This window comes from Streptomyces antioxidans, assembly GCF_000968685.2.
Taxonomy (GTDB): domain Bacteria; phylum Actinomycetota; class Actinomycetes; order Streptomycetales; family Streptomycetaceae; genus Streptomyces; species Streptomyces antioxidans.
In genome coordinates, this window is record NZ_LAKD02000019.1 from 1 (window position 1) to 57400 (window position 57400).

50 protein-coding genes (1 of these 50 cut by a window edge) are annotated in these 57400 nt (G+C 71.9%); 26 read left to right on the forward strand and 24 right to left on the reverse strand.

From position 1 onward, the window contains the following. Nucleotides 1-94 precede the first annotated feature (94 nt). The 8 genes from VT50_RS09280 to VT50_RS09315 all read left to right on the forward strand — a co-directional run bounded on the left by VT50_RS09280 (nt 95) and on the right by VT50_RS09315 (nt 11128). Nucleotides 95-1657 (forward strand): rhamnulokinase, encoded by a 1563-nt coding sequence (locus tag VT50_RS09280; RefSeq protein ID WP_046089594.1) that lies wholly within the window; start codon nt 95-97, stop codon nt 1655-1657. Then, entirely contained in the window at nt 1648-2400 is a 753-nt protein-coding gene (locus tag VT50_RS09285; RefSeq protein WP_046089593.1) for a (Fe-S)-binding protein, read from the forward strand. Before VT50_RS09280 ends, VT50_RS09285 begins: the two co-directional genes overlap by 10 nt. Before the next feature lie 29 nt (nt 2401-2429). Continuing rightward, nucleotides 2430-3914 carry a lactate utilization protein B gene (locus tag VT50_RS09290; protein ID WP_046089604.1) on the forward strand — a complete coding sequence of 495 codons (1485 nt, stop codon included), beginning with the start codon at nt 2430-2432 and terminating at the stop codon, nt 3912-3914. Continuing rightward, nucleotides 3911-4651, forward strand: a complete 741-nt coding sequence (locus VT50_RS09295; protein ID WP_420822181.1) for a LutC/YkgG family protein — start codon at nt 3911-3913, stop codon at nt 4649-4651. The genes VT50_RS09290 and VT50_RS09295 overlap by 4 nt, the downstream gene beginning before the upstream one ends. A 178-nt stretch (nt 4652-4829) precedes the next feature. After that, entirely contained in the window at nt 4830-5021 is a 192-nt protein-coding gene (locus VT50_RS09300) for a hypothetical protein (RefSeq protein ID WP_075200515.1), read from the forward strand. An 83-nt stretch (nt 5022-5104) separates the two neighbouring features. Then, a complete protein-coding gene (locus tag VT50_RS09305) occupies nt 5105-6706 on the forward strand; it encodes a penicillin-binding transpeptidase domain-containing protein (protein WP_046089592.1) in 1602 nt (533 codons plus the stop codon). A gap of 229 nt (nt 6707-6935) precedes the next feature. Then, complete coding sequence (locus VT50_RS09310) at nt 6936-8201, forward strand: ROK family transcriptional regulator (RefSeq protein WP_046089591.1); 1266 nt, start codon at nt 6936-6938, stop codon at nt 8199-8201. Continuing rightward, entirely contained in the window at nt 8198-11128 is a 2931-nt protein-coding gene (locus VT50_RS09315; protein WP_046089590.1) for a glycoside hydrolase family 2 TIM barrel-domain containing protein, read from the forward strand. The genes VT50_RS09310 and VT50_RS09315 overlap by 4 nt, the downstream gene beginning before the upstream one ends. A 72-nt stretch (nt 11129-11200) precedes the next feature. Here VT50_RS09315 and VT50_RS09320 read toward each other — a convergent pair whose 3' ends face one another. From VT50_RS09320 to VT50_RS09335, 4 genes are all read right to left on the reverse strand, one after another. Further along, nucleotides 11201-11656, reverse strand: a complete 456-nt coding sequence (locus tag VT50_RS09320) for a peroxiredoxin (RefSeq protein ID WP_046089589.1) — start codon at nt 11654-11656, stop codon at nt 11201-11203. 37 nt (nt 11657-11693) lie between these two features. Next, nucleotides 11694-13202, reverse strand: a complete 1509-nt coding sequence (locus tag VT50_RS09325; protein ID WP_046089588.1) for a GMC family oxidoreductase — start codon at nt 13200-13202, stop codon at nt 11694-11696. Between the two features lie 116 nt (nt 13203-13318). After that, nucleotides 13319-13627, reverse strand: coding sequence for a hypothetical protein (locus VT50_RS09330; RefSeq protein ID WP_046089587.1), 309 nt, complete (start codon nt 13625-13627; stop codon nt 13319-13321). Nucleotides 13628-13663: 36 nt separating this feature from the next. After that, a complete protein-coding gene (locus tag VT50_RS09335; protein WP_046089586.1) occupies nt 13664-14956 on the reverse strand; it encodes an amidase family protein in 1293 nt (430 codons plus the stop codon). Between the two features lie 220 nt (nt 14957-15176). On the opposite strand from VT50_RS09335, the gene VT50_RS09340 reads away from it, so the two are divergent. The 3 genes from VT50_RS09340 to VT50_RS09350 are packed head-to-tail and all read left to right on the forward strand — an operon-like array spanning nt 15177 to nt 19499. Then, nucleotides 15177-17453, forward strand: a complete 2277-nt coding sequence (locus VT50_RS09340) for an MMPL family transporter (RefSeq protein WP_046089585.1) — start codon at nt 15177-15179, stop codon at nt 17451-17453. 7 nt (nt 17454-17460) lie between these two features. Continuing rightward, nucleotides 17461-18810, forward strand: a complete 1350-nt coding sequence (locus VT50_RS09345) for a sensor histidine kinase (RefSeq protein WP_046089584.1) — start codon at nt 17461-17463, stop codon at nt 18808-18810. After that, nucleotides 18807-19499 (forward strand): response regulator transcription factor, encoded by a 693-nt coding sequence (locus VT50_RS09350; RefSeq protein ID WP_046089583.1) that lies wholly within the window; start codon nt 18807-18809, stop codon nt 19497-19499. The genes VT50_RS09345 and VT50_RS09350 overlap by 4 nt, the downstream gene beginning before the upstream one ends. An 18-nt stretch (nt 19500-19517) precedes the next feature. Here VT50_RS09350 and VT50_RS09355 read toward each other — a convergent pair whose 3' ends face one another. The 6 genes from VT50_RS09355 to VT50_RS09380 all read right to left on the reverse strand — a co-directional run bounded on the left by VT50_RS09355 (nt 19518) and on the right by VT50_RS09380 (nt 26817). Then, nucleotides 19518-20741: an FAD-dependent monooxygenase gene (locus tag VT50_RS09355; protein WP_046089582.1), complete on the reverse strand. Its 1224-nt coding sequence runs from the start codon at nt 20739-20741 to the stop codon at nt 19518-19520. After that, nucleotides 20738-22156 (reverse strand): MFS transporter, encoded by a 1419-nt coding sequence (locus VT50_RS09360; RefSeq protein ID WP_046089581.1) that lies wholly within the window; start codon nt 22154-22156, stop codon nt 20738-20740. The genes VT50_RS09355 and VT50_RS09360 overlap by 4 nt, the downstream gene beginning before the upstream one ends. A 369-nt stretch (nt 22157-22525) precedes the next feature. Beyond that, complete coding sequence (locus VT50_RS09365) at nt 22526-23383, reverse strand: glycoside hydrolase family 16 protein (RefSeq protein WP_046089580.1); 858 nt, start codon at nt 23381-23383, stop codon at nt 22526-22528. 102 nt (nt 23384-23485) lie between these two features. Then, nucleotides 23486-24772, reverse strand: a complete 1287-nt coding sequence (locus VT50_RS09370) for an ROK family protein (RefSeq protein WP_046089579.1) — start codon at nt 24770-24772, stop codon at nt 23486-23488. Nucleotides 24773-24901: 129 nt separating this feature from the next. Beyond that, complete coding sequence (locus tag VT50_RS09375; RefSeq protein ID WP_046089578.1) at nt 24902-26206, reverse strand: ROK family transcriptional regulator; 1305 nt, start codon at nt 26204-26206, stop codon at nt 24902-24904. A gap of 182 nt (nt 26207-26388) precedes the next feature. Further along, nucleotides 26389-26817 (reverse strand): ankyrin repeat domain-containing protein, encoded by a 429-nt coding sequence (locus tag VT50_RS09380; RefSeq protein WP_046089577.1) that lies wholly within the window; start codon nt 26815-26817, stop codon nt 26389-26391. Nucleotides 26818-27080: 263 nt separating this feature from the next. On the opposite strand from VT50_RS09380, the gene VT50_RS09385 reads away from it, so the two are divergent. Beyond that, nucleotides 27081-27275 carry a hypothetical protein gene (locus tag VT50_RS09385; protein WP_046089576.1) on the forward strand — a complete coding sequence of 65 codons (195 nt, stop codon included), beginning with the start codon at nt 27081-27083 and terminating at the stop codon, nt 27273-27275. 1 nt (nt 27276) lies between these two features. Beyond that, nucleotides 27277-28947: a P-loop NTPase family protein gene (locus VT50_RS09390; RefSeq protein WP_046089575.1), complete on the forward strand. Its 1671-nt coding sequence runs from the start codon at nt 27277-27279 to the stop codon at nt 28945-28947. 115 nt (nt 28948-29062) lie between these two features. Here VT50_RS09390 and VT50_RS09395 read toward each other — a convergent pair whose 3' ends face one another. Further along, nucleotides 29063-30586 (reverse strand): SCO1417 family PLP biosynthesis transcription factor, encoded by a 1524-nt coding sequence (locus tag VT50_RS09395; protein WP_046089574.1) that lies wholly within the window; start codon nt 30584-30586, stop codon nt 29063-29065. Nucleotides 30587-30781: 195 nt separating this feature from the next. Here VT50_RS09395 and yczE point away from each other — a divergent pair, with 195 nt between their 5' ends. Beyond that, complete coding sequence (gene yczE, locus VT50_RS09400; protein ID WP_046089573.1) at nt 30782-31435, forward strand: membrane protein YczE; 654 nt, start codon at nt 30782-30784, stop codon at nt 31433-31435. Between the two features lie 256 nt (nt 31436-31691). After that, nucleotides 31692-32066: an RNA polymerase-binding protein RbpA gene (locus tag VT50_RS09405; protein WP_014056358.1), complete on the forward strand. Its 375-nt coding sequence runs from the start codon at nt 31692-31694 to the stop codon at nt 32064-32066. A 155-nt stretch (nt 32067-32221) separates the two neighbouring features. Here the strand turns inward: VT50_RS09405 and fxsA are convergent, their stop codons facing one another. Then, a complete protein-coding gene (gene fxsA, locus VT50_RS09410; RefSeq protein WP_046089572.1) occupies nt 32222-32824 on the reverse strand; it encodes an FxsA family membrane protein in 603 nt (200 codons plus the stop codon). Nucleotides 32825-33055: 231 nt separating this feature from the next. Between fxsA and VT50_RS39555 the strand changes: the two genes are divergently transcribed. Together VT50_RS39555 and VT50_RS09415 are read left to right on the forward strand one after the other, a co-directional pair. Beyond that, the gene (locus VT50_RS39555; RefSeq protein WP_167396591.1) at nt 33056-33220 is read left to right on the forward strand and encodes a hypothetical protein; all 165 of its coding nucleotides are present in this window, start codon (nt 33056-33058) and stop codon (nt 33218-33220) included. Then, nucleotides 33217-33750, forward strand: a complete 534-nt coding sequence (locus VT50_RS09415) for an MrpF/PhaF family protein (RefSeq protein ID WP_240529101.1) — start codon at nt 33217-33219, stop codon at nt 33748-33750. The genes VT50_RS39555 and VT50_RS09415 overlap by 4 nt, the downstream gene beginning before the upstream one ends. A gap of 575 nt (nt 33751-34325) precedes the next feature. Here VT50_RS09415 and VT50_RS09425 read toward each other — a convergent pair. The 5 genes from VT50_RS09425 to VT50_RS09445 all read right to left on the reverse strand — a co-directional run bounded on the left by VT50_RS09425 (nt 34326) and on the right by VT50_RS09445 (nt 40303). Next, a complete protein-coding gene (locus VT50_RS09425) occupies nt 34326-34514 on the reverse strand; it encodes a Rho termination factor N-terminal domain-containing protein (RefSeq protein ID WP_046089571.1) in 189 nt (62 codons plus the stop codon). 106 nt (nt 34515-34620) lie between these two features. Beyond that, on the reverse strand, nt 34621-35478 hold the full coding sequence (locus VT50_RS09430) for a polyprenol monophosphomannose synthase (RefSeq protein WP_240529105.1): 858 nt from the start codon (nt 35476-35478) through the stop codon (nt 34621-34623). Between the two features lie 158 nt (nt 35479-35636). Then, nucleotides 35637-37562 (reverse strand): apolipoprotein N-acyltransferase, encoded by a 1926-nt coding sequence (gene lnt, locus VT50_RS09435; RefSeq protein ID WP_046089570.1) that lies wholly within the window; start codon nt 37560-37562, stop codon nt 35637-35639. Between the two features lie 577 nt (nt 37563-38139). Further along, nucleotides 38140-39783, reverse strand: coding sequence for an amidohydrolase (locus VT50_RS09440; RefSeq protein WP_046089569.1), 1644 nt, complete (start codon nt 39781-39783; stop codon nt 38140-38142). A 79-nt stretch (nt 39784-39862) separates the two neighbouring features. Continuing rightward, on the reverse strand, nt 39863-40303 hold the full coding sequence (locus tag VT50_RS09445) for an Lrp/AsnC family transcriptional regulator (RefSeq protein ID WP_046089568.1): 441 nt from the start codon (nt 40301-40303) through the stop codon (nt 39863-39865). Nucleotides 40304-40521: 218 nt separating this feature from the next. Here VT50_RS09445 and VT50_RS09450 point away from each other — a divergent pair, with 218 nt between their 5' ends. Then, complete coding sequence (locus VT50_RS09450) at nt 40522-40887, forward strand: hypothetical protein (RefSeq protein WP_046089567.1); 366 nt, start codon at nt 40522-40524, stop codon at nt 40885-40887. 64 nt (nt 40888-40951) lie between these two features. On the opposite strand, the gene VT50_RS09455 is transcribed toward VT50_RS09450, so the two are convergent. After that, nucleotides 40952-42124, reverse strand: coding sequence for an acyl-CoA dehydrogenase family protein (locus tag VT50_RS09455; protein ID WP_046089566.1), 1173 nt, complete (start codon nt 42122-42124; stop codon nt 40952-40954). 384 nt (nt 42125-42508) lie between these two features. Between VT50_RS09455 and VT50_RS09460 the strand changes: the two genes are divergently transcribed. The 4 genes from VT50_RS09460 (at nt 42509) to adh (ending at nt 47252) form a co-directional block, all read left to right on the forward strand. Then, a complete protein-coding gene (locus tag VT50_RS09460; RefSeq protein ID WP_046089565.1) occupies nt 42509-43804 on the forward strand; it encodes a glycoside hydrolase family 18 protein in 1296 nt (431 codons plus the stop codon). A 217-nt stretch (nt 43805-44021) separates the two neighbouring features. Beyond that, nucleotides 44022-44156, forward strand: a complete 135-nt coding sequence (locus tag VT50_RS40950; RefSeq protein ID WP_262704163.1) for a hypothetical protein — start codon at nt 44022-44024, stop codon at nt 44154-44156. A gap of 88 nt (nt 44157-44244) precedes the next feature. Further along, nucleotides 44245-45621, forward strand: coding sequence for a GAF domain-containing protein (locus tag VT50_RS09465; protein WP_046089564.1), 1377 nt, complete (start codon nt 44245-44247; stop codon nt 45619-45621). A gap of 107 nt (nt 45622-45728) precedes the next feature. Continuing rightward, the gene (gene adh, locus VT50_RS09470) at nt 45729-47252 is read left to right on the forward strand and encodes an aldehyde dehydrogenase (protein WP_046089563.1); all 1524 of its coding nucleotides are present in this window, start codon (nt 45729-45731) and stop codon (nt 47250-47252) included. 106 nt (nt 47253-47358) lie between these two features. On the opposite strand, the gene VT50_RS09475 is transcribed toward adh, so the two are convergent. Further along, on the reverse strand, nt 47359-47937 hold the full coding sequence (locus VT50_RS09475; RefSeq protein WP_046089600.1) for a dienelactone hydrolase family protein: 579 nt from the start codon (nt 47935-47937) through the stop codon (nt 47359-47361). A 172-nt stretch (nt 47938-48109) separates the two neighbouring features. On the opposite strand from VT50_RS09475, the gene VT50_RS09480 reads away from it, so the two are divergent. Both VT50_RS09480 and VT50_RS09485 read left to right on the forward strand, forming a co-directional pair. After that, nucleotides 48110-48982, forward strand: coding sequence for a hypothetical protein (locus tag VT50_RS09480; protein WP_046089562.1), 873 nt, complete (start codon nt 48110-48112; stop codon nt 48980-48982). A gap of 245 nt (nt 48983-49227) precedes the next feature. Beyond that, the gene (locus tag VT50_RS09485) at nt 49228-50247 is read left to right on the forward strand and encodes a DUF4331 family protein (protein WP_046089561.1); all 1020 of its coding nucleotides are present in this window, start codon (nt 49228-49230) and stop codon (nt 50245-50247) included. Nucleotides 50248-50251: 4 nt separating this feature from the next. Here the strand turns inward: VT50_RS09485 and manD are convergent, their stop codons facing one another. The 5 genes from manD to VT50_RS09510 all read right to left on the reverse strand — a co-directional run bounded on the left by manD (nt 50252) and on the right by VT50_RS09510 (nt 55567). Further along, a complete protein-coding gene (manD, locus tag VT50_RS09490; protein ID WP_046089560.1) occupies nt 50252-51466 on the reverse strand; it encodes a D-mannonate dehydratase ManD in 1215 nt (404 codons plus the stop codon). A gap of 64 nt (nt 51467-51530) precedes the next feature. Continuing rightward, nucleotides 51531-52385: a carbohydrate ABC transporter permease gene (locus tag VT50_RS09495; RefSeq protein WP_046089559.1), complete on the reverse strand. Its 855-nt coding sequence runs from the start codon at nt 52383-52385 to the stop codon at nt 51531-51533. Further along, nucleotides 52382-53341 carry a carbohydrate ABC transporter permease gene (locus tag VT50_RS09500; protein WP_046089558.1) on the reverse strand — a complete coding sequence of 320 codons (960 nt, stop codon included), beginning with the start codon at nt 53339-53341 and terminating at the stop codon, nt 52382-52384. Before VT50_RS09500 ends, VT50_RS09495 begins: the two co-directional genes overlap by 4 nt. After that, the gene (locus tag VT50_RS09505; protein ID WP_046089557.1) at nt 53341-54648 is read right to left on the reverse strand and encodes an ABC transporter substrate-binding protein; all 1308 of its coding nucleotides are present in this window, start codon (nt 54646-54648) and stop codon (nt 53341-53343) included. Before VT50_RS09505 ends, VT50_RS09500 begins: the two co-directional genes overlap by 1 nt. 130 nt (nt 54649-54778) lie before the next feature. Beyond that, a complete protein-coding gene (locus VT50_RS09510; protein ID WP_046089556.1) occupies nt 54779-55567 on the reverse strand; it encodes a FadR/GntR family transcriptional regulator in 789 nt (262 codons plus the stop codon). 371 nt (nt 55568-55938) lie between these two features. On the opposite strand from VT50_RS09510, the gene VT50_RS09515 reads away from it, so the two are divergent. Together VT50_RS09515 and VT50_RS09520 are read left to right on the forward strand one after the other, a co-directional pair. Then, complete coding sequence (locus VT50_RS09515) at nt 55939-57189, forward strand: metallophosphoesterase (protein ID WP_046089555.1); 1251 nt, start codon at nt 55939-55941, stop codon at nt 57187-57189. Between the two features lie 166 nt (nt 57190-57355). Beyond that, nucleotides 57356-57400: the beginning of a hypothetical protein gene (locus VT50_RS09520; RefSeq protein WP_240529102.1), read on the forward strand. Its footprint extends 357 nt past the window's final position; the window shows 45 of its 402 coding nt (coding positions 1-45); it begins with the start codon at nt 57356-57358; its stop codon lies beyond the right edge, outside the window.

A 57400-nucleotide genomic window follows, 5' to 3' on the forward strand; every position in this document is an offset into this window, starting at 1 on the left:
TATACGGTCCAGGGCCCCGCCCCGGAGGCCCCGGCCCCGGCCCCCGCCCCGTACGAACCACAGCAACCACCACGCACCCCACCACGAGGTCCACGTGTCCACCAGAGAACACCGCTTCGCCGCCGTAGACCTCGGTGCCTCCAGCGGCCGCGTCATCGTCGGGGAGGTCGCCCCCGACCGGCTGGACCTCCACGAGGCGCACCGCTTCCCCAACCACCCAACCCGCGTCCTGGGCACCCTGCACTGGGACATCCTCTCCCTGCACCAGGGCGTCCTGAACGGCCTCAAGGCAGCCGCCGTCCATACGGGCGCCACCCTGACCAGCGTCGGCATCGACACCTGGGCCGTGGACTACGGCCTGCTCGCGGCCGACGGCACCCTGCTCGCCAACCCCGTCCACTACCGCGACACCCGCACCGACGGCGCCGCCGAAAGGGTCGCGCTCACGCCCCGGGCCCTCTACTCCGCCACCGGCATCCAGCGCCTCCCCTTCAACACCCTCTACCAGCTCATCGCGGCGCAGGGCACGTCCGCCCTCGCCGCCGCCCACCGCCTCCTCCTCATCCCCGACCTCATCTCGTACTGGCTGACCGGCGAGCTCGGCACCGAACTGACCAACGCCTCCACCACCCAGCTGATCGACCCCCGCACCCGCGGCTGGGCCACCCCGGTGGCCGAGGCGGCGGGCATCGACCTGTCGCTCTTCCCGCCGCTGCGCCACCCCGGCGACCCGGCCGGAACCCTGCGCCAGGACGTTCTGGCCGAGACGGGCCTCACCCGCGCCCTCCCCGTGACCGCCGTCGGCTCGCACGACACCGCGTCCGCCGTCGTGGGCGTCCCCGCCACCACGCCCGACTTCGCGTACATCGCCACCGGCACCTGGTCCCTCGCCGGGCTGGAGCTGGACGCGCCGGTGCTCACGGAGGAGAGCCGCGCGGCCAACTTCACCAATGAGCTGGGCGTGGACGGCACGGTCCGCTATCTGCGCAACATCATGGGGCTGTGGATGCTCCAGGAGTGCGTCCGCACCTGGGACACCGAGCACACCCACACAGGCGGCACGGGCAGCACCGGCCTCACCGCCCTCCTCCAGGCCGCGGCCCGCGCCACCCCCCTCCGCTCCGTCGTGGACGCGGGCGACCCCGCCTTCATCGCCCCCCACCACATGCCCGACCGCATCGCTGACGCCTGCCGCCGCACCGGCCAGCCCGCGCCCCGCACCCCCGCCGAGACCACCCGCTGCGTCCTGGACTCCCTCGCCCTGGCCCACCGCCGCGCGATCGAGGACGCCACCCGGCTGTCCGGCCGTACGGTCAGCGCCGTGCACATCGTCGGCGGTGGTGTGCACAACGCGCTGTTGTGCCAGCTCACCGCCGACGCCTGCGGCCTCCCCGTGATCGCGGGCCCGGCCGAGGCTGCGGCCCTGGGAAACGTACTGGTGCAGGCCAGGGCGGCCGGGGCGATCACCGGTGGGCTGCCCGAGTTGCGCGCCCTGCTTCACAGCACCCAGCCACTGAGGCAGTATGAGCCAACAGGTGATCATTCGGCGTGGGACCGGGCAGCGGCCCGGCTCGGAGACCCACCGGTCACCGGGGCCGCCACCGGCCAGCGAAAGGCCGCCACCGGCCAGGGCGACGAGGAGGAACCGTGCGCGTAGCGCTCTTCATCACCTGCGTCAACGACACCCTCTATCCGCGCACCGGCCAGGCCGTGGTCGCCCTCCTGCGGCGGCTCGGCGTGGACGTCGGCTTCCCGGAGGCACAGAGCTGCTGCGGGCAGCCGCAGTTCAACACCGGCTACCGCCATGAGACAGAACCGCTGATGCGCCGCTACGCCATGGCGTTCCGCGACTACGAATACGTGGTGACCCCCTCGGGGTCCTGCGCGGCGATGGTGCGGGACAACTATCCCCGGATGGGCGCGAAGGCCGCCGCCGAGGGGCGGGGCCAGGAGCTCGCGGACGCGGCGGCCGAGGCGGTCCCCAAGACGTACGAGCTCACCGAATTCCTCACGGACGTCCTGAAGGTCACGGATGTCGGCGCGTACTACCCGCACACCGTGACCTACCACCCCACCTGCCACGGGCTGCGGATGCTGAAGCTCGGCGACCGCCCGCGCTCGCTCCTCGCGGCCGTGCGGGGGCTGGACCTGGTGGAGCTGCCGGGCGCCGAGGAGTGCTGTGGCTTCGGCGGTACGTTCGCCGTCAAGAACGCGGCCGTATCGGCGGCGATGGGGGCGGACAAGGCGCGCAACATCACGGCGACCGGCGCCGAGGCGGTGTGCACGCTCGACAACTCCTGTCAGCTGCACATCGGCGGCACGCTCGCCCGCCAGGGCTCCACGGTCCGTCCCGTCCACCTCGCCGAGATCCTGGCCAGCACGGAAGGAGACGTCTGGTGAGCGGAACCCATCAGGCCACCTATCTGGGGATGCCCGCCTTCCCGCGGGCGGCGGACGCCTCGACCCGGAACACCCAGCTGCGCGCCAACCTCCGCCACGCCACCCATATCATCCGCGCCAAGCGCGCCACGGCCGTGGCCGAACTGGACGACTGGTCGCGGCTGCGCGCCGCGGGCGCGGCCATCAAGGACCGTACGCTGCGCCATCTCGACCAGTATCTGGAGCGGTTGGAGAGCGCGGTCACGGCGGCGGGCGGCCAGGTGCACTGGGCGGCGGACGCGGACGAGGCGAACCGGATCGTCACCGAGCTGGTACGGGCCACGGGCGAGCGCGAGGTCGTCAAGGTCAAGTCGATGGCCACGCAGGAGATCGGTCTGAACGGCGCGCTCGCCACGGCCGGGATCACCGCGTACGAGACCGATCTCGCCGAGCTGATCGTGCAGCTCGGCGACGACCTCCCGTCGCACATCCTGGTCCCGGCGATCCACCGCAACCGGGGCGAGATCCGCGACATCTTCACGGAGCGGATGGCCCAGTGGGGCCGTCCGGCCCCGGAGGGGCTGACCGACGCGCCCGCCGACCTCGCCGAGGCCGCGCGGCTGCACCTGCGCGAGAAGTTCCTGAACGCCAAGGTGGGGATCTCCGGCGCCAACTTCATGGTCGCGGAGAGCGGCACGCTGGTGGTCGTGGAGTCCGAGGGCAACGGCCGGATGTGTCTGACCCTCCCCGAGACGCTGATCTCCGTCGTGGGCATCGAGAAGGTGGTCCCCACCTTCCAGGACCTGGAGGTCTTCCTCCAGCTGCTGCCGCGCTCCTCGACCGCCGAGCGGATGAACCCGTACACCTCCACCTGGACCGGCACCACGGACGCCGACGGCCCGCGCACCTTCCACCTCGTCCTCCTCGACAACGGCCGCACCGACACCCTCGCGGACACCGTGGGGCGGCAGGCGCTGCGCTGCATCCGCTGCTCGGCGTGTCTCAATGTGTGCCCGGTGTACGAGCGGGCGGGCGGCCATGCGTACGGATCGGCGTATCCGGGCCCGATCGGCGCGATCCTCACGCCCCAACTGCGCGGCACCCAGAGCGAGCTGGATGCCTCGCTCCCGTATGCCTCGTCCCTGTGCGGGGCGTGCTACGAGGTGTGCCCGGTCGCGATCGACATCCCGGAGATCCTGGTCCATCTGCGCGAGCGGGTGGTCGAGGGCGGCCCCGCCTCCGTCCGTGGCACCCGTACGGTCATCAAGCCCGCCAAGGGCCACGCCGCCGAGCGCGCCGCGATGCGCGCCGCCCGCTGGGCCCTGGACCACCCCCGGCTGCTGCGCACCGGCCAGCAGCTGGCCTCCCGCACCCGCCGCTTCCATCCGCGGCGGCTGCCCGGTCCGGGGCGGGCGTGGAGCGATACGCGGGAACTGCCGAAGGTGCCTGAGGAGTCGTTCCGCGACTGGTGGCGGCGTACCGGGGGCGGGAGCGGCGCCGGGAGCGGCACGGAGGGAAGGAAGACGACCACATGACCCCGCGAGACCCCGGCACCCAAGGCGCCAGCGCCCAAAGCCCCAGCGCCCAGGGCCTGGGCTCGCGGGCCCTGGTCATGGCCCGTATCCGCCGCGCCCTGGCCGATGTGCCGCGCGCCGAGACGCCCGACGAGGTGCCGGTCGAGCGCTCGTACCACCGCGTCCACGGCGACCGCAACGCCGCCCGGACCGTGGACCTCCTCGCGGAGAACCTGGCCGACTACCGCGCGATCGTCCACCGTGCCGACGCCCCGTCGTCCCTCCCGGCCCTGATCGCCCGCCTCCTCGCCGACCGCGGCGCGACCAGCGTGGTGGTGCCCCCGGGCCTCCCCGAAGCGTGGCTCTCCGCCGTCCCCGACGCGGTGCGCCGGGTTCCGGACACGGCGGAGCTGACCCCGCACGACCTGGACGCGGTCTCCAGCGTGGTGACGGGCTGCGCGGTGGCCATCGCCGAGACGGGCACGGTGGTCCTGGACGCCGCCCCCGACCAGGGCCGTCGCCGCATCACCCTGGTGCCCGATCACCACATCTGTGTGATCCGCGTCACCGATCAGGTCGTGGACTCGGTTCCCGAGGCGCTGGAACGGCTCGACCCGGCACGCCCGTTGACCTGGATCTCGGGCCCGTCCGCGACCAGCGACATCGAACTCGACCGCGTGGAGGGCGTCCACGGCCCCCGCACCCTCGAAGTGATCCTCACCGGGCCGGAATCCGCTGGTCAGAGCGACCAGAGCTGATGTAGCGCCAGAGCGGACCGGGAGGCATATCCCCTATCGCGGCGGGGCATATGCCATGGGGACATCGAGCGGAACACCTGCACGGGGGATGCGGTCTTCCTCACATACCGCCGGTAACACCACTGTTGGGCGGTTTACGCCGATGCCGTTGTCGGTAGGGGCCTCTACTCTTGTGGTCATGCGTCCGACTCCTACTCATCAACCCGCCTTACTGACCACCCCTGCCACCGACCAGGCCAACGAGGCGATACGCGGCTTTCTGCGGGCCCGGGCGGGGCGACCGCTGCTGCCTTCGGAGCGGGCCGAGTACAGCCGGTTGCTGAAGATCTACACACGGGCGCTGCGCGGCGAGGTGGAAAAGGCCGCCTGAGCGGCACGGGGCGATGCGCGCAGCGGCCCGCGCCACCCACGAAGGTGAAACCGGCCGACCACAGATGAAAATCGGGGGACGCCATGCGGGCCGTGGGGAAGGTCGTCTTAGGGGCGCTGTCAGTGGGGCTCCTGGGGGTCGTCGGCTACGGCGGGTACAACCTCTACGCGGGCGTGACCGGCGGCGACACCACCGCGGCCCACGACGGTCCGGTGACCGGGGACGAGGCCCGGCGGACCGCGCGGGAGTTCCTGGACGCGTGGGCGGACGGCAATGACATGCTCGCCGCCGGGCTCACCAACGACGCCGAGTCGGCCATCGGCGCCCTCAGTGCCTATCGCGGCGACGGGCATGTGAAGAAGGTGATCGCCACCCCGGGCGCGGCACGGGGCACCACCATCCCGTTCACCATCAAGGCCGACGTGGTCTTCGGCAAGGCCCGGTCCAGCTGGACCTACACCTCACGGCTGACCGTGGTGCGCGGCCGGACGACCAAGAAGCCGCTGGTCGACTGGGAGTCCTCCGTACTCCACCCCAAGCTGGGCGCCAATGAGTCCGTACGGACGGATCTGGCGGACAATCCGCCGGTCCGGGTGCTGGATCGGGACGGCGAGGAGCTGCGGCAGGGCCGCCATCCCTCGCTCGACCCGGTGCTGATCGCGCTGCGCGCGCGGTACGGGGCGGACGCGGGTGGCACGGCCCGGATCGAGGTCTCCGCGGTCAAGCCCGACGGGACCGCCGGAGCCACGCTCCACGTGGTGGCCAACGGCACCCCGGGCACGCTGCGCACCACCCTGGACGCCGGGGTGCAGCAGAGCGCGGAGAAGGCGGTGGCCGCGCGCGACGGCGCCTCCGTGGTGGCGCTCAGGCCCAGCACCGGGGAGATCCTGGCGGTGGCCAACTCCGACCAGGCCGAGTTCAACGCCGCGCTGCAGGGGCAGACGGCGCCGGGGTCCACGTTCAAGATAGTCACCGCGGCCACTCTGCTGGAGGCGGGCACGGTGAGCCCCGGCCACCTGGTGCCGTGTCCGAAGACGGCCGCGTACGCGCAGGGCATGCCGTTCCACAACGTGGAGAACAGCGAGAACCCCGCCGCCACCTTCGCCCAGGACTTCGCGGCATCCTGCAACACCGCGTTCGTCTCGCTCGCCGGGGCCGTGCCCGATGGCGCGCTGGCCCAGGAGGCGCGGAGCGTGTTCGGGCTGGGTCTTGACTGGCGGGTGGGGGTCACCACCTTCGACGGCGAGGTGCCGGACGGAAGCGGTGATGACAAGGCCGCGGCCATGATCGGCCAGGGCACGGTCCAGATGAACCCGCTCACCATGGCCTCGGTCGCGGCCACGGCCCGGACGGGCACCTTCAGACAGCCCGTCCTGGTGCCGCGCTCGGTCGACCACCGGAAGATCGCCACCAGCGACCGCGGCCTCGGCCCGGCCACCGTCGCGCAACTGAAGGCCATGATGCGGCTGACCGCCACCAGCGGCACCGCCGCCCGGGCGATGTCCGGGCTCACCGGCGACATCGGGGCGAAGACCGGCTCGGCCGAGATCGACGGCCAGCCCAAGACCAACGCCTGGTTCACCGCCTACCGGAACGATGTGGCGGCCGCCGCCGTGGTCACCGGCGGTGGCCACGGCGGGGACGCGGCCGGGCCCGTGGTCCGCGCGGTGCTCACGACGGATTGAGCCTTCCGCCCGGCTCTCGCACGAGGGGTCCCGCCCGGCCGACCCGTCCCGCTCCCGGCCCACTCCCCAACGCTTCGTACAAGGGTTGGTCGAAGGGGTTGTCCATGGTCCGGCCCACGCCCTAGCCTGGCGCGGCATCCACGACACAGCGACACGGCGGCGCCCGTGACACGGCGGCATCCGCGACACAGCGGCGCCCGCCCGCGGCCCGCACGGAGGGGATTCCGGTGTGAGGCGCACGTCCCGCGACATACGCACCGCCAACCGCTACCGGGTGCTGCGCCATATCGTCGCCCGATCCCCCGTCTCCCGGCGGGAGTTGGCCGCCGCCACCGAGCTGAGCCCGGCCACCGTGGCGAATCTCGTCGGGCAGCTGCTCGACCTCGGGATGCTGGTCGAGGTCGGCTACGAGGACTCCGACGGCGGCCGACCGCGCGGACTGCTCGCGGTCAACTCCTCGGGCGGTGCGCTGATCGGTGTGGATGTGGCGGAGACGTACGTCCATGTCGAGCTGTTCGACCTGGCGCTGACCGTCCTGGCCCGCGCCGACGAGGAGTTGCGCCCGGGGGAGAACGACCCTGCCGAGGTGGTGGCACACATCGCCGCCGCCGTGTCCTCGGTGGTCGAGCGGGCGGACGTGGCCGCGGACCGGGTGCTCGGCGTCGGCGTCAGCATGCCGGGCCAGGTGGACCGCGAGGGCGGGGTCTCGGTCTTCGCCGCCAACTGGGACTGGCATGACGTCCCGCTGCTGCGGCTGCTGGCCGACCACCTCCCGTACCCGCTCCACCTCGACAATCCGCTGCGCGCCTGCACCGTGGCCGAGCAGTGGTTCGGCGCGGCGCGCGGGCGGAACGACGCCGTGGTGGTCAACCTCGGTACGGGCGTGGGCGCCGGTCTCGCGCTCGGCGGCGCCCTGCACCGCGGGGTCAGCAACAGCGCCGGGGAGTGGGGGCACACCACCCTCATCCTGGACGGACGGCAGTGCCACTGCGGCAACCAGGGTTGTGTGGAGACCTATGTCGGCGCCCCCGGCATCATGCGCAACCTCCACGAGCTGAGCCCGGACAGCCCGCTGCTGCACCCGGAGGACCAGACGGCCACCATCGAGGCCATCGGCCGGGGCCTCGCCGACGGCGACCCGGTGGCCGAGAAGGTCGTGCGGGCCACCGCGCGCTATCTCGGCGCCGCGCTCGCCGATCTGATCAACCTGCTCAACCCGGAAGTGATCGTGCTCAGCAGCTGGGTGGCGGCCGCCCTCGGTGAGCCGCTGCTCGCCGAGGTGCGCGAGGCGGTGGCGGTGCGCGCGCTGCGCCGCCCGCTGGCGAACACCGAGATCGTGCTGTGCCCGATCCCGTCCAACCCGGTGAGCCTCGGCGCGGCGACCTTCGCCCTGGAGGGCTCGCTCGCGTCGGTGGGCCTGAGGACGGGCCCGAGGACGGGCCCGAAGAGCCGCCGCACCAGCACGCCAAGGAAGGCGACCGAGGAGAGTCGATGAGCTCCACGCAGCACACGCCACTGCCCTACTACGAGGACGTCTCCCCCGGCGCGGGAGCGCTGCCGCCCCGCCCCTGGACCCCGTCCTCCGACGCCGCGCGGCTGAGCCTGAACGGAACGTGGTCGTTCCGGCTGTCGCCGACCGCCACCGCCGAGGACGACTCCTTCGCCCGCCCCGGCTACGACGCCCGCGGCTGGCACGAGCTCCCGGTGCCCGCCCACTGGGTGCTGCACGGCCACGGGGCGCCGATCTACACCAATGTGCGCTATCCCTTCCCGGTGGATCCGCCGCGCGTGCCCGACGAGAACCCGACCGGCGACCATCTGCGCGTCTTCGACCTGCCCGGCGACTGGCCGGACGGCGGGGACGCGGTCCTGCGCTTCGAGGGCGTCGAGTCCTGCGCCCGGGTCTGGCTCAACGGCGAGGAGCTCGGCACCTTCAAGGGCAGCCGACTGCCACACGAGTTCGCGGTCGGGGGCGTGCTCCGGCCGTCGGGCAACGTCCTGGCCGTACGCGTCCACCAGTGGTCCTCCGGGAGCTACCTCGAGGACCAGGACCAGTGGTGGCTGCCCGGGATCTTCCGCGAGGTGACGCTCGAGCACCGGCCCGAGGGCTCGCTGGAGGACTACTTCGTCCACGCCTCGTACGACCACACCACCGGCCAGGGCACGCTGCGGATCGACTCCGACCCCGGCGGCCGGGTCACCGTGCCCGAGCTGGGACTCGACCTGGCCACCGGGGAGAGCGCCACCGTCCCCGTCGAGCCGTGGACGGCGGAGACGCCCCGGCTGTACGAGGCGCGGCTGACCACCGTGGGCGAGAGCGTCCCGCTGCGGGTGGGCTTCCGCACCGTGGTGGTCGAGGACGGGCTGCTCAAGGTCAACGGCCGTAGGGTGCTCTTCCGCGGCGTCAACCGGCATGAGTTCCACCCGGAGCACGGGCGGGCGGTGGACCTGGCCACCATGCGCCGCGATCTGGTGCTGATGAAGCGGCACAACATCAACGCCGTGCGCACCAGCCACTATCCGCCGCATCCGGCCTTCCTCGGGCTCTGCGACGAGCTGGGGCTGTGGGTCATCGACGAATGCGATCTGGAGACCCATGGCTTCGGCCTCCTGGGCTGGCGGAACAACCCGGTGGACGACGACCGCTGGACCCCGGCGCTGCTCGACCGCGCCGAGCGAATGGTCGAGCGCGACAAGAACCACCCGTCCGTGGTGATGTGGTCGCTGGGCAATGAGTGCGGGACCGGGCGCGGGCTGTCCGCCATGGCCGGCTGGATCCGGGAGCGCGACCCGTCCCGGGTGATCCACTACGAGGGCGACCTGTCCTGCGCGGACACGGACGTCTACTCGCGGATGTACGCGCCGCACGAGGAGGTCGACCAGATCGGCCGGCGCTCCGAACCGCCGTGGGGCGATCCGGAGCTGGACGCGAGGCGCCGGGCGCTGCCGTTCATCGAGTGCGAGTACGCCCACGCCATGGGCAACGGTCCGGGCGGGCTGGGCGAGTACCAGCGGCTGTTCCAGGAGCATGAGCGCTGCCAGGGCGGTTTCGTCTGGGAGTGGATCGACCACGGCTTCACCCGGCGCGCCCCCGACGGCCGCTTCCACCACGTCTACGGCGGGGACTTCGGCGAGGAGCTGCACGACGGGAACTTCGTGTGCGACGGGCTGGTCTTCCCCGACCGCACCCCCTCCCCCGGTCTGATCGAGTACAAGAAGGTCATCGAGCCGGTGCGGATCGAGGGCGACGGGGCCGACGGCACGGTGCGGATCACCAACGGCCATGACTTCGCCGACCTGTCCCACCTCGTCTTCTGCTGGACCTATGAGGCCGAGGGGGAGGCGATCGGCTCGGGTGAGCTGGCGGTGCCGCCGCTGCCCCCGGGCGAGTCCGCCGTGGTGAAGCTCCCTTCGCCGCCCGACGCCACGGCGGGGGCGGAGGCGTGGTGGACGGTCGAGGCGCGGCTGGCGGCGGCGACGGCGTGGGCCGAGGCGGGCCATCCGGTGGCCTGGGCCCAGCTCCCGGCCGCCGCACCAGGCACCGGTCGGGCACGCGCCCTCGCCTCCGGGGCGGCGCCGCGACGCGACGGCGACCGGATCGTGCTCGGCCCGGGCGTCTTCGACGCGGCCACCGGCGCCCTGACCTCGCTCGGCGGGCTGCCGCTGACCGAACCGCCGCGGCTGGACGTCTGGCGCGCACCCACGGACAACGACAACGGCGCGTCCTGGCAGCCGGACGAGCGCTGGGGGCTGATCTGGCGCCAGTTCGGACTGCACCGGATGCGGCACCGCACGGACGCGGTGGAGACGACGCCGGACGGTGCCCTGACCGTCCGTACCCGCGTCGCGCCCGCCGCCGTGGACATCGGCCTGGAGACGGTCTACCGCTGGACCGCCGACGCGGACGGACGGCTGAGCCTGGCGGTCTCCGTCACCCCGCTCGGCGAGTGGACCTTCCCGCTGCCGCGCCTGGGGCTGCGGCTCGGGGTCCCGGCGGCGCTGGGCCACGCCGAGTGGTTCGGCGGCGGCCCCGGCGAGGCGTACCCGGACACCCGCGCCGCCGCGCGGCTGGGGCGGTGGGCGCTGCCGGTGGACGAGCTCCAGACGCCGTACGTCCGTCCGCAGGAGAACGGCGCCCGGATCGACGTCCGCTGGGCGCGGCTGACCGCGCCCGATGGATCGGGGGTGCGGATCGAGGGCGAGCCGCCCTTCTGGTTCACCGCGCGCCGCTGGACCACCGAACAGCTCGACGCGGCCGAGCACACACCGGATCTCGAGCCGTCGAACGAGACGGTGTGGGTGAACCTGGACCACGGACAGCAGGGCATCGGCAGCCAGTCCTGCGGCCCCGGGGTGCTGGACGAGCACCGCCTGGACGCGGCCCCCGCCGAGTTCGCGCTCACCTTCTCTCGGCTGAGCTGACCGTCGTACGTCGTACGGCCCGGGGCCGGTCGCCAGGAACGGCCCCGGGCCGTGCCCGTCATACGGGACCTCCTACCCGTTTCTGGCGCGCAGCGCCTCAAGCGCCCGGTCCGCGTGTACGCCCATCCTGAACTCGCTCTTAACGATCTCCAGCACCTTGCGATCGGTGTCGATCACAAAGGTGACCCGCTTGGTCGGCACCACCGCGATCCCGCGCTTCACCCCGAACCGCTCCCGCACGGTCCCCTCCGGATCCGACAGCAGCGGATAGCCGAAGGAGTACGCGTGGGCGAACTCCGCCTGTTTCTCGACCGAATCGGCACTGACCCCGACCGGCTGGGCACCGAGCTCCTTGAACTCGGCCGCGATGTCCCGGAAGTGGCACGCCTGTTTGGTACAGCCGGGGGTGAAGGCCGCCGGATAGAAGAACAGCACCACCGGACCGTCCGCCAGCAGCCCGCTGAGCGAACGGACGGTGCCGCTCTCATCCGGCAGTTCGAAGTCCTCGACCACATCACCGATGTCCATGGAGGCACGCTACCGGCCGCCGCGCGAGGCGGTGGAGTCAGCCGGCCAACCGGTCGGCGGCGAACTCGCCGATCATGACCGCGGTCGCGTGGATGTACGAGGTGACGATGGTGGGCATGACCGAGGCATCGGCGACGCGAACGCGGTCAACGCCTCGCAGGCGCAAGTCCGGATCGACCACCGAACCCAGAGCGCATGTCCCTGCCGGATGCATATAGGGCATCGCGGCGTCGCGGACGAAATCCGCCGCGTCCGACCCGCTGAGAGGACGTGCCGGCGCCACCCAGCGCCGGATCAACGCTCGGTAGGCCGGCCGTGAGGCGATCTCCGCACCGAGTCCGACGGCGTCGACCAGTGCGTCGAGGTCGGCCCGTTCCCGCAGGAAGTGCGGCTGGATCTCTAGTCGGTCGCCGGTATGGATCCGCAGATAGCCCCTGCTTCGCGGGGCGGAGAGTCCGGGAGAGATACAGAAACTGTCCGGCGGGGGGCGGTAGATCTCCTCGATCTCGGGCGACACCAGAGGAATCTGCGGCGCGACGATCATGAGGTCCGGCCGGTCCAGATCGGGGCGGGACCTGGTGAAGGCGACGCTTCCCTCCAGGTTGTTGTTCAACGGCCCGAGGGGTTCATACGGCTCGAACGCGAGCCCGCCCAGGATCATGTGCTCCTGGAGATTTCGTCCCACACCCGGCGAGTTGACCACGGTGTCGATATCCGCGGCGGCCAGCTCGGCCGACGGACCGATGCCGGAGCGCAACAGCAGGCGCGGTGTGTCGATCGCCCCGGCGCAGAGCACGGTCTCTTCCCTGGCACCGGCCGTGGCTGGCAGGCCGTCCCGGACGTACTCCACACCGGTGCACCGGTCACCCACGATGGTCAAGCGGTGGACGTCCGCCCCCGTCAGCACCCGCAGCCGCGGGCTGTCGAGAACCCGTTCGGCATAGGCGTCCCACGGGTTCACGCGTCGCCCGTCCCGGATGTTCAGTGTGACGGGACCCACGCCCTCCGGCGCCGCGGTGGTGATGTCGTCCAGATAGGGCATGCCGATGGACCGGCCGGAGTCGATCAGCGCCTGGGCGACCGGATGGAGGTTCCTCGCGCGCTCGACGCGGATGGGTCCGCCGGCGCCGCGCAGTGGTGTCGCGCCGTCCTCCCAGTCCTCGCTCCGCTTGAACAGCGGCAGCAAGGATTCGTAGTCCCAGCCGGTGTTCCCGGCCGCCGCCCAGGCGTCGTAATCGGCGCGGTGACCGCGCGTCCACACCAGCGCGTTGATGCCGCCTGAGCCGCCCAGCAGCTTGCCGCGGGCCAGGGCGTGAACGCGGTTGTTGGTCGCGGGGTGCGGCTCGTATGCGTAGCCGTAGTCGTATTCGGAGCCGATGTTCTCCACCCACAGCGACGGATTCGACACCATCTCGCCGTGGCCCGGGCCTCCGGACTCGAGAACCAGAACGGTGGCGTCCGTGCGCTCTATCAGGCGGCGGGTCACGACGCTGCCCGCTGATCCCGCACCGACGATCACGTAGTCATAGACTTCATGGTCCGGCATGCACTCGATCCCCTGACCATGCCACGCGCCTGGTCTCCGGCGCCACGACGCTTACCACGATAGGGCGGCGTGGACGCTCCCGCAGCTCGAGCCGGCTCGCTCGGACCGGCGGCCGGTCAGTAGCGCAGCCGGGCGGTGTGGCCGTCGATGCGCAGGATGCATTCGGTGAACAGCGCCATCGACGGACTGTCGTCGGTGGGGACCAGCCGCAGCCCGAGATCCATGATGGACCGGATGACCCGGGCGGTACGGCTTCCGTCGGGGTCCTGCCCGCGCAGCGCGGACCACGCCTCGAACTGCGCCCGGACGGTCTCCCACGCCGGGCCCGGCGTGAAGTGGCACAGAAAAACCGGCTGGTCGACCCCGTACTGGCGTAACTCGCCGACTGCGGCCTCACCTTGCATAAGCCACCATGTGGCAGTCATCTCGTCCCCAACTCCGTACACGGGGGTGGATGCCCATCATAGGGGTGCGGACGTCCCAACGAGGACCGACTCCACATCAGGCGCCCATCCCAGCAGCCGCTCGTCCGCTCCCGGCCTGGTCACGCACTGCACGCCCAGCGGAAGGGAGTTGGCCGCCCGGCCCGCGGGCAGCGCCAGGGCGGGGGCTCCCGCATAGCTCCAGGGGAGGCTCATCACCGAGTCGCCGGTGCTCTCCAGGCCGTACGGCGCGGGGCCCGTGGCCGCCGGGGTGATCCACAGATCGATGCCGTCCCGGTCCATGGCGGCCACCAGCAACTCGCGGAACTCGGCACGGGCGCGCAGGGCCGCGGCGTACGCGTCACGGCTCATCCGCTGCCCCTCCCTGATCGCCCGGGCGGTCTGCTCGCGGTACCGCTCGCCGTGGCGCGGGAACCATACGGCGTGGGTCCGGGCCAGCTCATAACGGCCGATCACCCGCTGCTCCGCCACGACCCGTTCGAAGTCGTCGGGGAAGTCCACCCGGCGGACGGTGAATCCGGCGGCGTCCAGGCGCCCCACGCGCTCCTCGAAGGAGCTCCTGGCCTCGCCGTCGGCACGTTCGAGATACGGTCCGAGCGGAACGCCGAGCACCGGCCGCCGCCCCGCCGCCTCACCGCCCTCACGGCCCTCGCCGGCCTCTTGGGACGGCCGCCATCCGTCACACAGCACGGCCGCCGCCGGGGTGAGGCCCGCCACGTCGGGGGCGAAGAGACCCACGGTGTCGAAGGTCGGGGCGTTGGGGATCACACCGTCGGCGGGGATACGGCCGTGGGTCGGCTTGAAGCCGACGACCCCGCAGTAGGCCGCCGGGCGGATCATCGAGCCGATCGTCTGGGTCCCGACCGCGAGCGGCACCACGCCCGCCGCCACGGCCGCCGCCGAACCACTGCTGGAGCCGCCCGGGGTGTGGCCGAGATGGTGCGGATTGCGCGTGGGCCCCGGCGCCGTCACGGCGAACTCGGCGGTGACGGTCTTGCCCGCCACCAGCGCCCCCGCCTCCCGCAGCCGCCCGACGAGCGACGCCTCCGCCCCGGCCAGCGCCTCGGCGGGAACGTCCGACCCGGCGTGCGTGGGCACCCCCTCGACATGCACGATGTCCTTCACGCCCACCATGACGCCGTACAGCGGCGGCCGCCCGTCCGGATCCCCCCACCGCTCATCCGCCGTCCGCGCCTCACGCGCCAGCCGCTCCCGCCGCCCGGGCTCGGGCACAAAGGCCCGGATCTCCGCGTCCCCGGCCTCGATCCGGTCACAGGTCCGCGCCGCCGCCGTGGTGCAAGAGGTGTCCATGAGCCGAGGCTACGCGGCGCACCACGCTCCCGTACGGCCGCCAGCGGGCCGGGGTCTGTAGTGCGGAGGCACCAGGACAGACGCGGGGCTGGTCCGGGTGCACCAGGGGAAGTCGGCGGCGGGGGACGATGCCCCGGTGGGGCGCCGGAGGCGAGTGTGGGAGGCGCGTGAATCTCGCGCGTTCCCCCTTGCCTAGCGGTGTGTCTGGAGTGATCAACAGGTGGCGATATTTCTTTACCGGATCGGACGGTGGGCCTTCCGGCGGCGCCGACTCGTGGGTGGTCTGTGGCTGGGTGTCCTGGTGCTGGCCATCGCCGCGGCCGCCATGGCGCCGTCCGGAGAGGAAGAGGACCTCTCCATGCCCGGCACCGAGTCACAGAGGGCGTTCGACCTGCTGGACGAGCGCTTCCCGCAGGGCAACTCCCAGGGCGCCGAGGCCCGTTTGGTGTTCCGGGCCCCGGACGGGCAGCGGGTGACGGCCAGGGAGAACAAGGCGGCCGTCGAGGACACGCTCGGCTCGCTGGGCGGGGGCGATCAGGTCGCGTCGGCCACCGACCCCTATGAGACCGGCGCCGTCAGCGAGGACGGCACCATCGCCTACTCCACGATCACCTACACCGCGGACGCCGTCGACCTGACCAGGACGACGAAGAGCGCCCTCGAGGACGCGGCGAGCCGGGCCGGGGACGCGGGGCTGACCGTGGAGATCGGCGGCTCGGCCCTGGACGCGGAGGAGGAGCCGGGCGGTACGACGGAGATCGTCGGCGTGGCGGTGGCGGCGGTGGTGCTGGTCCTCGCCCTCGGGTCGCTGGTCGCGGCCGGGCTCTCGCTGCTGACCGCCTTCGTGGGCGTGGCCATCGCCTTCGGCCTGGTCTCCGCGCTGGCCGTGCCGCTGGGCCTGACGTCCACCGTGGCGATCCTGGCGCTGATGCTGGGGCTGGCGGTCGGCATCGACTACGCGCTCTTCATCACCTCCCGCTTCCGCGACGAGCGCGCCCAGGGCGGCGAGCCGGAGGAGGCCGCGGGCCGGGCGGTGGGCACGGCCGGATCCGCGGTGGTGTTCGCCGGTGCGACCGTCTTCATCGCGCTGGTCGGGCTGGGGGTCGTCGGCATCCCCGAACTCACCAAGATGGGCCTGGGCGGCGCGGGCGCCGTGGCCCTCGCCGTACTCGTCGCACTGACCCTGGTCCCCGCGCTGTTCGGCTTCTTCGGCAAGGGGGTGTCCAACGGGGTATCCCCTGCTCGAGCGAAGCCGCGAGCTCGGGGAAGGGGGCTGTCCCGCGCCGACCGGCAGCGCATCGCGGCAAGCCCAGCGAAGCGCATCGGCACCCGCTGGGCGCGGTTCGTGCTGCGCCGCCCGGTGCCCGTGCTGCTGATCGCCGGACTCGGTCTCGGCGCCGTCGCCGTACCGGCGCTGAGCCTTGAACTCGGCCTGCCCGGGGACGAGTCGAAGTCGGTGGAGACCACCCAGCGCCGCGCCTACGACCTGCTGTCAGAGGGCTTCGGCCCCGGCTTCAACGGCCCGTTGACCGTGGTCGTGGACACTTCGGAGCCCGGGGACACCCGGGCCACCGCGGACCTGGTCGCCAAGACCGTACGGGGAGTGGAGGGGGTAGCGTCGGTCGGTGATCCGGTTCTCAGCAGGGCCAAGGACACGGCCGTCCTCACCGCCGTCCCGCGGACCGCGCCGAACAGCGGCGAGACCAAGGACCTGGTGCACGCGATCCGCGGCGCGGTCTCCGGCGTCGAAGCCGATACGGGCGCCCGCGTCCTGGTGACCGGCACCACCGCGATGAACATCGACATCTCCGAAGCCATGTCCGACGCCCTCATCCCCTATCTGACCGTGGTCATCGGCCTGGCGGTGCTGCTGCTGACGGTGGTCTTCCGCTCGGTCCTGGTCCCGGTCAAGGCCGCGCTCGGCTTCCTGCTGTCGGTGGGTGCCGCCTTCGGCGTCCTCGTCGCCGTCTTCCAGTGGGGCTGGGCGGCGGACCTGATCGGCATCGAGCAGACCGGACCGGTCATGTCGCTGATGCCGATCCTCATCATCGGGATCGTGTTCGGCCTCGCCATGGACTACGAGGTCTTCCTCCTCACCCGGATGCGGGAGGCGTACGTCCACGGCGCGTCCCCCGGCGAGGCGATCGTGAGCGGTTTCCGGCACAGCGGACGCGTGGTGGCCGCGGCGGCGATCATCATGATCAGCGTGTTCGCCGGATTCATCGGGATGAGCAGCCCGACCATCCAGACGATGGGCGTCGGTCTGGCCGCCGCCGTCGCCTTCGACGCCTTCGTGGTACGGATGGCGATCGCACCCGCGGTCATGGCGCTGCTCGGCCACCGGGCCTGGTGGCTGCCTCGTATCCTGAACCGTGTGCTGCCGAATGTGGACATCGAGGGTGAGAAGCTGAGCGGGCACGTCCCGGCGTCCGCAACGGGGCCGAACGCGGCGGTGCCGGACGCCACGGTGCCGCGGCTTCCCGTCGGCCGGGACTGAGCCCGCCATGACGACCACGGGTGGCGGTGGCCCGCGGCCACGCGCCAGATGGTGGCGGGAGGGAGCGCTCGCGGCGACGGCGTTCGCGCTCTGTCTGCTCGGCGGCGTGGTGGAGGAGGACGGCAGCACGCTGTCACCCCCGCCCGTCGCCGCCTATGTCCTCGCCGTGGTGTCCTGTGCCGTGCTGCCGGTGCGGCACCGGGCGCCGCTGGCCGCCATGGCGGTCGCGACCGCGAGCGGTGTGCTGGTGCCGCCCTTGGGCCTGCTGCTGAGCCCGCTCATCGTGGCCCCCACCGGGATCACCGCCTACTCCTACTCGCTCACCGCGCGCACCGAACGGCGCGCGGTGGGCGCGGTGTCGCTCATCTCGGTGGCGCTGCTGGTCGCCTCCACCCCCCTGTTCGGGGCGCTCTCGGGGAAGGACGCGAGCCGGGTGGCCGCGGTGGCGGCGTTCCCGCTGGTGGCGGGCGTACTCGGGCATTCGGTACGGAACCGGCGGGCCTATCTGGCGGCCGTGGAGGAGCGGGCCCGGCAGGCCGAGAAGAGCCGGGACAGCGAGGCGCGCCGGAGGGTGGGCGAGGAACGGGCGCGCATCGCCCGGGAGTTGCACGACCTCGTGGCCAGTCAGATCACCCTGGCCAACGCCCAGGCCACGGTCGCCGCCCACCTCTTCGACGCCCGCCCGGAGCAGACCCGCAAGAGCCTGAACGAGCTCGTCGAGACCACCAGCGACGCGCTCGACGAACTGCGGGCCACGGTCGGTCTGCTGCGTCAGTCCGGGGACGCGGACGCGCCCGCGGAACCGGCGCCCGGGCTGGCCCAACTCCCCACGCTCCTCGCGTCGTTCCGCCGCGCGGGTCTGGAGGTGTCGGTGCGCCAGGAGGGCACGGCCAGGCCGCTGCCGCCGGGCGTGGACCTCACCGCCTACCGCATCGTCCAGGAGGCCCTGACCAACGTGACCAAGCACGCCGGTACCGATAGCGCCCTGGTGCGCCTCGTCTGGAACCGCGATCGGGTGACCATCACCGTGGCCGACGGCGGAGGGGGCGCCCGTACGGCGCCGACCACGTCCACGGGACGGGGTGTGTCCACGGGACGGGGTACGGCCAGGCGACCGAATGCGTCCACGGTGCCGGACCGTCCGCCCGGTTACGGTCTGATCGGGATGCGTGAACGCGCCACCGCGGTCGGGGGACACCTCTCCGCGGGCAGCCGCCCCGAGGGCGGCTTCCTCGTCTCCGCCCGACTGCCCCTCCCACCCGCCAAGGACACCACGCCGAGCGCTGACGGGACGACAGCCCGCACGGGCGGCGGAGAAGCCCGCACGGGCGGCGGAGAGGCCGGGGATGCGCCGTGACGCTCACGGTACTGCTCGCCGACGATCAGGCCCTGCTGCGCGGTGCCTTCCGGATGCTCCTCGATTCCGCCGACGACATCACCGTGGTCGGCGAGGCCTCCGACGGCAGGGAGGCGGTGAGACTCAGCCGGGAGCTGCGCCCGGATGTGGTGGTCATGGACATCCGCATGCCCGGGGTGGACGGCCTCACCGCCACGTCGGAGATCTGCGCGGACCCGGAACTGCGGACCAGCCGCATCCTGATCCTCACCACGTACGAGACCGACGAGTACGTCGCCCAGGCGCTGCGCGCTGGGGCCGGTGGCTTCATCGGCAAGGGGATCGGGGCCGAGGACCTGCTGGACGCCGTGCGTACGATCGCCGACGGCGACACCCTCCTGTCCCCCGCCGCGACCCGCTCCCTGGTCACCCGTTTCCTGGCCACACCGGATGACCCGCCGCACCACCCCGAACGGCTCGCCGTGCTCACCCCGCGCGAGCGCGAGATGGTGGCCCTGGTCGCGACCGGCCTGTCCAACCAGGAGATCGCCGATCGGATGTTCCTCAGCCCGTTCACCGTCCGCGCCCATGTGCAGCGCGCGATGACGAAGCTGGAGGCACGCGACCGGGCGCAACTCGTGGTCATCGCCTACCAGACGGGCCTGGCCCACGCCGCCGCACCCGACGGCGGGACCGGCGGCCCGTCGTAGCCGCGTCACGCCAACGGATCACGGCAACGGGGCGAACGCGGGCAGCGCCAGCGCCGAGTGGGCCGGTCGTGCCGTCGCGGAGGGCATGGTGACGAGGCCGCGCAGCATGGTGTCGCGTTGCTCCAGGGCCCGCGCCGTGGTGGGGAAGAGCGTGGCCGCACCGTTGTCGACCAGTGCCTGGTTCAGGGCGACGAACTCGCGGACGCCGCGCTCGTAGGCGGCGAAGGCCGCGGTGTGGTCCCGGTGCGCGGCCAGGGCGTTGGCGAGCATATAGGCACCGACCAGCGCGAGGCTCGAGCCCTGTCCGGTGAGGAACGAGGGTGCGTACGCTGCGTCGCCGACGAGCGCGACCCGGCCGCTGGACCAGTGGGGCATGCGGATCTGACCGGCCGTGTCGAAGAACAGGTCATCCGCGTCACGCATGGCGTCGACCATGCCGGGGACCTCCCATCCCGCGCCCGCGAAGACCGTGGCGACCAGGTCCCGCTGGGCGTCGGGGTTCCGGAGCGCGGTGAACGGCGGTTCTGGCTGGTGGAAGGTGAGGAAGGCGTGCAGCTCGGCGTTGCCCCCGGCGGCGTAGAGGGCCGCGGCCTTCCCCGGGGTGTTCCACAGCATGAGCTCGTGGGAGAGCCCGAAGGTGTTCGGCACGGTGAATATGGCGAAGCAGTAGCCGAGGTAGCGGTGGAACCGCTCTTCGGGACCGAACAGGGGCTCCCGGGTGGGTGAGTGCATACCGTCGGCGCCGACCACCAGGTCGAATGTGCGCCGTTGCCCGCTGTGGAACGTCACGTCGACCCCCGGTCCGGACTGGTCGAGGGTGTCGATGGAGTCGCCGAACAGGAATTCCACGTCGTCGCGGACCTTTCCGTAGAGGGCGGCGGCCAGATCCCCACGCCGCACCTCGAGGTCCTGGCCCCCGCCACCACCCGCGGCGGCGTGCGCGTTGAGCGAGGCCACTTCGCCGCCGTCGGCGTTGAGGAAGGTGTAGCGACGCGTGTCGATGTGCGCGTCCCGCAGCCGCGGCAGTATCCCCATCCGCCGTACCACCTCGATCGCGGTGCCGCGGATGTCGATCGGATAGCCACCGTCGCGCAGTGCGCCCGCCTTCTCCACCACGGTGACCGCGCATCCGGACCGGTGCAGCCAGTACGCCAGCGCGGGTCCGGCGATACTGGCGCCGGAGATCAGAACGCTGCGCTTCCCAGGAGTACTCACCGCCGTCGACAGACCGTTCGCCGTCATGCCCGGGCCCCCTTCTTCGTGATGCTGGTCTTCGTGACGCGGACGACGAGCGGTGACAGGGCCGCGACGAGCCCGGCGACGGCGAAACCCGTGACGAAGGCCGATTCGGATGGCAGGCCGGTCGTCGGATCGGCCCCGGCGTCGAGGATCCCGGCGGCGATCTGGACGCCCAGGGCGACGCCGATCACGCGTGTCACCACGAGCAGGCTGGTGGCGATGCCGGTGTCCTTGGTTTCGACGGCGGTGGCGGCGCCGGTGAGCAACGCCGTGGTGCCTACGCCCGCGGCCATCGCGGCCAGGGCCTTCGCGAGGACGAGTTGCCACTCCGCGGCGTGCAGCGACACCAGGGCGATCATCGTGGCCGCCGTGACGACGGCGCCCACGAGGAGCACGGCGCGCAGGCCGAAGCGCCGGGCCGTGATCCCGCCGACCGAATCGCTCACCGCCCCCGCGATGGCGCCGGGCAGCAGGAACAGTCCGATGTCGGTGGTGTCGGCCCCGAAGCCGTACCCGTCGCCCTCCACCCCGAACAGCTGCGGAAGCAGAAAGCTCACCATCCCGAAACTGGTGGTGATGACGATCGTGAGCATGCACGCATGCCATATCGCGGGCTTGGCCAGCATGCGCAGATCGACCATCGGCGAGGCCGCCCGGCGCTCGACGGCGACCCATCCGGTCGCCAGGGCAGCCACGACCACCGCGAGTGCCCCGACCGCGAGCGGCGGCAGACCGTCGTCGCCCGTCGCCCTCACGAGCCCGAGCATGAACGCCAGCAGTGCGCCGCTCAGCAGCACCACACCGGGCCAGTCGATCCGGTACTCCGCTTCGATCGGCGGATCATGCGGCATCAACCGGGCCACGGCCAGCGTCATCGCGATGATCGCGATCGTCGGCAGTGCGAACATCCCATGCCAGGAAAGCGCCTCCGCGATCGGCCCGGCCGTCAGCGTTCCCACCATGCCGCCGCCCGTGAACAGCGCCATGACCAGCCCGATCCCCAGCTGTGACTCCCCTGCGGGGAGGTGCTTGCGCACCAGGATGAAGGAGAGGGGCAGCGCACCCACCATGGCGCCCTGCAGTATCTGACCGAGCAGCAACACCGGCAGGTTCGGCGCCAGAGCGGCCAGCAGACCACCGGCCGAGACCACGGCCATCAGCCGCACCAGCACCTGCTTCCCGCCGTAGCGGTCGCCGAGTTTGCCCGCGACGGGTGCGACGGCGGCGCCGGTGATGAGCACCGCGTTGGAGACCAGCGCCCCTTCGCCCGGGCTGACCCCCAACTCACGTTGCAGCAGCGGGAGCGCGGGATCCACCACGGTCTGCAGGGTGCCGAGGGCGAGCGCCAGGATGCCGAGGGCACCGATCGACAGCCTCTCGATGCGGACCGGGGGCGGGGGAACCACAGCTTGGGACATGGATGTCCTGTTCGTCGTCGGGTGACGAGCAAGGCCGCGAGCACATGCGCTGCCTGCTCGGCGCGCGGAATTCGCGCGCCCCCAACACTTCCCTCCGCCGCCCCGCCGGGCATCGTCCCCCGCCCCCGTCTTCCCCTGGTGCACCCGGACCAGCCGTACCCCCGCCCTGGTGCCCACGCACTACGGACCGGCTCGGGCCGGGGGCTCAGTGATGCGGGCGGCCCGGCACGGGGCGGGCCCACAACGATGTGCGGTGCGTGGTGGTGCCGATGTGGAAGCCCTCGTCGTGGTGGTCTCGGAGGCGGTCCGCCCCTGCTGATGACACCGGCGAGGACACCGCTCCGCGGGCTTCCGCATCGGCCGCGGGCGTCAGCTGCCGCCCGTCACCTTGACGTAGTCGACGACCAGCTGCTGCGGGAAGGAGGTGCTGCCATCCGGGTCGCCGGGCCAGTAACCGCCGACGGCCAGGTTGAGGATGATGTAGAAGGGGTGGTCGAAGACCCAGCGGTTGCCGTTGAGGTCCGAGGGCGTGCGGGTCTGGTAGACGTTGCCGTCGACGGACCAGGTGATCTTGTTGGGCGACCAGTCGATGGCGAAGGTGTGGAAGTCATCGGAGAACTTGGCGCCGTTGGGCAGGGTGTACCCGGCGCCGATGCCGCCCTCGCCGGAGTAGCCGGGCCCGTGGAGGGTGCCGTGGACGGTGCTGGGCTCGAAGCCCACGTTCTCCATGATGTCTATCTCGCCGCAGTTGGGCCAGCCCGCGCTGCCGATGTCATCGCCGAGCATCCAGAAGGCGGGCCACATGCCCTGGCCCTGCGGCACCTTCATCCGGGCCTCGACATGGCCGGAGGCGGTGGTGAACTTCTGGGAGGTGTTCAGGCGGGCCGAGGTGTACTCACACTGGCCGTACCAGCAGTTGTAGTTGGCGGGGTTCTCCTTGCGCGCGGTGATGACGAGGTTGCCGTTGCCGTCCAGCGCCGCGTTCTTGTTGCCGTCGGTGTAGTACTGCCGCTCGTGGTTGTTGACGTTGTCGCCGGTCTCCAGGCCCCACTTGGAGCCGTCGACCGCGCTGCCCGCCGCGCCGTCGAAGTTGTCGGTGAATTCGGCGGCGGCCTTCTTCTGGGGGGCGTCCGTGGTGGCCGTGGCCGGAGCGGTGAGCCAGGGAGTGGCGGCGAGCGCGGTCGCGGAGAGCAGACCGATCATCGTGTTGCGCAGCGTACTTCTCATGGAACGGTGGTGCCTTCCTGTGTGGGGGATGGGACCGGTGGGTGCCGGTCCGGTGGGGGGGAAGGTAGGTGTCCGGCGGTTGGGGGCCGGGGTCGACGGGCGCTATGGCACGGACATGCGGGTGGTGGGAGCCGCGCGCGTCAGCGCTCTTCGCGGGGTGGTGGCGGGGCGGTGCGCGCCGTCGGTCAGGAAGTGGCGCAGGGGCAGGGCGGCGGCGCCGAGCGCCACGGCGTGGGGGCCGAGCCCGCAGAGCTCGATGTCGGTCTGCGCGTACGGTCTGCGCAGCGCCTGCGCGGCGATCGTCTCGCGGATCCGCGGCAGCATGCGGGCGCCGAACATCAGCCCGGCCCAGCCGCCGAGGATGATCCGCTGGGGGTTGAAGAGGTTGACGAGATTGGCGATTCCGGCGCCCAAGTACACCGCCGCCTCCTCCAGGACACGCTGCGCGGCGGACGAGGTGTCGGCCGCCGCGAGCAGCACGGCGAACGCGGACTCCCGGTCGGCGCCGGGGGTGAAGCGGCCACGCCGGGCCTGGCGGTAACGCTCCAGGACCGCGTCGGCGCCGATGTACGCCTCCAGGCAGCCGCGGGCGCCGCACCGGCAGCTGCGGCCACCGGCCTGGACGGTGGTGTGGCCCCATTGGCCCGCGCTGTCGGTGGCGCCCCGGTAGGGGGAGCCATGGGTGATGACGCTCGCGGAGACACCGGAGCCGATGAGCGCGACGACAGCGTGCTGGAGGCCGCGTCCGGCGCCGAACCACATCTCGGCCCGGCCCAGGGCCTCCGCGCCGTTGTCGATGTGCAGGGGCAGTGCGGTGCCGGTGCGCAGCAGCCGCTCCAGGGGGGCGCCGTCCCAGCCGGTGGCCGAAACGCCGACACCGACGCCGAGGATGTGCCCGTGGGGGATTCCGGCTTCCTCGACGACGGCGTCCAGGAAGGTCAGGATGTGGCGGGCGGCGGTCTCAGCGCCGTGCTCGGGGGGAGGCCCGGCGGGTAACGGGTGGACGGCTCCGGCGCGTTGGGTGAGGGCGAGGTCGAACAGCCCGACGCGGACGCGGGTATCGGCGACCTCCACGCCGATGACGTAGCGGTGCTCGGAGGCCAGCCGCAGCCGGGGCGGTTGCGCGTCCGTGACGAGGTCGTGGGCGACGGCGTGTTGGGCGACCAGGTCTCCGGCGACGGGCTCTTCCTTGACGACGCCCTCGGCGATCAGTTCGTCGATGACCGCGCTCGCGGTGGTGGCGCCGACCCCCGTACGGCGGACGAGCTCCTGGCGGCTGAGCGGGGCGTGCAGATACAGCGTCCACAGCAGCGAGGAGCGGCTGCCGCGCCGTGGATCGCGCACGGTGGTGCGCAGCGAGGGCTGGGCTGTCCGGGCCTTGGCCGTCATCGGTCACCTCCGGGGAGACACAATGTCCAGCCCTGTTCGATGCATGTCAATAGGTCTGGACCTGCTTGCGTCAAAGAATTTGAGACGGGGTCCGACCCAACTCCCCCTGAACCGACAGAAGTCGAACCCTCAGCGCGCCCCGCCGGTGGCGAGGAAGTGCGCCAGCGGAAGCGTGGCAGCGCCCAGCGCCACGGCATCGGGCCCCAGTTCGGCCAGCCCGATCTCGGTCTGGGCGTACGGCCTGCACAGCGCGTAGGAGGCGGTGGCGGCCCGGATCCTGGGGAGGACCCGGCCGCCGAGGAGCAGTCCGGCCCAGCCGCCGAGGATGATCCGCTCGGGGTTGAAGAGGTTGATCAGGTCGGCGATGCCCGCGCCGAGGTAGGCGGCGGTCTCCTCCAGCACCTCGCGCGCCCTGGCCTCGCTCCCGGCGGCCCCCACGATCGCGGCGAAGGCGGCCTGCTGGTCCTCCCCGCCACCGTCCGCGTCGCCCGCACCACTCTCGCCCGCACCGCTCCCGACGGCTCCGTCCGAGCCGCCCGTACCGCCAGCGCCCGCACCGTCCGCACCGCCCTTAGCGGCTCCGCGCGCCCCGTGCCCGTAGCGTTCGAGCACCGCCTGTGCCCCGACGTACGCCTCCAGACAGCCGACCGCACCGCATCGGCAGGTGCGCCCGCCGACCTGGACGACCGTGTGCCCCCACTCCCCCGCGCTGCTGGTCGCGCCCCGGTACGGCACCCCGGCGGTCACGATGGCCGCGCCGACGCCGGAGCCGATCAGCGCGATCACCGCGTTGTCCGCGCCGCGGCCCGCCCCGAACCACATCTCGGCCTGCCCCTGCGCGGTGGCGCCGTTGTCGATGAACAGCGGCAGTTCGGTGCCGCTGCGGAGCAGCCGCTCCAGGGGCACCGCGTCCCGCCCGGCGGTCGGGCCGTGGACCAGGATCTCCTCCCCCTGTTCGACGACGCCGGGGACGCCGACCCCGACGCCGATGACCGCCTCGGGCGCGGCACCGCTCTTGTCGACGACGGCGTCGAGGCCGGTCAGGATGTGGCCGACGACCGGCTCCGGATCCCGCTCCAGCCCTCCGGGCGTCAGCGGATGCTCCCACCGGGCCAGTTCGGTCAGCGCGAGGTCGAACAGCTCCACGCGGACGTGGGTCTCGCCGACGTCGACCCCGATGAGATGGCCGCCGCCCGGTCTGACCCGCAGCAGCGTGCGGGGGCGGCCGCCGTCGGACTCGACGGACCCGGCCTCCTCGACCAGTTCGTCGGCGAGCAGTTCGCCGACGACATTGCTGACCGAACCGGAGCTGAGCCCGGTGAGCGTCCCCAGCTCCTGACGGCTCACCGGGCCCCGGAAGTACAGCTGGCGCAGCAGCGTCGAGCGGTTGCCGCGCCGCAGGTCGCGGACGGTCCGTCGGTTCATCTGACCCATCGGGCTCCTTCCCCCTGCCCGAACCTACCGGACGCGGCCACTCTTGACGCCGACTGGTTTCATCGCTTAACTCACGGTCTGAATGAAGTCTCGCGCTTCACTTTTTGAACGGTCAAGGGCGGGTTGGCGGTCAACGCCCCGCGTCCGGGCCGACGGTCAGTACTCCGTGCCCGGGGCGGCGGTCACTGCCCCGCGCCCGGGACGGCCTGGAACAGCGCGAGCAGATCCTCCCGCCCGAACATCCGCGCCGTCTCGACGGCCGAGGGCGATCCGGCGCGCGGATCGGCGCCCTTGGCCAACAGCACCCTCAGCACCTCCGCCTCGCCCTTGAACGCGGCCCCGGCGATGGGGGTCTGACCCCGCTCGTTCACCCGATTGGGGTCGGCGCCGCGCTCGAGCAGGGCCGACACCGTCGCGGGGTGGCCGTGGTAGGCCGCGAGCATGAGCAGGGAATCGCCCTTGTCGTTGGTGAGGTTGGCCGGGACGCCCGCGTCCACATAGGCGGCGAGCCTGTCGGTGTCGCCCTGCCTGGCCAGGTCGAAGACCTGGGCCGCCAGCTGGAGCACCTCCGGGTCGTGGGCGGGCTCGCTCTCGGGGTTCGATTCGGTCATGGCCTGTCGCCTCCGGCTTCGCTACCTGGGTAGGTGATCATCCACCCTCGGGCATGTGATCATCCACCCTAAGGACGGCGGCAGACCGACCCACCCGAGCGGGCGGACGCTCAGCCCCGGCGGGCGGACCCATACCGCCACGCCTCCATGGTGATGATTACACCGATAATCCACCCAATTGCACCTTTCGCCCGATGGATACATGCTGTGATCCTGGAACCACTCATGGTGACTGACCGTCCCCCATCAGCCAGGAGACCGTGATGATCCTGTCCATTTCCGGCGTCGTACTGCTCGGCATCATCGTCTTCGTCTTCTTCCGCAAGGACGGCCTGAAGGGGTCGCACGCGGTCATCTGTGCGCTCTTCGGCTTCTACCTCGCCTCCACCGCGATCGCCCCGAGCATCAAGGCGGGCGGCGCGAGCCTCGCCAGCCTCTTGGGTGGGATCAAGATCTGACGTGGGCCGGAGACCACTCCCCCGCCTCCGCCTCGGCGGCGCCACGGGCAGCCCGCTCGTCCCGTCCGGCCGCGGCCGGGCGTTCGCCCGCAGCACGGCCGACGGCGTAGCCGATGTGCTCCAGCCGCTGGTCGCGCTCTCGCGCGGGCTGCGCGTGCTCGCCGCCGCCGGGCGGCGCAGGTGGACGGAGCTGCCGGGCGACCGCCGCGGACCGGTGTTCACCCTCGTGGTCGCCTGCGGCTTCGTCGTCTTCCTGCTGCCGTACGGGCCGCTGGCGGCGGCGATCAGCCTGATCGGCGCGGCGGGCTGGGCCGGGCGGGCGCGCACCGGCGCCGCATCGGAACCGCCCGCCGACGGGACCGAGCGGCTGCGCACCCTCTACGAGGCGCTGGTGCCGTACTTCTCCGCCCCCGAGGACCCCAGCCCGCTCTACAGCCACGGCGGCGACTGGTCGGAGGCGTTCGACTCCTTCGCCTTCGACGAGAGCGGGCGGCTCACCCGGCTGCGCCTCCACTACCCCGCGTACTTCACCGACGGCGAGCCCGCGGCCCGCACCCGGATCGAGCAGCTGCTGTACGCGAAGTCGGGACGCGGCCGTGAATACCTCTTCGAGTGGGACGAGGAGGCCAACAGCCTCACCCTGACCGTGCTGCCCGCCCTGTCCACCGCGATCCACGCCCAGCGCTTCGTCACCGCGCCCGGTGAGACGGTGCTGGGCTTCACCGATCCGTCGTCGGTGCAGCGGACCCTGCCGGTGCTGGCGGGGCCGGAGACGTGCGAGGAGGACGAGGACGACGAGGACGACGAGGAAGACGAGGAAGACGAGGAGAGCACGCACGGCACGGGGACCATCGGGCTCAAGAAGGCGGCAGCGGACGGGCCGGAGACCCATGACGTACCGCCGGTGGTCTGGCGCACCGGCCCGCGCTCGACCGAACCGCATCTGCTCGCGCTCGGCCAGCCCGGAAGCGGCACCACGACCCTGCTGCGCTCCATCGCGCTGCAGGCGCTGCCCCATGGCGAGGTGCTGGTGGTGGACGGCGGCGGCACCGGTGAGTACGCGTGTCTGAGCGGACGTACGGGGGTGCTGGCCGTGGAGTGCGGACCGGCCGGGGTGCTGGCCACGCTGGAGTGGGCGGGCCATGAGACCGAGCGCCGGCTGATCGCCGCCAACCGCGCCCGCCAGCTGCGGCACCCACCGCCGGAGGACATCCGGCGCCCGCTGTGGATCCTGCTGGACCGGCCGTCGGTGATGAGCCATCTCGCGGCGGCCGACGGCCGCACCGATCCCCAGGAGCTGCTGGTCGTGCCGCTGCGGCACGGACGGGCGGCGAACGTACGGGTGGTGGTGGCCGATCAGCTGGACGCCGCGGAGTCGCTGAGCGACGCCGTACGGAGCCACACCCGGGCCCGGGTGGTGCTGGGCCCGGTCTCGTCCGAGCAGGTCGCGGCGGTCCTCGGGGCGCCGCCGCACACCACCCCGACGCCCGAGGTGCCCCCGGGCCGCGGCTATGCCCGCCTCGGCGCGGGCCCGGTGCACCGCCTCCAGGTCCCGGCCACGCCCGACCCGTACGACGAGGCGGCCGGGGAGGCCGAGCGGCAGGCGGTGCTCCGGCTGCTCCCGGCGCCGGACCCGGCGGCGCCCCCGGCCCCGGCGCCCGTCGGGGGCTAGCCAGCGGGGCCCGTGGCGGTACCGCAGCGCGGTACGGCGGGTCGGGCCAAGGCCACGGCCACACGTCACTGCCACGGCCGCCGCGGTGGCCACGGCCACAAGGCGGTACGGCGGGTCAGGCCACGTACGTCCGGGGCGCCTCCGCCTCAACCGTGGCGCCCGTGGCGACCAGGTCGGCGGCCGAGGCAAGCCGGGTGGCGGCCTTCTCGGCGACCGCTCCCCCGACCGTGAACGGCAGCCGTACGTACCCCTCGAACGCGCCGTCCACCCCGAAGCGTGGCCCCGACGGCACCCGGACCCCCAGCCGGGCGCCCGCCTCGGCGATGCGGGATCCGGAGAGGCCGCCGGTGCGGGCCCAGAGGGTGAGCCCGCCGTGCGGAACGGTGAACTCCCAGTCGGGCAGATGGCGCCTCAGGGCCTCGGCGAGCGCGTCCCGGTTGCCGCGCGCGAGCTCCCGGCGGATCTCGATGGCCTCCTCCCAGCCGCCCGTGTTCAGCAGCCAGGCGACGGCGAGCTGTTCGATGACGGGAGTGCCCAGATCCGCGTAGGCGCGGGCGGCGACCAGGCTGCGGATGACATCGGGTGCGGCGCGCACCCAGCCGATCCGCAGCCCCGCCCAGAAGGTCTTGCTCGCCGAGCCGACGGTGATCACGGTGCTGCCCGCCGGGTCGAAGGCGCAGACGGGCCGGGGCAGCTCCACCCCGTCGTCCAGCCGCAGCTCGGCCATGGTCTCGTCGGCGATCAGGACCGTTCCGGCGGAGCGGGCCGCGTCGACGAGCTGGCGCCGCTGGTCCTCGGTGGCGAGGGCGCCGGTGGGGTTGTGGAAGTCGGCGACGACGTAGGCCAGCCGGGGCGCGGCAGCGCTGAGCACCTGGCGCCAGGACGGGATGTCCCAGCCCGCGAGCCGGTCGGCCATGGCGACGGGGACGAGCCGGGCGCCCGCCTCGCGCAGCAACTGGAGGATGTTGGCGTAGCTGGGGGATTCGACGGCGACCCGTTCACCGGGCCGGACCATCAGTCGGCAGGCGGCGGCGACGGCCCCCATGGCGCCGGTGGTGACCATGATCTGCTCGGGCATGGTCGGTATGCCGCGGGCGGTGTAGCGGTCGGCGAGCGCCTGGCGCAGGGCTGGCAGCCCGGCGGGGTAGTCGCCGTGGGTGTGGGCGTAGGGCGGCAGTTCGTCCAGGGCGCCGCGCATGGCGCGGGTGAGCCAGGGCTCGGGGGCGGGCAGTGCGGCACAGCCGAGGTCGATCACGGAGGCCGCGGCCTCGGGCGGGAGCGGATCGAGCCCCCGGGTGGGCAGCGGGCTTCCGGCGGGCATGGCGGTCCAGCTCCCGGCGCCGCGCCGGGACTCCAGGAACCCCTCGCCGCGCAGCGCCTCGTAGGCGGCGGCCACGGTGGTGCGGCTGACCGCGAGCGCCGCGGCGAGCTCGCGCTCGGCGGGCAGCCGGGCGGCGACCGGAACCCGGCCCTCCAGGATGAGTAGCCGTACGCCGTCGGCGAGTGAGCGGTAGGCGGGGACGCGGCGGCCCCCGGTCAGTGAGGCCGCGGCCCCGGCGGCCACGCCGTCGCGGGTGTGCTGTGACCCGAGCAGCCGGGCCAGTTGGGGTGCTCCGACCGCGGACGTCCATGGACTCATCGAATGCGGTCCACCTTTCGGAGATTGGCCGTAGAACTGGACTGGTTCCGGGCCACAGAGTGACATGCCGCAGGCCACTCACACCAGGAGCACGCGTTGTCCGACCTACCGCGCCGCCGTCTTGCTGGCCGCACCCTTACGGGCCGCCGTCTTGCGGGCCGCCGTCTTGCGGGCCGCCTTGCGCGCCGTCCCCTTGTGGGCCGCCGCCTCCCGCGCCGCCTTGCCCAGCTCTATGTGGGGCTCGTGCTCTACGGCGTGTCCATGGGGCTCCAGTTGCGCGCCACGCTCGGTCTCGACCCGTGGGACGCCTTCCACCAGGGCGTCTCCGAGCACATCCCGCTGTCGATCGGCACGGTGACGGTCGTGGTCGGCGTCGCCGCGCTGCTGCTGTGGATCCCGCTGCGCCAGCGGCCGGGGCTCGGCACGGTGTCGAATGTGCTGGTGGTCGGGCCTGTGGTGGACGGCACACTATGGCTGACACCGGAGCCGGAGGCGCTGGCGGTGCGGATCCCGCTGCTGCTCTTCGCGATCGTGCTGTGCGGCGTGGCCACCGGGCTCTACATCGCGGCACGGTTCGGGCCCGGCCCGCGGGACGGGCTGATGACGGGGCTGCACCGGCGCACCGGATGGTCGATCCGGCTGGTGCGGACCGGGATCGAGCTGGCGGTGCTGGCCACCGGCTTCGCGCTGGGCGGCTCGGTCGGGGTGGGCACGGTGCTGTTCGCGCTGACCATCGGACCGCTGTCGCAGTTCTTCCTGCGTGTCTTCGCGGTTCCCGCACCCGCGGGGCCCGGCTCTGGAATCGTGGCGCGCGGCGGCGCCGAGGCGCAGGTTCGGGACCTGATTTAGGGCTGGGGCCGTCGGGGCGGTAGTGTACGCCCTTGGCCTACCAGGCGGACCGTTACTGCGCGCTAAAGCACCAGAAACGCTGGGTGACATCTGCTGCCAGATGTGACAAACCGGGCGCCGGTGGGTAGAACAACGGGGCGGCACGACGGGCGACGCATGTCCCAGTACGGGAATCTTCACCGCCGACCGGACGTTGACCGGATGACGACGACAGCGACACCTGTCCTGTGGGCGACAAGCCCGGGAGGCACGATTCATGAGTGAGCGAGCTCTTCGCGGCACGCGACTCGTGGTGACCAGCTACGAGACCGACCGCGGCATCGATCTGGCCCCGCGCCAGGCGGTGGAGTACGCATGCCAGAACGGCCATCGATTTGAGATGCCGTTCTCGGTAGAGGCGGAGATCCCGCCGGAGTGGGAGTGTAAGGCGTGCGGCGCCATGGCACTCCTTGTCGACGGCGACGGTCCAGAGGAGAAGAAGGGCAAGCCCGCGCGCACGCACTGGGACATGCTCATGGAGCGGCGTACCCGCGAGGAGCTGGAGGAAGTGCTGGCCGAGCGGCTGGCAGTGCTGCGCTCCGGTGCCATGAACATCGCCGTGCATCCGCGGGACACCCGCAAGTCTGCCTGAACCGAGCGGCAGCACTGCGGTAACAACTGAAGTTCCAGGGCCGGGGCCACTGCTGAGCAGTGGCCCCGGCCCTTGGTGTGCCCGCCGCGAGCCCTCGGTGTGGCCATCGCGCTGGCTGAGCCCCGCCTCAGCCCCGGTCGCGCGGGCCCGGCGGCTCAGCCCCGGTCGCGCGGGCGCAGGCCGGGGCCCGGCTCTCCGTCGCCGTCCCGGCCCCCCTCGTCCCCGTCCCGTATCACCTCGCCCTGGATGACCGTGCCCTGCTCCGGGCGCTCCCGCCCGTCCCGCCGCTCCCGCTGCTCACGGGCCTGGCGGAAGGGGTCGGACGGCGATCCGGGGACGAAGCCCATCCGGCGCGACAGCGCGCTCTCCGCGCGGCGCCGCAGCAGCGCCCGGGTCGGCGGGAACAGGCACACCAGCGCGGCCACGTCCGAGATCAGCCCCGGCACCATCAGCAGCAGCCCGCCGAGCATCGTGAAGGAGCTTCCCGGCCGCGCGGCGGGCTCCTCGGCGCCCTGCCGCATCGACCCGGCCAGGCTCTGCCACGCCCGGCGGCCACCGCGCTTGACCACGGCCCCGCCCACCAGCACGCCCGCGACCAGCAGCAGGAAGACGGTCAGCCCACCGGCGGCATCCGCCACCAGGGTCAGCAGCCAGATCTCCAGAACCAGCCAGGCGGCGATCCCCAGCGGTACGAAGGAGCGGGCGCGTGAGCGCTTCGGGCGGGTCGGGTCGCTCTGCTGCGGTGCGCCGGTCATCATGCCTCCAAGTGTGCCCGGGCCCGTGGCCGATGCGGAGCGCGGGTCGCACGGCCAAGGGGATCGCGGGGATCTCGTGGGATCTCATGGGTTCCAACGCGCGAGGGGCCCCAGAGGGTCCAGGAGTCCGGAAGAGATCGGAGGAGAACGGAGGAGAACGGGCGGAGTCCGCAGGAGTGAGCTCGAGGTATCGGCGGCGGCGGGCCGGGTACCCGCCGCCGACGGAGGTGTCGAATGACGGCTGTGCTGGAGGTCCTGGTGTGGTGGGCGGCGCTCACCGGGATCTGGCTGGTGCTGATCAGCTCCGTGGACCCGCTGGAGCTCCTGGTCGGGTCGGCCTCCGCGCTGGCCGCCGCCGCGCTCGCGCGCGCCGGGCGCCGGGCGGTAGCGGACCGGTGAGCACCTCCGACGGCTGGCTGGCGGCGGCGCTGGTGCCGCTGCTCGCGCTGGTACCGGTGCTGTGGCGGGTCGCCCGCGGCTCGCCCAAGGACCGGCTGATCGGCCAGAACCTCACCTCACTGCTGGCCGGTCTGGTGCTGCTGCTGGCCGCCCAGGGCTTCCACCGGACCTCGTACAACGATGTGGCGCTGGTGGTCAGCGTGCTCGGCCCCACCGGAACGCTGATCTACGCCCGCTTCCTCGACGTCCTGCCCGACTCCCGGCTGGTCCGCCGGACGGCGCTGGTCGGGGTGCCCGCCACGGTGCTTCCGCTGTGCGTGGCGAACGGTCCCGGCCGGGCCATGATGAGCACGAGTTGTTCGGCCGGGCCCGGGAGCTGCCGGAGGTCGGCGTGCTGTTCGCGGTGGGCGGGCTGGCCCTGTGCGGGCTGCCGCCGTTCGGCTCCGGGCTGGGCAAGGCCGCCGCGGAGGAGGCCGCGGGGCACACCACCGTATGGCTGCCCGCGCTCTACGTCCTGGTGTCGGCGGTGACCGGGGGCGCGGTGCTGCGCGCCGGGTTGCGGATCTTCGCCGGAGCGGGCCGACGGCCCAGGGACGAGCAGGAGAGCGGCCCGGAGACCACCGGCGAGGAGGAGCCGGAAACCGGCGGCCGCCTCGGGCGCATCCCGGTGCCGCTGCTGGCGGTGCCGACCGTGCTGCTGGGCGCGTCGCTGGCCCTCGGGGTGATCCCGGCCGTCGGGTCCGCGGTGGGCCGGGCCGGGGCACTGTTCACCGACACCGGCGGCTACCGGCGGACGGTCCTCGACGGACACGCCACGGCCGCCCCGGCGCATCCGCCACCGCACTGGCAGCTGACCGGGATCCTGCTCGGGCTGCTCTCCGCGGCCCTCGCCATCACCCTGGCCACACTGGCGGTGCGGCGGCCGGTCCACACCGGGACGGCCGCGCTACTCGCGCCCGTACGACGACTGCAGTCCGGGCACATCGGCGACTACGTCGCCTGGCTGGTCGCCGGGACGGCACTGCTCACGGTGCTGACCGTCCCGGGGGTCCGCTGAGCCGCCGGGACCGGGGGGCGCCCGGTCCCGTAGGCCAGCGGTCAGCGCTCAGCGGTGGCGCAGTGCCGAGATCAGCTGGCTCTTGGACATCTGGGATCTGCCCTCGATGCCCGCCTTCTGGGCCTCGCGGTACAGGTCCTCCTTGGTCCGCATCTCCATGCCGCCCGACTTGGCGCCTCCGCGGGCCGCCATGCGGCGCCCCGACGTCTTTCCGCTCTTGGCGGTCGCTTTAGCCATGTTCCGCCTCCTTCCGCCTCAAGTGTCCGGTACGGGGCGGAACATCGCCCGCGGGACTGCTCCGAGCGGGGAGCGCGGCCCAGGCGGCGGGGGTCGAAGGCCGCGCCTAGGACTCCTTGGGCTCCCTGGATTCCTCGGATGCCGTGGACTCCTTGGGCTCCTTGGGCTCCTTGGGCTCATTGGGCTCCGTGGACTCCGTCAGCTCCTTGGATTCTTTTGGCTCCTTGGAATCCTCAGACCCCTTGGGCTCCTTGCGGCCCAGCACCTTGTTGACCCGCGAGCCCACCCCCCAGGACATGACCCGCCAGGCCGCCTCCGTGACGATGTCGCGGCTCATCTTGCTCTCGCCGCGCTCGCGTTCGATGAAGGTGACCGGGACCTCGATGACGTGGAAGCCCGCCTTGATGGCCCGCCAGGCCAGGTCGATCTGGAAGCAGTAGCCCTGGGAGGCGACCTCGTCCATGCCGATGCCCTCGAGCGTCTCCTTGCGGAACGCCCGGTAGCCCGCCGTCATGTCCCGGATCGGGACGTCGAGGAGCAGACGGGAGTACGTGCTGCCGCCCCGGGAGATGAACTCGCGGGACTTGGGCCAGTTGACGATGCGGCCGCCGGGCACCCAGCGGGAGCCGATCACCAGATCCGCGCCCTTGAGCGCGGTGAGCAGCCGGGGCAGCTCCTCGGGCTGGTGGGAGCCGTCGGCGTCCATTTCCACCAGCACGCCGTAGCCGTGCTCGATGCCCCAGCGGAACCCCGCCAGATAGGCGGCGCCAAGGCCCTCCTTGCCCTTGCGGTGCAGGACCTTGACGTGGTCGTCCTCGGCAGCCAGCTCATCGGCGACCTTGCCCGTGCCATCCGGGCTGTTGTCGTCCGCGACGAGGATGTGCGCGTCCGGAACCGACTCCCGGACCCGCGCGACGATCAGCTTGATGTTCTCCGCCTCGTTGTAGGTCGGAATGATCACCAAGGTCGTGCCGAGCGGACCGTACTTCCGCCGGCCACCGTCGTCCTGGGTCTCGTTGCTACGGCGCGGCTCCTCGGCCTCGGCGCCGGCCTCCCCGGCCTTCGCGCTCGGCTCGTCGGCCTTGGTGCCGGGCCCCTCGGCCTCGCGTGCGTCGCTCACGGCTACTGCCCCTTCTCGTCCGTACGTCCCCGACGGCCGATCATGATCGCGGCCGCGCTGGACAGAACGCCCACCATAGCGAGCACCCACTCGGGGATCGCACCGACGCGGTCGGCCAGGGTCTTGCCGTCACGCAGTGGGATGCGCGCGGTAAGCACGTCCTGCGTGAATTCTTTCGTCCGCTGCTCGATCGTGCCATCCGGGGAGACCACGGCGCTGATCCCGCTGGTGGCCGCGGTGATCACCGGCCGACCGTGTTCGATCGCCCTCAGCCTGGACATGACCAGCTGCTGCTCGGGCTGGCCGCTGCGTCCATAGGTGGCGTTGTTGGTCTGGACGACGATCGCCCGGGCGCCCGCGTTGACCGTGTCGCGCACGATCTCGTCGTAGGCGACCTCGAAGCAGATCACATCGCCGAGCCGCGCCGGGCCGACGTTCAGCACACCGGTGTGGTCGCCGGGGTAGAAGTCGCGGGGCACCCGCTGCAGCCGGGTGATGACCTTGCTGAGCTCCTGGCGGAAGGGGACGTACTCGCCGAAGGGCACCGGGTGCTGCTTGGTGTACGAGGCGCCGGGGCCGCTCTTCGGGTCCCAGACGATGCCCTGGTTCTCCACATAGCCCTGTTTGGTCGGATGGTCGACCAGGGCGCCGACCAGTACCGGAACGCCGATCGACTTCACGGCCTCGTCGATCCGGGCGTATGCCTCCCGATACTGGAAGGGATCGAGGTCGGAGGCGTTTTCCGGCCAGATGACGAGATCGGGCTTGGCGATCCGGCCCGCCTTGATGTCCTTCGCCAGGTTCAGGGTCGCCTTCACATGGTTCTCGAGGATCATCATGGGGCGGCCCAGGAAGTCCATACCGGGCTGCTGCACATTGCCCTGGACGACCGCGATGTCGACCGACTTATCGGCGGCGGTGGGAATGGGCACCGTGAATCCGGAGGCGGTCACGGCGGCCGCGACGGCCACGGCCCCGGCGGCGGGCAGGGCGCGGCGCGGCGGGAAGCCCCCGGCCGCCCCGCGCAGCCGCCACAGGGCGAGCGCGGCATAGGCGAGCGCTCCACCCGTCAGGGCGACGCCGAAGGTGACCAGCGGGGCGCCGCCGAGCGCGGCCAGCGGGGTGTAGGGCGAGCCGGTGTTGGCGAAGGCCAGCCGCCCCCAGGGGAAGCCGCCGAAGGGCGCCCGGTCGCGGGCCCACTCCTCGGCGACCCACAGACAGGCCGTCCACAGCGGCCACAGGGCCGGTACGGGCAGCCGGGAGACCAGGGCCAGCCCCGCCCCCATCAGCGCGAGGAAGGCCGCCTCGATGACGGACAGGCCCACCACCGCGTCCCAGCCCACCACGCTGAGCCACTTCAGCAGCAGGAGGAAGAACGGCACCCCGAAGGCGAAGCCCGTCCAGGCGCCCTGGCGGGCGGTCCGGCCGCGGGTGAGCAGGGCCAGGGCGGCGACGGCCACCAGGGACAGCGGCCACACCCCGAACGGAGGGAAGGCGAGGCCGAGCACGAGCCCGCTGAGCACCGCGAGCGCGCTGCGCCGCGCCTCCCGCCGGGCGAGCAGACCGAGGCGGCGCAGCCGCCCGGGCCGCCGCTCCCCGGGGGACGGCTCGGAGGCGGTTACGGGGGCGGAGGCGGCACCGGGGGCGCTGGGGGCGACCCCGGACGTGGCAGACGCGCTACCGGACGCGGCAGTCCCAGGCGCGGCAGACCCGGTCGGGCCGGATTCGTCGCCCTCGACAGCATCACGACCCTCGACGGCGTCACCGCCCGCGACGGGATCACGACCCCCCACAGCGTCACCGCCCTCGGCGCCATCGGCGCCCTCCGTGGGCGGCGTGGCGGCGGAACCGGTCGTCCGCTGACCCGGTCGGTCTGCGTCCGGCCCGGTGGGGGCGGCTTCGGCGGTGGTGTCGGAACCCGATGGCACGGTGCGGCCTTCCTACAGGTCGTGCTGTGGTGAGGTGACCGTATAACGCGGGCCCGCGGAAGTGGTCCCGAGGTGCGGATTGTGACCTCGGGACAGAGAAACGCTTCGGCCATGGCGGGGGTTCCCCGCCCGGCGGCGGCCCCGCCCCCGCGTCGGGGGGCGGTCCGCCGGTGTGCGCGTGCGGAGTGGGGGCCCGACGCCCTTCGGGCCGACCTGGGACCCGCTGGCTGCGGATCGACCGAGAGCCGTTGTCTACTGAGCGTCCGGGCCCCTCCCGGGTCGCACCTGCCGACCCGGCGATCCCTCCCTCGCCCCCGTGCACTGGACCTGGCTCCCAGTGGTGGCGCGCCCCGATGGCGCGTCTCCCTCTGGCCCAGCGGCGTTCGACGACTGCGTGAAGATTCCCCGGTCGGGCGTCCTGTGGTGGACGAGGCCGAACCTACCGGCCACCAACCGCACCCTGTCAACAGCCACATGACCTGCGCCGTTTCCTCAAATGACCAGGTCAGTACGGACGGTGTTCAGATGCCACGACAGGCCGGGGGCTCATCGTTCGGCGGTACGGGGCGCCCGCACGTCACTCGTCCGGCCGGTGGTGGACGGTGCGTCCGCCCACCACCGTGCGCACGCAGACGGGCAGTTGGCCGCCGGGGGTGAGGTCGGGCAGCCCGGGAGTGCCGGACCGGGGGTCGGTGGACCATCCGGCGACCCGCGTGTCGGGCACCTGCACGACGAGCTCACCGGCCCGCCAGATCGCGTAGTCGGCGGGCGCGCCGGGCGCCAGAACGCCCGCGTCGTCCCGTCCGATGGCCCGCCAGCCGCCGCGGGTGTGGGCGGTGAAGGCGGCGCGGACCGAGATCCGGTGCTCCGGGGTGCGGTGGAAGGCGGCGGCGCGCACGGTGCCCCAGGGGTCGAGCGGGGTGACGGGGCTGTCGGAGCCGAGCGCCAGCGGCACTCCGGCGCGCAGCAGCGCCGCATAGGGGTTGAGGGTGCGGGCCCGCTCGGGGCCGAGCCGCTGGGCGTACATGCCGTCCTCGCCGCCCCACAGGGCGTCGAAGGCGGGCTGGACGGAGGCGGTGAGGCCGAGGTCGGCGAAGGCCGCGACGGTCTCGGGGGTGAACATCTCGGCGTGTTCGACGCGGTGCCGGGCGGCGCGGACCCGGGCGAGTCCGACCGTGTCGGCGGCGGCCCGTACGCCCTCGACGACGGCCGTGACGGCGGCGTCGCCGATGGCGTGGAATCCGGCCTGGATCCCGGCCTCGGTGCAGGCGGTGACATGGGCGGCGACGGCCGCCGCGTCCAGGTAGGCGGTGCCGGTGTGCGGCGTGTCGGCGTAGGGCTGGTGGAGACACGCCGTGTGTGAACCGAGCGCCCCGTCGACGAAGAGGTCGCCCGCCGCGCCGATGGCGCCGAGTTCGCGCACCTTGTCCAGGTCGGATGCGCCGCTCGCGGCCTCGGCCCAGTAGCCGTACACCCGCGGCCCGGACTCCCCGGCGGCGAGCTTCAGCAGCCCGGTGAGGTCGTCCTCGGAGGAGATGTCGGGCCCGGCGCATTCGTGGACGGTGCCGATGCCGAGCGCGGCGGCGCGGGCGAGGGCGGCCCGCTGGGCGTCGGTGCGCTGCCGCTCGGTGATGACCGCGTGGGCGGCGGCGCGTACGGCGTGGTGGGCGGCGCCGGTCAGCGGCGTGTCGTGGTGGTACCCGGCCAGGTCCGACACGCCGGGGACGAGGTCCAGGAGCGCGGTGGTGACGACGGCGGAGTGCACATCGATACGGGTGAGATAGAGGGGGCGGCCGCCGGTCGCCTGATCGAGTTCGGCCCGGGAGGGCGGCCGCCCCTCGGGCCAGCGGGCGGCGTCCCAGCCGTGGCCGAGCAGCACCCGGTCGGCGGGGTGGGCGGCGGTGTGGGCGCGCACCCGCTCCAGCGCGTCGGCGAGCGTACGGGCGCCGGTGAGATCGAGTCCGGTGAGGGCGAGCCCGGTCGCGGTGGTGTGCACATGCGCATCGGTGAAGGCGGGCGTCACCAGTGCCCCGTCCAGCTGGATGACCTCGTCCACGCCGTCCGCGAAGCCGTCCGCGGCCCCTTCGGAGCCGACCCAGGCGATGGTGCCGCGTTCGATGACCATCGCGGTCGCGAACGGATCGGCGGGGCTGTGGACCTCGCCTCCGCGCAGTAGGACGGTACGGCCTTCGGTGGCCTGGGCGGGGGTGGGGTGGTTCACGGCGGGCTGCCTCGATGGGGGTATGGGATGAGGGGGCGTCGGAAGGGCGGGCCGGAAGGGGCGGGTGCCGGAAGGGCGTTCAGACGCGCGGCGGGCGTGCCTCGTAGGGCGTGGAGAGGACCACGGTGGTGCGGGTGGAGACACCCGCCAGCGAGCGGATCCTGCTGAGCAGGTGCTCCAGTTCCAGCGGGGCCGCGACGCGCACCTTGAGGATGTAGTTCTCGTCTCCCGCAACGCTGTGGCACGCCTCGATCTCGGGCACCTCGGCAAGCCGCTCGGAGATGTCGTCGGGCGCGCTGGGGTCGAAGGGTTTGACCGAGATGAACGCGGTGAGGGGGAGCCCGACGGCCTCGGGGTCCACGACGGCGGCATAGCCGCGGATCACGCCCCGCTGCTCAAGACGGCGAACCCGCTGGTGCACGGCCGATGTGGACAGGCCGGTGGCCTTGCCCAGGTCCGTATAGCTCATCCGGCCGTCCTTGACGAGCAGCTCCACGATCTGTCTGTCCAACTCCTCCACAGCCGATCACCTTATGTGGTCGGGAGGGCTCCGGCACAGCGGGTGGGCACAGCGGACATAGACACCGCTACGCAGCACCTGCACCGGGCATGTGACGAACGCCACATGTCCTCGTGGGTGTCCTATGAGATGCGGCGATTACCTATGCGGCCGCGAGGGAAATGCTTGCTGTGGTCGAGGCCGACGCGCCTGGCCAGCCCACCCGAGGGGGAAATTCAATGCCTCATCTCGAGCGCCTTGACGCAGGCGACATCGATACCGACGCGACCCATGACACCTACGAGATGTTCCGGGTGATCTGCCCGGACTGCGCGCGCCCCATCGCGCTCCTCGCCGACGAGGACGTCCTTCCCGAGCACGCGCTGTGCTCGTCCCCGTGGGACCCGTTCGGGCTCACGGTCTGCGCCGGCACCGGCCGCCGGGTGGCCGAGGCCGCGCCCGCCGACGCGTCGCTGGACGCGTACGAGCGGGACGCCGCGCTGCTGCTGACGCTTCCGGCGGGCCTGGACTGGCGGACACAGCCGTTCTCCCACCTGGGCGGCCCCGGCTCCCGGCCGGTGCGGTTCCCGGTGACGCGGGGGTAGAGAGACGGCGGGGGCGCCTGCCGCGCCCCCAAACCGACACCCCGCCCCAACCGGCACACCGGCGTCAGCCGGTCTCCGGCCCCGCGAGAGCGCGGGCGATCACCACCCGCTGGATCTGGTTGGTGCCCTCCACGATCTGGAGGACCTTCGCCTCGCGCATATAGCGCTCGACCGGGAAGTCCACCGTGTAGCCGTATCCGCCCAGCAGTTGGACGGCGTCGGTGGTGATCCGCATCGCGGCGTCCGTACAGAACAGCTTGGCCATCGCCGCCTGCTTGGAGTACGGGCGCCCCGCGTCCCGCAGCCGTGCCGCCGCCAGATACAGGGCGCGCCCGGCCTCGATCTGCGTGGCCATGTCGGCGAGCATGAAACGCAGACCCTGGAAGTCGGCTATCGGGCGGCCGAATTGCCGCCGCTGCGCGGTGTACGCGAGCGCCTGGTCCAGCGCCGCCTGGGCGACACCGACGGCGCAGGCCGCGATGCCGAGACGGCCCGCGTCCAGGGCGGACAGGGCGATCGCGAAACCCTGGCCCTCATCGCCGATGCGGCGGGCGTCGGGAACCCGCACCCCGTCGAGGTGGATCTGGGCGGTCGGCGAACCGGCCATGGCCATCTTGTGCTCGGGCGCCGCCGCCGAGAGCCCGGGGGCGTCGGCGGGCACGAGGAAGGCGCTGATGCCACGGGTGCGCTCGGGGCCGGTGCGGGCGAGCACGGTGTAGAAGTCGGCGATGCCGCCGTGGGTGATCCACGCCTTGGTGCCCTCGATCGTCCAGGTGTCCCCGTCGCGGGTGGCGCGGGTGGTGAGCCCGGCCGCGTCGGACCCGGAGGAGGGCTCGGAGAGGCAGTACGCGCCGAGCAGTCCGCCCCCCAACATCGCCGGAAGGTGCTCGGCCAGCTGCTCCTTGCTGCCGTAGCGGGAGAGGGCGTGGCAGGCCAGGGTGTGGACGCTGACGCCGAGGCCGACGGTCAGCCGGGCCGCGGCGAGCTCCTCGAGGACCTGGAGGTAGACCTCGTACGGCTGGTCGCCGCCGCCGAACTCCTCGGGGTGGACCAGCCCCAGCAGCCCGGACTCGGACAGCAGGGTGAACAGCTCTCGGGGGAAGCGCCCGGCGGCCTCCTCCTCGGCGGCCCGGGGCTTGATCTCCCGTTCGATCAGCTCGCGGACGAGCGAGATCAGGTCGCGGGCCTCTTCGGTGGGCAGCTCACGCTCCACCGGCTGCGGGCCGTGATCGGTCATGGCGGCGCTCTCCTCTCCCCTGGTCAGGCGCTGCGGCGGCGGGCGCCGGGGTGAGGCGGCGCCACCGGGTGATGCTGCCGCCGGCCGGTCCGCCCGTCGGATCGCGAACGGTGTTGACCTGCACTGCGGCGCTTGGAGTATGCCCGATCCGAAGCCTTTCGGTACCGGTCACCCGATCTTCAACCAAATTCGCGCATGGTGCCCACTCACCGCCTCCGCCACCCACTTCCACCAACGTCGCACGCATGGAGCAAATTGGCCCAGACCATTGACCTCACTGGTCTAGTCCATCTACCTTTTCCCCACCTTGCCCTGCGCGTTCATGTCAAGCTATGGGCAGGTCGTCGGGCAGTTCACTCCCCTCACCCCCACCGAGGAGATTCCATGCTCAGACCAGGCAGACTGTCCGCCGCGCTCGCGGCGATCTGTACGGCGGCCCTGACCGCCACCCTGCTCGCGGGCTCGGCAGCGGCCGGTGAACCCCGGAGCGCCGACATACCCCAGGCCACGTCCAAGGCCGCCAAGACCCCCACGACGAAGACGACCACGACGAAGGCCGCCACGACGGAGGCCGCCGGCGACAAGGTGGTCGGCTACTTCACCGAATGGGGCATCTACCAGCGCAACTACCACGTCAAGAACGTCGAGACCTCGGGTTCGGCCGCCAAGCTCACCCACATCAACTACGCCTTCGGCAACGTCACCGGCGGCAAGTGCGCCATCGGTGACTCCTACGCCGACTACGACAAGGCGTACGACGCGGCGAGCAGCGTCGACGGCCAGGCCGACACCTGGGACGCGGGCGCCCTGCGCGGCAACTTCAACCAGCTGCGCAAGCTCAAGAAGCTCCACCCCGGCCTGAAGGTGCTGTGGTCCTTCGGCGGCTGGACCTGGTCCTCCGGGTTCACCGAGGCCGCCAAGAACCCCGCGGCCTTCGCCCAGTCCTGCTACGACCTGGTCGAGGACCCGCGCTGGGCGGATGTCTTCGACGGCATCGACATCGACTGGGAGTACCCCAACGCCTGCGGCCTCACCTGTGACACCAGCGGTAAGGACGCCTTCAAGAACCTGATGTCCGCCGTGCGCGCCAAGTTCGGCTCGTCCAACCTGGTGACCGCGGCGATCACGGCCGACGCCTCCTCCGGCGGCAAGATCGAGGCCGCCGACTACGCGGGCGCCGCCAGTTACGTCGACTGGTACAACCCGATGACGTACGACTTCTTCGGCGCATGGGCCGCACAGGGACCCACCGCCCCGCACTCCCCGCTCACCTCCTACAACGGCATTCCGCAGGAGGGCTTCAACACCGACGCCGCCATCAGCGAGCTCAAGGGCCTCGGCATCCCGGCCTCGAAGCTCCTGCTGGGCATCGGCTTCTACGGACGTGGCTGGACCGGCGTCAGCCAGGACGCCCCCGGCGGCACGGCGACCGGCGCCGCGCCCGGCACCTATGAGGCGGGCATCGAGGACTACAAGGTGCTCAAGGGCTCCTGCCCGGCGACGGGCACGGTCGCGGGCACGGCCTACGCACACTGCGGCAGCCAGTGGTGGAGCTATGACACCCCCGCCACCATCGCCGGGAAGATGAACTACAAGCAGCAGCAGGGCCTGGGCGGCACCTTCTTCTGGGAGCTCAGCGGCGACACCGCGAACGGTGAGCTGATCAAGTCCATCAGCTGACCTTCCCCCACACCCTCTGACGAAGCGGGCGGGGAGCCTTCACCGGCTCCCCGCCCGCTTCGTTCTGCGCACCGCGCATCCGTGTGAACGACCTCCATCGGGTGCTCGTACCCCAACGCGGCTTGTTCTGGCTATTGCGGGGCATCCGCCCCACAAGGAAATCTGAGCGCGCGGGATGGCCCGCGCCACTCCGCGCGCGTGAACCAAAGGAACGATCATGAGCTCCGAGCAGTGCCCGAGCTGTGGTGGCCAACTCGCCGTGAACCAGGACGGGTGGAAGATCTGCCACTCCTGCGGCTATGCCTCCCCGCCCGGGGTCGTACCCGCCCCCTCCCTGCCCGCGCACACCTGACCGCCGGCTCCTCCCGCCGCCCGATCCGTGAAAGCCTGGTACTCCGCACCCCTCCGTACCGCCCCTCCGTACCGCTGAGCGAGGCACCATGGTCAATCCCTGGCTGGCGATGGCGTCAGGCACCGACCCCGCTGAGCGCACCCGCGATGTGCGCCGCGCCCATGAGGCGTTCCTGGCGGAGGGGGCGGTGAGTCCGGCCGTACGGCCGGTGGTGGCGGAGTCCTGGCGGCGCTCGGCCGACGCCCGGATCACCCAGGAGTGCAAGGCGCCGATCGACCTGGCGGACGACGCGCTGGACACCTATCGCGCGGACCATCCGCTGGCCCGGGTGATGCCGCTGTTCCGGGAGTTGCTGGGCACCATCGCCTACGACGGGGCCCATCTGCTCGCGGTCTGCGACGAGCAGGGGCGGCTGCTGTGGGTGGAGGGGCACACGGGGGTACGGCACCGGGCCGAGGGGATGAACTTCGTGGCCGGGGCGCGCTGGGACGAGGGCCACGCGGGCACCAACGCGCCCGGGACGGCGCTCACCGTCGACCACGCGGTGCAGATCTTCGCCACCGAGCACTTCAACCGCACTGTGCAGCCCTGGACCTGCGCCGCAGCGCCCGTCCACGATCCGCACACCGGGCGGCTGCTGGGCGCGGTGGACATCACCGGCGGGGACCATCTGGCCGCCCCGCACAGCCTCGCCCTGGTCCAGGCGACCGCCCGCGCCGCCGAGGCCCAGCTGGGCGCCGAGGCGCCGCGCACCCGCGCGGCCCGGATCTCCCTGACGGCGCTGGGGCGGGACGAGGCGCTGCTGGTCGTCGACGGGCGGCGGCTGCGGCTCGGACGGCGGCACAGCGAGATCATGGTGCTGCTGGCCGGCCATCCCGAGGGGCTTTCGGGCGACCGGCTGACGCTCGAGCTGTACGGCCCACGGGCCGACGACCGCTCTCCCGTGACGCTGCGGGCCGAGCTGTCCCGGCTGCGCCGCCTGGTGGGCCCGCTGCTTGGCTCGCGCCCGTACCGGCTCTGCGCACCGGTGCGCACCGATCTGGCGGACGCCGCCGAGGCGTTGGCCTCCGGCGACGCGTACACGGCGCTGCGGGCGTACAGCGGGCCGCTGCTGCCGCTCTCCGAGGCGCCGGGGGTGTGCCGGATGCGGCGGGTGCTGGAGGACGGGCTGCGGCGCGCCGTGCTGTCCCACGGCGATCCTGAGCTGCTGCGGCGCTGGGCGCAGACGCCGTGGGGCGAGGACGATCTGGAGGTCGCGGAGACGCTGCTGACCACGCTTCCGGCGCACGCACCGGGGCGGGCGGCTCCGGCGGCGCGGGTGCGGCGGCTGCGGGAGCTGTACGGACTGCCGGGCGGCGTCCACCACCAGGGCGGCCCGGGGGGCGAACATCATGGCGGCCACGAGGGCGAAGCCCCACGGCAGGGCCACCGGGACGCAACGTCCGCGCAACGTGGCCGCCACTAGCCTCCCCGTCGGCTCCGCCCGTGTCGGCGCGGGCGGAGCCCGGGCGCGCACACGGACGACGCGTCCGACAACGAGACCCACCACGCGTACACCAGGGAGGCCGCCCCATGACGCGTTTCGCAAGCCCCGGCTCCGAGGGCTCGGTCGTCACCTATCAGCCGCGCTATGACCACTGGATCGGCGGGGAGTACGTACCCCCGGCCCAGGGCCGCTACTTCGAGAACCCCACCCCCGTCAACGGACAGCCCTTCACCGAGATCGCCCGGGGCACCGCCGAGGACGTCGAGCGGGCCCTGGACGCCGCCCACGCGGCCGCGCCCGCCTGGGGCCGTGCGGCGCCGGCCGAGCGCGCCGCGGTGCTGCTGCAGATCGCCGATCGGATGGAGCAGAACCTGGAGGCCCTCGCGGTCGCCGAGAGCTGGGAGAACGGCAAGCCGGTACGGGAGACGCTGGCCGCCGACATCCCGCTCGCCATCGACCACTTCCGCTACTTCGCGGGGGCCATCCGGGCCCAGGAGGGCAGCCTCTCCGAGATCGACCACGACACGGTCGCGTACCACTTCCATGAGCCGCTGGGCGTGGTCGCCCAGATCATCCCGTGGAACTTCCCCATCTTGATGGCCACCTGGAAGCTGGCCCCGGCGCTGGCCGCGGGCAACGCGGTGGTGCTGAAACCGGCCGAGCAGACGCCCGCCTCGGTCCACGTCTGGATGAACCTGGTGGCCGATCTGCTGCCACCGGGTGTGGTCAACATCGTCAACGGCTTCGGTGTGGAGGCCGGGAAGCCGCTGGCGTCCAACTCCCGGGTGGCCAAGGTCGCGTTCACCGGGGAGACCACCACCGGCCGCCTGATCATGCAGTACGCGAGCGAGAACCTGATCCCGGTCACCCTGGAGCTCGGCGGCAAGAGCCCGAACATCTTCTTCGACGATGTCTCGGCCACCGACGACGACTTCATGGACAAGGCGCTCGAGGGGTTCACCATGTTCGCCCTCAACCAGGGCGAGGTGTGCACCTGCCCCTCGCGCGCCCTGGTCCAGGGCGGCCACTACCAGGCGTTCATGGACGCGGCCGTGACTCGTACGGAGAAGATCACCCAGGGCCATCCGCTGGACACCGACACCATGATCGGCGCCCAGGCGTCCAACGACCAGCTCGAGAAGATCCTGTCGTACCTGGACATCGGCCGCCAGGAGGGCGCCCGCGTCCTCACCGGCGGCGCCCGCGCCGAGCTCGGCGGTGAGCTGGAGGGCGGCTACTACGTCGAGCCCACGATCTTCGAGGGCGACAACCGCATGCGGGTCTTCCAGGAGGAGATCTTCGGCCCCGTGGTCGCGGTGACCCGGTTCGGCGACTTCGACGACGCGATCGGGATCGCCAACGACACGCTCTACGGGCTGGGCGCGGGAGTGTGGACCCGGGACGGCTCGACCGCGTACCGGGCCGGGCGCGCCATCCAGGCGGGCCGGGTGTGGACCAACTGCTACCACGCCTACCCGGCGCACGCCGCCTTCGGCGGCTACAAGCAGTCCGGGATCGGCCGCGAGACCCACAAGATGATGCTGGACCACTACCAGCAGACGAAGAACCTGCTGGTGTCGTACTCACCGAAGAAACTCGGCTTCTTCTGAGCACCGCAAAAGGGCGCCTGACCAGGGAAGATACCCATCAGGCGCCCTTCGGCACACGATCTGGGCCGCGGGGTCGTCGGCCGGACGGGATCAGGTTGTTGATCCCCTAGTTGATGCGGTCGAGGAAGCCGAACACCCGATGGTTGACCTGCTCTGCGGCCTGTTTGTCGTAGGACGGCAGGCTGCTGTCGGTGAACAGGTGCCTGCCGCCGGGGTAGAGGAACAGCTCGGCATCCGTCGACGTCTCGACGAGCGCACGGGCGGCGTCCACATCGCCCTCCCCGGCGAAGAACGGATCTGCGTCCATGCCGTGGATCTGAACCGGGACGTCCTGGGGCCAGGCGCCGCCGAACTCCGAGACCGGGACACATGCCTCGAGCAACAGTGCGCCTCGTACGCCGGGGCGGGTCTGGGCCAGCTTCTGCGCCGGCAGGACGCCGAGCGAGAACCCGACGTAGACGAGCTCGGCAGGCAGCCCCTCGGCGGCGGCGATTCCGCGCGCGATGATCGTGTCGAACCCGGCGCTCTCGGCGTAGCCGGCGCCCTCCTCGAGGCTGTCGAACACCTGCCCCTCGTACAGGTCTGGGGCGTGGACGGTGTGTCCGACCGCTCGCAGCTGCTCGGCGAACTCGCGAACGCCGGCGGTCAGCCCGTGTCCATGGTGGAAGACCAGCACCTCAGCCATGTTGCTCCCCTCGTGCCGCGGTGCCCGGATGGCACCGCGGCACGAGTATCGCCCGCGGCACCGACATCCACGGGCCCGGCCGTCGATCGCCAGAGCCTGGGCCCACTGCGTGTTCGCGGTGTCCCGGACCGGCTCGATGGGCTCCATTCGTTGGCTGCGACACTCTCCGTCCGTGACGACACCACCACGCTGGACCGACGACCTGTTCCCGTTCCCCACCCCACCCGCACTCGCCAAGGTGATCGACATCGCCTGGGAGGAGGGGTTCCTCACGACGGACCTGTACGAGGAGGGCCTGTACGACGCTTCCCGCGTGCAGACCAGCTTCGCCCTGCCGTTCGACCTGTGTGAGGTGCCACTCGCACCCCAGGGGTGGGAGTACTGCTACGCGGGGGAAGCGTTCCGCCGTCACCACGTGCCGTTCATGTCCGTACCGGAACTCCTGCCCTTCGCGGATCTGGGCAACGGCACCTGCGTCGGATGGGTGGTCCCCGCGCCGGAGCTCGGCCGCACCGACCATCCCGTTGCCTCCTTCGGCCACAAGGAGCCGGGCGTCATCGGCCGGAACACCCTGGACGGTCTCACCTTTCTGCTCTCCGTGGCCCTGCGCGGCGGAGGAGAGCGCCGCCGCACCCAGGTGGCGCGCCTGTCCGCCGAACTCGGCATCCACCCCACCCCGGAGTACGGCCTCGCTCCCGACGGCCGCGGCGACGCGGAGGTCCCCCTCGATCTCGCGCCGCCGGCCGGCTGGCGCCACGAACCCGACCCGTCCGGCACCGGTATCGGCGTTCTCGCACCGGACGACGCCTTTGGCGACGAGTGCCCCTCCTTCACCGGGGAGATGGACACCATCCTGGCCGACGCCTCCCGGATGCTCGCCGCAGGCTGTCCGGCGAGCGCCCTTCTGGGGCTCACCGCCGCCTACCACCAGGACCATCGGCGCTTCCCGGCGCTCCATCCCTGGTGGGCCCGCGCCTACGACGATCTCAGCCGCACACTGCTCCGCGAACGTCTCGACGTCATGCTGGAGGACCACCCGCGCTAGCTCCCCGCCTCCGCGCGTCCTCGGGCGTGCCCGGAACTGGCCCGCGAGCGGCCGCGTGCGCCTCATGGCTCCCGTCGGTGATCCATTGGGAGGATGTTCGGCGACGGCGCCTCCGCTGTTCGGAGCCGGGCCGGAGCCGCGGGCTAGCGTGGCGATACTGCCGGTGTGCGGAGGCTTCCTGTGGTGCGGGACGGCCGTTCGCACGCCCCGGCGGATTCAGGGAGTGCGATGAGGAAGGGCCCGACATGTCCAATCACTTCACCGGTCTCAGCCTGGGGCCACCGCTCGGCGACCAGCGGCTCGATCTGTGTGACCTGTACGCCTTCCAGGCGCCCGGCGACGCGAGCAGGACCGTTCTCATCCTCAACGCCAACCCCAACGCCGACGCCCTCCACCCCGATGCCGTATACCGGCTCAACATCGACAACGACGGCGACTACCTCACCGACATCGCCTTCAGCTGGGTCTTCAGCCCGCCGGCGGCGGACGGCTCGCAGACCTACGGCGTCTTCATGGCAACCGGCGCGGAGTCCCGCAAGCCCGAGGCGACCGGCACCCAGATCGTGTCGGATGCCGCCGTCTCCTTCGGCCGCCAGGCCAACGTGGTGAGCCGTGGCGATTACCAGGTGGCCGCGGGCAGCCGGAGTGACGCCTTCTTCTTCGACTTCGACGGGATCAAGAACCTGTTCGACACCAGCGGTAAGCGAAATTTCACCGCACCGCATCTGGACGGCACGTCACCGTGGACCGGGGTCGACAGCAACACCACGGCCAACGTCTTCTCCATGGCCATCGAACTGCCGACCGCGGAGCTGGCCCCCGACCCCGAGCTGCACATCTGGGGCCGTTGCAGCGTCCTGCGCGGGGGTGAGCTCGTCCACGCGGACCGGGCCGGGCACCCCTCGGTCAGCAGCTTCTTCAACACCGATGACACCAAGGAGGAGTACAACGCCAGCGAGCCGGTCAACGACCGGGCCCGATGGACGGACCAGTTCGTCCACCTGCTCGGCCACACCGGCGGCTACAGCCACCAGGAGGCGATCAGCGCGCTCGACGAGCACGGCATCCTGCCGGACGTGCTCCACTTCGACCCCTCCAAGCCAGCGGCCTACCCCAACGGCCGGACGTTCACGGAGGACGTCATCGACATCCGCGTCGCGTTCCTCACCAAGAACGAGGCGCCTCCCACCGGTCTCAGCCCGCACACCGACACCCTGGACCGGTTCCCGTACCTCGGCGACCCGCACCCGGCGGCCACCTCCTGACCGGTCACCAGTCGTGGACCGTACCGTCCTGGAGCCGGTTCACCGGCAGGTACGCCTGCCGGTAGGGGTGGGCCGCGGCCAGGTCCTCATCCAGTTCCACCCCGATACCGGCCGCCTCGCCCGGGTGCAGATGGCCGTCGGTGAACGTGTAGGCGGGCCGGAAGACCTCCCGCGTCAGGGCGTTGTGCCCCGAGTACTCCTGGATGCCGAAGTTGTGGACCGCGAGATCGAGGTGGACGGCCGCGGCCATACCGACGGGTGAGATGTCCTCCGGCCCGTGAATGCCGCTCTTGATCTGGTACTGGGCCGCGAAGTCGAAGAGCTTGCGCAGCGGAGTGACACCGCCGAAGTGGGTGACGGCGGAGCGCACGTAGTCGATCAGCTGCTCGGTGACGAGGGTCTGGTAGTCGTGGACGGTGTTGAAGACCTCGCCGATGGCGAGCGGAACGGTGGTGTGCCGCCGCACCAGCCGCAGCGCCTCCTGGTTCTCCGCGGGCGTGCAGTCCTCCAGCCAGAACGGGCGGTACGGTTCGAGCTCCCGGCCGAGGCGCGCGGCCTGGACCGGTGTCAGCCGGTGGTGAGCGTCGTGCAGCAGCGCCAGTTCCGGCCCGAACTCGGCCCGTACCGCCTCGAAGACCCGGGGAATGTGGCGTAGATACGCCTCCGTGTCCCAGTCCTCGACGAGGGGCCTCGCCCCCTGGTGCGGTACGGGCTTGTCGTCGGTGTCCGTGGTGTGCACGCCGTATACCGATATGAGGCCGGGAATGCCGGACTGGATCCGGATCGCCGGGAAGCCCTCGCTCAGCCGGGCGCGCACCGAGTCGAGGAGTTCGGGGAGGTCCCGGCCCTCCGCGTGGCCGTAGGTGCGGATACGGTCACGGCTCGCCCCGCCGAGGAGCTGGTACAGCGGCAGCCCGGCCGCCTTCGCCTTGATGTCCCACAACGCCACGTCGACGGCGGCGATCGCGGCCATCGTGACCGGGCCGCGGCGCCAGTAGGCCCCCCGGTACAGCGACTGCCAGGTGTCCTCGATCCGGTGCGCGTCCAGCCCCCTGAGCAGCGGTACGACATGGTCCTCCAGGTAGCTCACCACGGCGAGTTCGCGGCCGTTGAGCGTGGCGTCCCCCAGGCCGGTAAGGCCCTCGTCGGTCGTCACCTTCAGCGTGACGAAGTTGCGGCCGGGACTGGTGACGACGACCTTCGCGTCGACGATCTTCATGTGTCTGCTCTTTCCGAGCCGGTGTGGTCCCGGCTGCGTCAGGGTGAGGGGGCGGAACGGACGGTCAGCCCTTGGAGGCTCCCGAGGTCAGACCGGCCACCAGGTGCTTCTGGCCGATGACCGCGGCCACCACGACCGGCACCGTGATGAGGGTGGCGGCGGCCATCAGACCGCCCCAGTCGGTGCTCGCGTAGGAGATGAAGTTGAACAGCGCCACCGGCACGGTCTGGGTACGGTCGTCGGCGAAGACCAGCGCGAACATGAAGTTGTTCCAGCTGAACACGAACGCCAGCAGTGAGGCCGTCGCCGTTCCCGGGGCCGCCAGGGGCAGGGTGATCCGCCAGAAGGCGCCGAACGCGGAGAGCCCGTCGGTCCGGCCGGCCTCCTCCAGTTCGACGGGGAGCCCCGCGAAGAAGCTGATCATGATCCACGTGATCAGCGGCACCGACACGAACATCTGGCTGAGGATCAGGACGGTGTACGAGCCGACCAGCCCGATCCGCGCGAAGAGGTAGTACCAGGGGACGAGCAGGGAGATCGCGGGCACGATCCGGGCGACCAGGACGAGGGAGCCGGTGCGGTGCATCCGGAACCGGCCCACCGCCCAGGCCGCCGGTACGGCGATGACGGCGGAGAGGGCCGTGGAGACCACCCCGACCAGCAGCGAGTTCCCCATCGAGCGCAGGATCTGGCCGTCCTCCACGATGGTGCGGAAGTTCTCCAGCGTGGGCGAGAACCACAGTCCGACCCGGGGATCGGTCACCTGTGCGTTCGTCTTGAAGGCCGCCGCGAACATCCACACCACCGGCAGCGCGAAGATCAGTGTCACCACGGTGATGGCGGCGCCGCGCAGCCAGGCCAGACCACGGCGGCGGCCGGTGCGCCCGCGGGGCGCGGCGGTGGCGTGGGAGGCGGTCATACGGCGTCCTTCCTTCCGGAACGGCGGCGCAGAGTTACGACGACGCCGACGATGAAGAGCGTGAACAGCACCAGCACGGCCGCGGCCAGGCCGTACTCCTGGTAGTCGAAGGTGAGCCCGTAGGCGTACACGTTGAGGGTCTCCGTCTCGAAGTCCGAGCCGCCGCCCGGGCCCTTGGTGGCGTAGAGGATGTCGAAGGTCTTGAGCGCGTCCACGGCGCGCAGGACGAGGGCGGTGCCGATCGTCGGGCCGAGCATGGGCAGGACGACGTGGCGGAACCGCTGCCAGGCGTTGGCCCCGTCGACGAGCGCGGCCTCTTCGGGTTCCTCGGGCAGGGTGGTGAGCCCGGCCAGCAGGAGCAGCGTCACCATCGGTGTCCACTGCCACACGTCGATGAGCATCAGGGTCGGAAGCGACTGGCTCACCGAGCCGAGGAATTCCATCCGGGGAAGTCCCACCGAGGCCAGGAGATGGTTGGCGACGCCGTTGGTGGGGTCGAGGATGAGCAGCCACAGGATGCCGATCGCGACGGGTGTCGTCAGGAGCGGGATGATCAGGACCGTCCGTACCCAGCGCATTCCACGGAATGGTTTGCGCATGAGCATGGCGAGCGCCAGGCCCAGCACCATTTCCAGCGCCACGGCGCCGACGGTGAAGACCACGGTGCGCTTCACCGCGGGCCAGAACCGGCGGACATCGCTGAGCGCGTCCACGAAGTTCCGCAGTCCCACGTGGCGTTTCTCGGCGTTCACCGCACCGAAGGCGTCGGTGAGGCTCAGGTCGATGGTGAAGGCCAGCGGGAAGACGATCATCAGTCCGACGAAGGCGAGCGCCGGGGTGAGCATCGCCCACTTCAGTCGGCGGTTGGCCTGTTCTACGGTGCGTGGGGCCCGGCCACGGGGCGGACGGGCGGAGTCCTGGACCGTCGCCGTCGCACGGACCTCGGTGGTGGACATCAGGACTCCTTGTGGCGGTTGTCGCGGACGAGGAAGTCGGCGAACTCGGCGTCCGCGTCGCGGACCACCGGCTGCACGGGCTTGCCGAGGATCCCGGCCACGAGCGGGCGCCCGACGATGTCGCGGGCCCGTCCGACCTGGAGCACCTGGGGGCGGTCGTGCCCGATGCCGCGCTCGGCGTTGATCCGCATCGCCTCGGCGAGGTCGGGCGGGAAGGACGCGAGGGTCTTGGGATCGGACCACACGGATTGCCGGGCGCACGGTATTCCCGCGGACTGGAGTGCGGCGGCCATGTCCGGTCCGGCGGCCCAGCGGATGAACTCCCATGCCTCGTCGCGCAGTCGGGAGAAGGTGTTGATACCGAGGCTCCAGGACGGGATGTTGTGCGGGCGGGCGCCCGCGGGCCCCGCGGGGAACGGCGCGAAGCCCACGGTCTTGCGCACCGAGGAGACACCGGGGTCCAGGAAGCTGCTGTAGATCGCGTCGGCGTCGATGTAGTAGGCGGCCTTGCCCTGGGCGAAGATCGGCATGGCCTGTTCCAGGCTCATATTGGTGGCACCGGGCGGCCCCGCCTCGTGGAGCAGCCTGCCGTAGTACTCGTACGCCGCGGTCGCGGCGCGGCTGCCGATGCCGGACCTGCCGTTCACGACGAAGTCGCCGCCGTACGAGTAGAGATAGCTCGACCACTGGGAGACGGCACCGTTGCGCTGTCCCCGGCCCACGTACCCGAAGAAGCCCTTGCCCCGGTCCGTGAGCCGGACGGAGGCGTCCATCAGCTGGTCGAGCGTGCGCGGAGGGTCGGCCAGGTCCTTGCGGTAGTACAGCGCGGGGCGTTCGGTGACCACCGGGACGCTCAGCACCCTTCCCTTGGTCTCCGAGGCGTCCCGGGGAGCCTTCTGGAAGTCCTGCCAGTCGAACTCCGCGTCGCCGTGGACCCGGTCGGTGAGGTCGGCGAGCCAGCCGTTGTGTGCGAAGACCGGCTGCTCCTGGAGCGCCCGGACCATCATCACGTCCACATCGGTGCCGGAGGCGTTGAGCTTCACGTTGTAGCTGCTGGCGAGCTGGTCGGCGGTGAGCAGGGTCATGGAGACCCGGCGTCCCACGCGCTCCTCGAACTCCTTCATCCGGCGGCGGACGGCCTGCGACCAGACGTGGTTGATCGCCATGATCCGCAGCGGCGTGTCCGCCGACGGTGTGCCGCCCCCGCGCGAACAGGCGCCGAGCGCTCCGGCGCCGACGGCCGCCGAGGCCCCGGCGGCCAGTCTGCCGAAGCCGCGGCGGCTGAGGAACTGGCTGCTCGTGGACATCCTCGTCCTCGTCTCTCTGCAGGGTGGTACATCCGGTACATGACACCGGTCCAACTGGTAGGACCAGTTTGGTCGTGCAGGGACGTTAACAGGCCATGCGGGCACCGACCAGCCCTCGGACCGGGGGTCCTTATCCGGTCGGGTGCTCTGATTCGGCCAGCAGCAGCTCGATATGCCGCCGCGCCATGACATCCACCTGGAGGTCGAGATCGACGCCGTAGGTGCGCGTGCCGAGCAGGAGGTGCTCCCGCATGTGCGCGCAGGCCAGCGCCTCATCGCGGGCGACGATCGCCTCGAAGATCTCCGGATGGTGCGGCACTCCGGGTTCCTCGATGGAGGGGTCGGAGTTGGAGCGGAGCATCATCTCGAACATCATGCCGCTGATCGACGACAGCATGATCCGCAGCACCGGGTTGCCGCTGGCGACGGCGATCGCATCATGGAAGGCGACGTCCGCGCGCGCCTTGGTGACCACGTCGGTCGCCGACTCCATCGTGTCCTGCGCCGCACGCATCGCCGCGATGTCGCCTTCGGCCGCCCGCAGGGTCGCCAGCCGGACCGTCTCCACCTCCAGCGGCAGCCGCGCCTCGATGAGCTGGCGCACCGTGGGCCGGCCCGTACGGTAGAGGGCGTCGTATCCGCGGGCCTGTCCGGACGACTGGTCCCGCACGAAGGAACCGCGGCCCGGCGCCACCTCGATCAGCCGCTGCGCCTCCAGCCGCTGGAGAGCCTCCCGCACCACGTTCCGGCTGGAGCCGAAGGTCGCGGCGAGTTCGCGCTCCGACGGCAGCTTGGCACCGACAGCGATCGCTCCGGACCTGATGTCGTGCTCCAGCTCACGCGCGATGCGCTCGGTGAGAAGCCCGCTCCGGGCGCTGGTGTCGGCACGGCGCGACTGCGAGGACGGGGCAGACGGCATAGCCAGGAGGGTACAGCGTCCCCAGCAGGCGAGTCGCGCCCGCACCCACCGGGCGTCACACCCCGTGCCGAGCCCGGCACGGTCGCGAAGGGGAAGGTCCGGGGATTGGCACCCAGCCGGGCGTCCGGATACGTTGACCGCCATTGCGCCCGAGCCGGTGACGGCCACCGGTCCTGAGAGGAAGACTTATGAGCACGACGACGATCATCTCCGTCATCGCCATTGTGATCGTTGCGGTGATCGCATGGAAGACCTGGGGCGGCAAGGGGTGACGGCCCCGGTGGCCGGTGCCGGGGCTCTTCCGGGTCCCGCGACGACCGCGGCCGCCCCATGATCAAGGGGGAGCGTGACCGACAGCAGGGAGGGGAAGCGTGACCGACACCAGCGACACCCGGCCCGCCGACGGTGAAGCGCGAGCGCCGCGGCAGAGCCGGCTACACCGTCTGACGCGCTACATCCCCCTGATCGCCCCCGTCCTGCTGTGGGCCGTGCCCTGCTGGGTGCTCCTCTACGGCGGCCAGCACTGGCCGCTGCCCGTCACACTGGTCGGCACCGCCCTGTATGCCCTCGGCCTCATCGGTATGCCGCTCGCGCTGGTGCGCGGCCACGGCCGCCGCCAGCAGGACCGGGCGGCGATCGTCGGTGACACCCTGCTGGGCACCGGCTGGACCCTGTTCACCTGGTCCGTTCTGATCGGCGTCCTCGTGCGGCTCGCCCTGACGGTGGCCGACGCCGGCGGGAGTCAGGACCGGGCACGGATCGTCACCTGGGCCGTCCTCGGCGTAACCGCCGTACTGCTCGGCTGGGGACACGCCGAGGCCCGCCGCGTACCACGCGTGCGTCGACTCGACGTACAACTCCCGCGTCTGGGCGCCGGGTTGGACGGCCTCCGCGTCGCCCTCATCACCGACACCCACTACGGCCCGCTCGATCGCGTTCGCTGGTCGGCACGGGTATGCGAGACGGTGAACACTCTGGAAGCGGACCTGGTCTGCCACACCGGCGACATCGCGGACGGCACGGCGGAACGCCGCCGCGCCCAGGCCGTCCCACTCGGTACCGTGCGGGCCACCCGGGCCCGGGTGTACGTCACCGGCAACCACGAGTACTACAGCGAGGCCCAGGGCTGGGTCGACCTGATGGACGAGCTGGGCTGGGAGCCGCTGCGCAACCGCCATCTGCTGCTCGAACGGGGAGGCGACACCCTCGTGGTCGCGGGCGTGGACGACGTCACCGCCGAGTCCTCCGGCCTGGCGGGCCACCGCGCCCATCTCGCCGGAGCCCTGGACGGCGTCGACCCCGACCTGCCCGTCCTGCTCCTGGCACACCAGCCCAAGTTCATCGACCGGGCGGCAGCCGCCGGCATCGACCTCCAGCTCTCCGGCCACACCCACGGCGGCCAGATCTGGCCCTTCCACCACCTCGTCCGCATCGACCAGCCCGCCCTCGCCGGCCTCAGCCACCACGGCCCCCGCACCCTCCTCTACACCAGCCGCGGCACCGGCTTCTGGGGCCCGCCGTTCCGCGTCTTCGCCCCCAGCGAGATCACCCTGCTCGTGCTCCGCTCCCCGCACCCGCCCAAGGCGGACACCCGTCAGACGCCCGCTCGGCGCACGATCTGATCCGCGCGTTGGCAGCTCTTCCGGGATGGAGGCCGTGATGGGAATTCCGTTGGTGTGGGGCGCGACCGACGCGGAGGTTCGCGCCGGGTATCCGTGCGATGGAGTCCTCCCGGGTCCACGGAGTTCCTGGTACCGGGCGGTGACGGTACGAGCGGGGGTCTCATGCGTGTTCCGTTGGCTCTGCCAGTTGCGGGTCGCCCCCTACAGCTAC

What these genes read in the sequence shown, in the direction of transcription:
- VT50_RS09330 (WP_046089587.1), bottom strand. Translation starts at nt 13,627, where the DNA reads ATGACTGCCACATGGTGGCTTATGCAAGGTGAGGCCGCAGTCGGCGAG.
- VT50_RS09320 (WP_046089589.1), bottom strand. Translation starts at nt 11,656, where the DNA reads ATGGACATCGGTGATGTGGTCGAGGACTTCGAACTGCCGGATGAGAGC.
- VT50_RS09425 (WP_046089571.1), bottom strand. Translation starts at nt 34,514, where the DNA reads ATGGCTAAAGCGACCGCCAAGAGCGGAAAGACGTCGGGGCGCCGCATG.
- VT50_RS09380 (WP_046089577.1), bottom strand. Translation starts at nt 26,817, where the DNA reads ATGACCGAATCGAACCCCGAGAGCGAGCCCGCCCACGACCCGGAGGTG.
- VT50_RS09510 (WP_046089556.1), bottom strand. Translation starts at nt 55,567, where the DNA reads ATGCCGTCTGCCCCGTCCTCGCAGTCGCGCCGTGCCGACACCAGCGCC.
- VT50_RS09505 (WP_046089557.1), bottom strand. Translation starts at nt 54,648, where the DNA reads ATGTCCACGAGCAGCCAGTTCCTCAGCCGCCGCGGCTTCGGCAGACTG.
- VT50_RS09475 (WP_046089600.1), bottom strand. Translation starts at nt 47,937, where the DNA reads ATGGCTGAGGTGCTGGTCTTCCACCATGGACACGGGCTGACCGCCGGC.
- VT50_RS09460 (WP_046089565.1), top strand. Translation starts at nt 42,509, where the DNA reads ATGCTCAGACCAGGCAGACTGTCCGCCGCGCTCGCGGCGATCTGTACG.
- VT50_RS09485 (WP_046089561.1), top strand. Translation starts at nt 49,228, where the DNA reads ATGTCCAATCACTTCACCGGTCTCAGCCTGGGGCCACCGCTCGGCGAC.
- VT50_RS09360 (WP_046089581.1), bottom strand. Translation starts at nt 22,156, where the DNA reads ATGTCCCAAGCTGTGGTTCCCCCGCCCCCGGTCCGCATCGAGAGGCTG.
- VT50_RS09405 (WP_014056358.1), top strand. Translation starts at nt 31,692, where the DNA reads ATGAGTGAGCGAGCTCTTCGCGGCACGCGACTCGTGGTGACCAGCTAC.
- VT50_RS09290 (WP_046089604.1), top strand. Translation starts at nt 2,430, where the DNA reads ATGCCCGCCTTCCCGCGGGCGGCGGACGCCTCGACCCGGAACACCCAG.
- VT50_RS09385 (WP_046089576.1), top strand. Translation starts at nt 27,081, where the DNA reads ATGATCCTGTCCATTTCCGGCGTCGTACTGCTCGGCATCATCGTCTTC.
- VT50_RS09325 (WP_046089588.1), bottom strand. Translation starts at nt 13,202, where the DNA reads ATGCCGGACCATGAAGTCTATGACTACGTGATCGTCGGTGCGGGATCA.
- VT50_RS09500 (WP_046089558.1), bottom strand. Translation starts at nt 53,341, where the DNA reads ATGTCCACCACCGAGGTCCGTGCGACGGCGACGGTCCAGGACTCCGCC.
- VT50_RS09295 (WP_420822181.1), top strand. Translation starts at nt 3,911, where the DNA reads ATGACCCCGCGAGACCCCGGCACCCAAGGCGCCAGCGCCCAAAGCCCC.
- VT50_RS09355 (WP_046089582.1), bottom strand. Translation starts at nt 20,741, where the DNA reads ATGACGGCGAACGGTCTGTCGACGGCGGTGAGTACTCCTGGGAAGCGC.
- VT50_RS09395 (WP_046089574.1), bottom strand. Translation starts at nt 30,586, where the DNA reads ATGAGTCCATGGACGTCCGCGGTCGGAGCACCCCAACTGGCCCGGCTG.
- VT50_RS09300 (WP_075200515.1), top strand. Translation starts at nt 4,830, where the DNA reads ATGCGTCCGACTCCTACTCATCAACCCGCCTTACTGACCACCCCTGCC.
- VT50_RS09370 (WP_046089579.1), bottom strand. Translation starts at nt 24,772, where the DNA reads ATGACGGCCAAGGCCCGGACAGCCCAGCCCTCGCTGCGCACCACCGTG.
- fxsA (WP_046089572.1), bottom strand. Translation starts at nt 32,824, where the DNA reads ATGATGACCGGCGCACCGCAGCAGAGCGACCCGACCCGCCCGAAGCGC.
- VT50_RS40950 (WP_262704163.1), top strand. Translation starts at nt 44,022, where the DNA reads ATGAGCTCCGAGCAGTGCCCGAGCTGTGGTGGCCAACTCGCCGTGAAC.
- VT50_RS39555 (WP_167396591.1), top strand. Translation starts at nt 33,056, where the DNA reads ATGACGGCTGTGCTGGAGGTCCTGGTGTGGTGGGCGGCGCTCACCGGG.
- manD (WP_046089560.1), bottom strand. Translation starts at nt 51,466, where the DNA reads ATGAAGATCGTCGACGCGAAGGTCGTCGTCACCAGTCCCGGCCGCAAC.
- VT50_RS09335 (WP_046089586.1), bottom strand. Translation starts at nt 14,956, where the DNA reads ATGGACACCTCTTGCACCACGGCGGCGGCGCGGACCTGTGACCGGATC.
- VT50_RS09375 (WP_046089578.1), bottom strand. Translation starts at nt 26,206, where the DNA reads ATGGGTCAGATGAACCGACGGACCGTCCGCGACCTGCGGCGCGGCAAC.
- VT50_RS09345 (WP_046089584.1), top strand. Translation starts at nt 17,461, where the DNA reads ATGACGACCACGGGTGGCGGTGGCCCGCGGCCACGCGCCAGATGGTGG.
- VT50_RS09305 (WP_046089592.1), top strand. Translation starts at nt 5,105, where the DNA reads ATGCGGGCCGTGGGGAAGGTCGTCTTAGGGGCGCTGTCAGTGGGGCTC.
- VT50_RS09465 (WP_046089564.1), top strand. Translation starts at nt 44,245, where the DNA reads ATGGTCAATCCCTGGCTGGCGATGGCGTCAGGCACCGACCCCGCTGAG.
- VT50_RS09365 (WP_046089580.1), bottom strand. Translation starts at nt 23,383, where the DNA reads ATGAGAAGTACGCTGCGCAACACGATGATCGGTCTGCTCTCCGCGACC.
- VT50_RS09450 (WP_046089567.1), top strand. Translation starts at nt 40,522, where the DNA reads ATGCCTCATCTCGAGCGCCTTGACGCAGGCGACATCGATACCGACGCG.
- VT50_RS09455 (WP_046089566.1), bottom strand. Translation starts at nt 42,124, where the DNA reads ATGACCGATCACGGCCCGCAGCCGGTGGAGCGTGAGCTGCCCACCGAA.
- VT50_RS09315 (WP_046089590.1), top strand. Translation starts at nt 8,198, where the DNA reads ATGAGCTCCACGCAGCACACGCCACTGCCCTACTACGAGGACGTCTCC.
- adh (WP_046089563.1), top strand. Translation starts at nt 45,729, where the DNA reads ATGACGCGTTTCGCAAGCCCCGGCTCCGAGGGCTCGGTCGTCACCTAT.
- VT50_RS09495 (WP_046089559.1), bottom strand. Translation starts at nt 52,385, where the DNA reads ATGACCGCCTCCCACGCCACCGCCGCGCCCCGCGGGCGCACCGGCCGC.